Genomic DNA, 40953 nt, shown 5'->3' on the forward strand with positions numbered 1-40953 from the left:
AGGTCCCGAAAACCCTTTGATGCGAACTACCTCAAGGCAACCAGCCCTTGACGAGCACAACGGTGTCTTGATTTCGCTGCGGGAAGCACCCAGTGTCCTGCGCCCGCTGAGCGCTGTCGTTGTGCGGGTCGATCAACAGCCGCACTGCCCAACGCTCACGTCGATGGGGTGCCTTGCGCAGCGAAATCAAGGAGGAGCCCGAAGGGCGGGGGACATTCGCGGAGCAAGGTACCGCGTCGGCGGGAGCGTCGCCCTGAACTGCAGCAGCAGCAGCAGATCAGACCGTCGGCAACGTGGCCTGCATCGACGGCCGCTGGTTGAACGCCGCAAACCACTTCGCGCTGTTCGGTGCCTGGGCGCGCCAGTCCACCGAGGGAAAGCGGAAGTCCATGTAGCCCAGCGCACAGCCGAAGGCGATGGTGCCGATGTCGACGCGCTCGCCGAACGACGGCGCCGCCGCCTCGAGCCATTCGAGGCCGGTGCGCACCTTGTCGAGTTGGCCGTCGGTCCAGTCGGTCCAGCGCAGCGCCTCGGGGCGCAGCATGGTCTCGTAGCGCGCGAGCAGCGCGGCGCCGGTCATGCCGTCGGCCAGCGACAGCTCGGTCAGGCGCTCCCAGCGCGCAGGCCCGGTGGCCGGGAACAGGCCGCCGCCGTGTGTCGTGTCGAGGTACTCGCAGATCACGCGGCTGTCGAACAGCACCTGGCCGTCGTCGGTGAGGAAGGTCGGCACCTGGCCCAGCGGGTTGTTCGGGAGGATGCTGGCGTCGCGCTTCACCGGGCCGGCGGCGCTGGGCAGTTTTTCGATGCGATCGGCCACGCCGAGTTCGTGGGCCACGACCATGCACTTGCGCACGAAAGGAGAGGCGGGGGAGAAGAAGATCTTCATGGTCGGAGCGATCGAGCGAGTGAGTGAAGGAAAGCGGAGGACCGTTCAGCCCGTGATCGGCGTGCGCGGCGTGCCCGGCTTGCGGATGCGCAGCATGCCCTCCTGCGCCGCCGACGCCACAAGGCGCCCGTCGCGCGTGTAGATGCTGCCGCGGCACAGGCCGCGCGCGCCGCCGGCGCTGGGCGAGTCGACCACGTAGAGCAGCCAGTCGTCCAGGCGGAAATCGCGGTGGAACCACATCGCGTGGTCCAGGCTGGCGGGGCGCACCTGGCCGCTCATGAAGCTCAGGCCGTGCGGCAGCATCGCGGCGCGCAGCAGGCCGTGGTCGGAGGCGTAGGCCAGCAATGCGCGGTGCACGGTCAGGTCGTCGGGCAGCGGCGCGATGGCGCGCATCCAGATGGCGCTCTGGTTCTCCGTGGGGCGCACCTCGGGCCGCAGCAGGTCTTCGGGGTCGACGCGCCGGTACTCGATGCCGTGCGGCTGGATGGCCTTGGAGCGCCAGGGTTCGGGCAGGCGGTCGCCGAGCGCGATGCGCTGGTCGAGCTCGCTGGTCAGGCCGTCGGGGCCTTCGACCGCGGGCATGGGGAACTGGTGCTCGACGCCCTCGTCCACGGTCTGGAACGAGGCCGACATTTCAAAAATGATGCGCTCCTGCTGGCGCGCCACCACGTGGCGCGTGGTGAAGCTGCGGCCGTCGCGCACGCGGTCGACGCTGTACTCGATGGGCGCGTGCTCGCCGGGCAGCAGGAAGTAGGCGTGCATCGAATGCACCGGGCGCTCGGCGCCCACCGTGAGGCTGGCGGCCATGAGCGACTGGCCGAGCACTTGGCCGCCGAAGACGGCGGGCGTGCCGATGTCCTCGCTCTGGGCCAGGAAACGGTCGCCGCCCAGCGGTTCGAGCTGCATGAGGGCGACGAGGTCGGCAACGAGGCGGGCGGCAAGGACGGGTTCGGGGGTCATCGGAGGGAGATTTCTGGGCGAAAAAAGCAGCCCTCGACGATAGCAAAGGCCGGGCCCGCGCGCTGTCGCGGCCCGGTCAGCAGCGCCCGGCAGGCCTACTTGAAGAAGCAGATGTCCAGCATCAGGCGCAGGCTGCAGCCGTGGTCGGTGCCGCCATCGACCATGCGCACCGGCACGCCGCCCAGCAGCATCGTGCCGTCGGCGCCGTACACCAGCGGCGAGCGCTCGGCCTGGCTGAACGCGCCGCTGAGCGTTTCCTGCTCGACGTACTTCAGGTACTGGCGGCGCGAAAAATCGACCTCGTCGGCCGACTTCAACGCCACCGCCGTGTAGCGCTTGCCGTAGACGGTGCCGAAGTAACGCAGCACCGGGCCGGTGCGGTCGCCGTACTTCACCTCGGCCTTGGCGAAGCCGGTCTGCACGAGGAAGTTGCGGTCTTCGGGCGTCAGGTCGGCGTCGAAGGCCATCAGCACGTACTGGCCTTCGAAGCTCTGGTTGCGCGCCACCTTCAGTTCGCCGATGAGCGCGGGCGTGACCTTGGTGCGGCCGTCCCAGCGCAGGAGCGCGGCCACGGAGGGGTCGCCGTCGAACACGTAGTGGTACTTGTCGCCGGCAATGGCGACCTTGCGGCCGTCCTTGGCCGCGACGAAGCTCAGCACGCGGTCCTTGCCGTGGACGGGGTCGCCCTCGGGGGTGCTGGCGCAGCCCACCTGCAGCAGGCCGAAGGCGGCGCAGGCCAGCGCCAGGAAGAGCCGACGCGCGGGGGTCGACAGCGAAGAAGAAAGAGGCACGGTGTGTCCGGGGTTCGAGTTCATCCAGCCCCGGACTCTAGCGCCGCGCCGCCCTCAGAAGGTGTGAATGAATCCGGCGTGGCCGAGCAGCCTGCCCAGGCGCGCCCCCTCAAGGCGCAAAGCGCAGCCATAGCTCGGGCTATGGCGAGCATTTGCAACGCCGAGGGGGCGTGTCTGGGCGGGATGAGCGGGCATGGCGGATTCGTTCACACCTTCTCAAGGGTCGAGGTCGACGCCGTCGGCCGCCAGCTTTTTCTGCAGCGCCGCCACGTCGATCGCCGCAAAGCGCCCGCTGCCCAGCGATGCCGCCGCGGTGCCCGCCGCCTGTCCCATCACGAAGCAGCCGCCGCTGGCGCGCGCGGCCGACTGGCCCTCGTGCGTCATCGAGGCGCAGCGCCCGGCCACGAGCAGGTTGTCGACCGTCTGCGGCACCAGCATGCGCCACGGCAGGTGGTTGTAGGCGTTGGCTTCGTCGCGCGGGAAGGCCCACTCGATGCGGCCGTCGGCGTGCATTTCCATCGGCCAGGCGTTCAGGCCGCTGGTGTCGTCGAAGGTGGCCGAGCCGAGGATGTCTTCGCGGTCCAGCGCATACAGGCCCTGGATGCGCCGCGTCTCGCGGATGCCGACCTGCGGCGCGATCTCCACGATGGCCGACGGCGCAAAGCCCGGCACCTCGGCCTGCAGGAACTTGAAGTACGCGGCAATCTGGCGCCGGCCTTCGAGTTCGCCGTCGCTGAGCTCGCGCGCATCGACGCCGTTCATCGCGCCGCCGGCGGCGTTGCGGATCTGCGTGACGTTGGCGCGCCACTCGCGCGGGTCCTTGTTCGGCCGCAGGATCGCGCCTTCGCGCGGAAAGCTGTACTTGCCCGGATGCTGCTGCTCGGCGCGCGCCATGAAGTCGTTGATGGCCGAGAACTCGCCCACCGCGGCCAGCGCGGCCGGTGCATCGACCTGGCCGATGCGGAACATGGTGGTCGGGAACAGCCCGCTGCCGTGGCCGTCGCCCACTTCGAAAGGCACGCCCGCGAAGGCGGCCACGTCGGCGTCGCCGCTGGCGTCGATGAAGGCATTGGCGCGGATCGCCTGGCGGCCCGACTTGGTCTCGACCACCAGCGCGGCAATGCGCGCGCCGTCGTGCAGCACCGCCGCGGCGTACGCGTGGAACAGCATCTGCACGCCGGCCGCTTCGAGCAGCTGGTCGGCGGCCAGCTTGTAGGCCGAGGTGTCGTACGAGCGCACGCAGATGCGCCCGCCCATGCCGTTCTGCGGCGCGTTCATGCCGTTGAAGCCGGCGATACGGTCGATGAGCTGGTCGACCACGCCGCGCACCAGCTGCGTCATCTCGCCGCGGCGCTTGCCGTACAGGCCCGCGAAGTTGGTCACGCCGCCTGCGGTGCCCATGCCGCCGAGAAAGCCGTAGCGCTCCACCAGCAGCGTGCGCGCGCCGTGGCGCGCGGCGCTCACGGCGGCGGCAATGCCGGCGGGGCCGCCGCCGACCACGACCACGTCGAAGTCGCCGAACACCGGCAGCGCGCGCGCCGGTTCGTTCAGGGTGTGTGGTTGCTGCGTTGTCGTCGTCATCACTGAATCTTGATGCCGCGCGTGGCGATGATCTTGCTCATGATCGCCGCCTCTTCCTTCACGCGCGTGCGCATGCCGTCCGGCGAGGTGCCCACGGCTTGCCAGCCTTGCTCGAAGAGCTTGCGGCGCACGTCGGGGTCTTTCATGACGATCTCGATCTCGCGACTGATGCGTGCCTGCGCGGTCTTCGACAGGTTGGCCGGGCCGAGCAGCGCCACCCACACCTCGAGGCTGAAGTCTTTCACGCCGGCCTCGGCCAGCGGGGCGATCTCGGGCACCAGCGCGCTGCGGCCGCCCGTGAGGCCCACGGCCTTGAGCTTGCCGGCGCGGATCTGCGGCATGGCCACGCCCGGCGGGATCAGGCCCATCTGCACCTGGTCGCCCAGCATGCCGGTGACGACCTGCGGGTTGCCCTGGTAGGGCACGTGTTCGGGCTTGAAGCCGTTCACGCGGCTCTTGAGCAGTTCCATGCCCAGGTGGCCGACCGAGCCCACGCCCACCGAGCCGTAGTTCCACTTGTCGCCGGCCTGGCGCGCGGCGTCGAAGAAGGCCGTTCCCGAGGGCAAGCTGTTCTGCGCCACGAGCACCAGCGGCGCGGTGGCGATGAGCGACAGGTAGGTGAAGTCTTTCGCTGGGTCGTACGGCAGCTTGGGGTACAGCATCTTCGACGACGTGAGGTTGCCGTTGATGACGATGCCCAGCGTGTGGTCGTCGGTGGCCTTGGCCACCTGGTCGGCCGCGATGTTGCCCGAGGCGCCGGCCTTGTTGTCCACCACGACTGGCTGGCCCAGCGCGCGCGACAGCGGCTCGGCGATGGTGCGCGCCGCGATGTCGGGCGTCGATCCGCCTGGAAAACCCACCAGCAGGCGGATCGGCTTGGTCGGCCACGCGGGGGTGTCGGCGCTGGCGGACAGCGGCAACGCCGCGGTGGCGGCCAGGCCGCAGGCGATCAGGAGGGCTCTCTTGGTGGCGTGCATGGGAAAAAGACAGTCAAAAAGGTGAACAAGTATGCAAAGAGAGGCAGCTTAACTGGCGCGCCGAGCCCAGGGCAAGGCGCACTCTCGTCAGTCGAGGCTGATGTTGCCCCGGCGCACCAGCTCGCCGTACACCTTCGACTTCGCCTCGGCGTTGCGCTCGATTTCCTCGGGCGACCAGGCCAGCGGCTCGAAGGCGAAGGTGTCGAAGCGGGCGCGGATGTCGGGGTCGGCAATCACCTTGGCCACGTCGGCGTTGATCTTGGCCTTCACGGCCGCCGACACGCCCTTGGGCGCCAGGAGCGACACGAAGGAGTTGACCTCCAGCGAGGCCGGGCCGCCGGCCTCGGCCATGGTCGGCACGTCGGGCATCTGCGGGATGCGCTTGGGCGCGGCCACGGCGATGTAGCGCAGCTTGCCCGCCTTGTAGATGCCCTGGCTCGACGGAATGCTCGCGAAGGCCCACGGCACCTCGCCGGTGCCGACGTTGGAGTACAGCTGCGACACCTCGCGGTACGGCGCGTGCCGCATGCGGATGCCCGTGAGCGCCTCGAGCTGCTGCGCGCCCAGGTGGCCCGGGCTGCCGACGCCCCACGAGCCGTAGACGATGCCTTCGGGGTTGGCCTTGGCGGCGGCGATCAGGTCGCCCATGGTCTTCCACTTCGACTCGGTGCCCACGGCCACGAAGAAGGGCGTGCGGAACAGCGAGGCGACCGGGTCGAAGTGCTGCAAGGTCACGAAGTTGCGCGACTTGTACAGGTGCGGCAGCGCGGCGATGTGCTCGCTGTCCAGCTGCAGCAGCGTGTAGCCGTCGGGCGCGGCGCGGCGCGCCTGGTCGATGGCAATGAAGCCGCCGCCACCGGGCCGGTTGTCGACCACCACGCGCTGGTTCCACAGGCGCGAGAGCTTGTCGGACACCAGGCGCAGCACCGCGTCGGGGCCGCTGCCGGCCGCGAACGGGGTGATCAGCGTCACCGGCTTGCTCGGATAGTCGCTGCCCTGCGCCCATGCGCCGGAGGCGGCGGTCAGGGCCAGGACGGCGGTCGTCAGCAATGCGCGCGGAAAGTTCATGGGTTGTCTCCTGGGCCTTCGGCCTCGTGGGTGGGATATCGCAGAAAAACGCGTGTCAGCGCGGCATGGGCGCATCGCCCAGACAGTGCTCGGGTCGCCAGGCGTACAGCCATTCGACCGCATCGTAGAAACGTTCGGGCGTGCGCCCGGTCCACAGGCTGTTGCGCACCAGGCGCTCCACGCCCTGGGCGTGGTACAGGCGCCCCATCTCGCGCACCGACAGCACGACGCGCGCGCAGCGTGCGATGCGGGCCTGCTCGTAGCGCTGGAAGGCGGCGCTCATGTCGAAGTCGCAGGCCTTCACGGCCTCGCCGAGCGTCACGGCGTCTTCGAGCGCCATGCACGCGCCCTGCGCGAGGTACTGCATCATGGGATGCGCCGCGTCGCCGAGCAGCGTGGCCGGGCCGTCGCTCCAGCGCTCGACGGGGTCGCGGTCGGCGGTGCTCCAGCGGCGCCACGAGGTCGGGCGATCGAGCAGCTGGCGCGGGCGCGCATGCACGCCCTCGAAGTACGACAGCACCTCTTCTTTGCTGCCGTCGGTGACGCCCCACTCTTCTTCCTCACGGCTGTGAAAGGTGACGACCAGGTTGTACTGCTCGCCATGGCGCAGCGGGTAGTGCACGAGGTGGCAATTGGGGCCGGCCCAGACCACGGGCGCGTTCCATTGCAGGTCGACGGGCATGTCGGCCGCAGGCACCACGGCACGGTAGACCACGTGGCCCGACACGCGCGGCGCGTCGCCGATGAGCTTCGCGCGCACCACCGACTTCACGCCGTCGCAGCCGACGATGGCATCGGCCTGGAAGCGGCGGCCATCGCGCGTGACGGCCGTGACGCCGTGCGCGCCGGTGTCGATCGCCTCGACCTGCGCCGAGGTGTGGAAGCGGATCAGCGGATGCTGCTTCACGGCTTCGTGGATCGCGCCGTGCAGGTCGGCGCGGTGGCTCACGGCATAGGGGTTGCCGAAGCGCGCGCGGAAGGCCTCGCCGACGGGCACCGAGGCCACCTCGGTGCAATCGACGGCGTCCATCATCACGAGCCGGTCGGTGAACACCGAGCTGCGGCGCACAGCCTCGCCCACACCGAGCGCGTCGAGTGCCGCAAAGGCGTTGGGGCCGAGCTGCAGGCCGGCGCCGATCTCGCCGATGACGGCGCTCTGTTCGAGCAGGTCGATGGCCACGCCCAGGCGTGCGAGTGCGAGCGCGGCGGCCATGCCGCCGATGCCGCCGCCGACGAGCAGCACGGAGGGAGGTTGCTTCGAGGGAGTCATGCGCGGGCCAGGAAGCTCAGTCGATGCGAACGGTGAGCGACGGCAGGCGCTCGATGCTGACCTTGATCGTCTGGCCCGGCTTCACCGCGCCCACGCCTTCGGGCGTGCCCGTGAAAATCAGGTCGCCGGGCTGCAACGCGAACAGCGTCGACAGGTTGGCGATGACTTCGTTCACCGACCAGATCAGGTGCGCGATGTCGCTGTTCTGGCGCACCTGGCCGTCGACCTCGAGCGTGATGGCGCCGGCGTTGATCTCGCCCACGTCGGCCAGCGTGCGCAGCGGCGCGATGGGGGCCGAGAAGTCGAAGGCCTTGCCGATCTCCCACGGGCGGCCGGCTTCGCGCATCTTCATCTGCAGGTCGCGGCGCGTCATGTCCAGGCCCACGGCGTAGCTGTGGATGTGGCTGGCGGCCTGGTCGACCGGAATGTCCTTGCCGCCCTTGCCGATGGCGACCACCAGCTCGGCTTCGTAGTGGTAGTTGCTCGTGAGCGAGGGGTACGGCACGGTGCCGGTGGCGCCTTCGGCCACGGGCACGACCGAAGCGTCGTCGTTCGGCTTGCAGAAGAAGAACGGCGGTTCGCGGTCGGGGTCGAAGCCCATCTCGCGCGCATGGGCCGCGTAGTTACGGCCGACGCAGTAGACGCGGCGCACGGGGAACTGCTTGTCGGAGCCCACGATGGGCAGGCCGACGATGGAAGGGGGCGTGAAGACGAAGGACATGAAGGCTCCTGCCGCGTGGGACGGCACATCAGACAAACAAGAAAAAGAAGGAAGGAAAGAAGGTCGCCGCGCTTTCAAGCGTCTTCGAGGAAGGCTTCGCGCAGGATGCCCATGGCCTGCTGCACGGGGCGGTCGGAAAAGCTGAAGAGCACCGTGTCTTCGCTCGGCGACGACAGGCGCAGCGGCGCCCACGAGGGCACGACGAAGGTGTCGCGCGGGCCGAAGTCGAAACGCTGGCCGGCAATCTCGGCCGTGCCGTGGCCTTCGACCACGCTGTAGACGGTGCCGTCGGTGGCGCGATGCGCCTGGCCGGCGAAGCCCTTGGGAAGCAGCTGCAGCTGGGTCGAGATGGTCGGCATCGGCGAACCGCCCGTCAGCGGGTTGATGTAGCGCAGCTTGTGGCCGAGCCAGGCATCGGGCGCTTCCTGCTTCTGCAGTTGCGCCAGCGCCTCGCGGCTGCGCAGGTAGGGGTAGTTGAAGATCGGCGAGGTGGCCGAGGTGTGGTCGTGCCGCACCGGCACCATGTTGTGGCCGAAGCGCGCCAGGCTGTGGCCTTCGGGCCGCGCCACGTGCTGCACCTTGGCGTCGTCGTTCTCGGCAAAGCCGGCGTCGAAGAAGCGCAGCATCGGAATGTCGAGGCCGTCGAGCCACACCACCGGCTCGGTCACGCCTTCGATGCCTTCGTTGCCGTGGTCGTGCCAGGCCCACGAGGGCGTGATGATGAAGTCGCCGGGGTGCATGGTCGTGCGCTCGCCGCCCACCGTGGTGTAGGCGCCCTTGCCGTCCACGATGAAGCGCAGCGCCGACTGCACATGGCGGTGCGACGGTGCCACCTCGCCCGGCATGATGAGCTGCAGGCCGGCGTAGATCGACTGCGTGATCGACGCGTTGCCGGGCAGCGCCGGGTTCTCGAGCACGAGCACGCGGCGCACGGCCTCTTCGGCGGTGATGAGGTCGGCCGACTCCATGAGCAACGGGCGGATCTCGTCGTAGCGCCACAGCGCGGGCACGCACGGGCTCTTGGGCTCGCGCGGCACGAGCACGTGCAGCGACTCCCACAGCGGCGAGAGATTCAGCGGGCGGATGCGGGCGTAGTAGTCGCGGCGTTCGGCCAGGTTGGCCGGTGCACCGGCGGCGCTGGAAGGGGCACTGGAAGAAGCGGGGTTCATGGGGTCGGTGTCTCCGTTGGCGGCATTGTTGTCCCGCCCCACTATTTGCTCAAGACCGCGTGCCAATACACGGAATTCGAAATTTCGATAATGGTGTCTTTCGCCTTCACCACCCAGCCCCACTTCACCCCATGTCCAAGCTCGATCTCGAATGGCTCGCCGTGTTCGACGAGGTCTACAAGACCGGCAACGTCACCAAGGCCGCCGAGCGGCTGGGCATGGCGCAGGCGGCGGCCAGCACGGCGCTGAACAAGCTGCGCGCGCACTTCGACGACCGCCTGTTCACCCGCACCGCCCAAGGCATGCAGCCCACGCCGCACGCCGAGCGCATCTACCCGAACCTGCGCGAGGCGCTGGCGCAGCTGGCGCAGGCCCAGGGCAACCGCAGCAGCTTCGAGCCGGCGCATGCGCAGCGGCGCTTTCGCATCTGCATGACCGACATCAGCGAGGTGGTGCTCCTGCCCGGATTGCTCGACCACCTGCGGCACGCCGCACCGGGCGTGCACATCGAGACCGAGATCATCTCCACCCACAGCGGCCGCCGGCTGCAGGACGGCGACGTCGACCTGGCCGTGGGCTTCATGCCGCAGCTGGACGCGGGCTTCTACCAGCAGGTACTGTTCATGCAGAACTTCGTCTGCCTGGCGGCGCAGAACCATCCGCGCATCGGCGCCAAGCTCACGCGCAAGCGCTTCGAGGAAGAGGCGCACGCGGTGGTGTCGAGTTCGGGCACGGGGCACGCCATCGTCGACACGACCATCGCGCGCCTGGGCCTGAAGCGCAACGTGGTGGTGCGGCTGTCGAGCTTTCTGAGCGTGGCGCGCATCGTGGCCCACACCGAGCTGATCGTGGTGGTGCCGCGCATCCTGGGCAACGTGCTGGCCACGCAGGAGCCGGTGAAGGTGCTGGCGCCGCCCTTCACGCTGCCGGCTTACGCGGTCAAGCAGCACTGGCACGAGCGCTTTCATGCCGACCCGGGCAACGCCTGGCTGCGCCGCACGCTGGCGCAGCTGTTCAGCGGCAGCTGAGCGCCGGCCGCTACGCGACGGGCGGCCGCCAGGGGGCGCCCGGGCGCTCGCATAATCGCGGCTCCCCACCCACTGCCCACAGAGAAAAGGCGCCCCCCATGTCTTCCATCACCCTCCGGTTTCTGGCCGAACCCAGCACCGTCAACTTCGGCGGCAAGGTCCACGGCGGCACGGTCATGAAGTGGATCGACGAGGCCGGCTACGCCTGCGCCACCAGCTGGGCCAAACGCTACTGCGTCACCGCCTTCATCGGCAGCATCCGCTTTCACCGGCCGATCATGATCGGCGACCTGGTCGAGGTCGAGGCCCGCCTGGCCTACACGGGCACCACCAGCATGAACATCTCGGTCGAGGTGCGCAGCGGCGACATGAAGGGCGGCGTGATGGAAAAGACCACCGAATGCCTGATCGTTTTTGTCTCGGTCGATTCGCACGGCCGGCCGCTGCCGGTGCAGGCCTTCGTGCCCGGCACGCCCGGCGAGATGGCCCTGGCCGAGCGCGCCAAGTCGCACCTCGATGCCAGCCGCGCCGCCGGCGGCACGCCCTGATCCTGGGCGCGGGGATAGGCGGCGCGCCCTAACCACGGGGCGCGCGGGCGGCTAGAGTCATGCGATTGCATACCAAGGAACACATTGCATGGCCACCTCCAAAGACGATAGCAGCAGCAGCGACGACAAGACCGACCGCATCAAGGACTCGGCCCAGCAGATCTGGCTCGCCGGCCTCGGCGCCTTCGCCAAGATGCAGCAGGAAGGCAGCAAGGCCTTCGAGGCGCTGGTCAAGGACGGCGCCGGCATGCAGAAGAAGACCCAGCAGGCCGCCGAAGAAACCCTGGCCCAGGCCCAGCAGCGCATGGCCGGCTTCGCCAGCGAGTTCGGCACCAAGGCCGCCGGCCAGTGGGGCAAGCTCGAAAACATCTTCGAAGAACGCGTGGCGCGCGCGCTCGAAAAACTCGGCGTGCCCTCGGCCGCCGACGTGGCCGCGCTGCAGGCACGCATCGAGGCGCTCGAAGCCCAGCTCAAGCAGCGCGATGCCAAGGCCTCGCCCGTGCGCGCCTCGCGCAAGGCCGCGCCCGCCCCCGCCGCCAAGAAGACCCTGCGCCGCACCAAGGCCGGCTGACATCGTTCTGTAATTGCGGCACTGCACAAAAATTCAGCGCCGCAAAACATGTCCCGCACCGTTCATGGTGCAGCGCACATGCGCTAGAGTGCCCCCAAGACCAAGAGAAACCACGGGGGCACCGACATGGCAAAGAAGGCGCCACGCCGCACTGCGCAACGCATCCTCGAAGCTGCATTGGATTTGTTCAACCGCTTCGGGGAACCGAACGTGTCGACCACGCTGGTGGCCGGCGAGCTGAACATCAGCCCCGGCAATCTCTACTACCACTACCCCGCCAAGGAAGAGCTGATCAACAAGCTCTACGAAGGCTACGAAGCCGAGCTCAACGAGCTGCTGCACGCCAGCGAAGGCGTGCACGACGTGGAGGACGCCTGGTTCTTCATGCACAGCCTGTTCGAGCTGATCTGGCGCTACCGCTTTCTGTACCGCGACCTCAACGACCTGCTGAGCAAGAACCGGCACCTGGAAACCCAGTTCCAGCTCGTGCTCAAGAACAAGGCGCGCGCCATCCGCCAGCTGATCGCCGGCCTGAGCCGCGCCGGTCACCTGGACATCGACGCGCACGAGGTCGACACGCTCGCGCAGAGCATGGTCGTCGTGCTCACCTACTGGCTCAGCTACGAGTACGTGCGCAACCCGCGCCAGGCGCTCGAGCCCGCGCACGCGCAGGGCGCGCTGATGCGCGGCGGCCACCACACGCTGCACCTGCTCGCGCCTTACCTCGCACGCGACCAGCGCCGCCACCTGCTGGCGCTAAGCAATGCCTACAACGGCGAAAACGCCGCAGCAAGCAGCAACCCCAGCCCCGTGCCACCGACGGTCGATATGGCGGCCTAGAACATCCATGCCCCACTCCGATTTCAAACCGCTCTCGCTGCTGTCCGCCGGCCCTGCCGCGGCCACTGCCGCCGCCGGCACCGAACCCTGGACGCCCCTTCCCTCCCCCGATGTGCCCCGCTACGACGCGCGCAGCCTGCTCACGCACTGGCCACGCCTGCACGCGGGCCACGCGCTGCCGCCGCCCGCGGCCGACGCGCCGCTGGCCGAAGGCTGGGCGCTGTACCACAGCGGCGAGTTCGAACGCGCCGCCGCCCTCGGCCTGCGGCACGGCCCCGACGGCCTGGCGCTCGCCAACCAGGCGACCGCGATCTACGCCAACTACCTGGAGCCGCGCGAGGCCGTGCGGCTCGTGCTGTTCCGTCAGGTGATCGAACGCGCCGGCGCGCAGGTCGCCGCCGAGCCCGACAACTGCCAGGCGCTCTACTGGCAGGCCTACGCGCTGGGCCGCTACAGCCAGGGCATCAGCGTGGCACGCGCCTTGGCGCAGGGCCTGGGCACCAAGCTCAAGGGCGCGCTGGAGCACGTGATCGAACTGCAGCCCGAGCACGGCGACGCGCACCTCGCACTGGCCGCCTTCCACGCCGAGGTGATCGACAAGGTCGGCGCGCTGGTCGGGCGCATGACGTACGGCGTGCGCGCCGAGACCTCGATCGAGCTGTTCGAGCGCGGGCTGGCGCTGCACCCGCAGTCGGCGGCCGGGATGATGGAGTACGCGCGTGCGCTGCTGATGCTGCACGGCGAGTCGCGCACCGGCGAGGCGAACGGGCTGTATGAAAAGGCGGCGGCGCTGACGCCGGCGGATGCGCGGGAGCGGTTGGATGTGGAGCTGGCGCGGGCAGGCTTGACCGACTGAAAGGCCGGAACGCTTGCAATTGGTACCAGTTGGTACCAATCCATTTATGATGCGCGCTTTCTGACCTTCTTCCCGACTGCCATGTCCGACCTCAACGCCCTATTCGAAGCCGCCCAAGCCAACTCCAAGCTGCTGGCCGAGCGCCCCGACAACCCGACGCTGCTGAAGATCTACGGTCTGTTCAAGCAGGCGACCGAAGGCGACAACACCGCCAAGAAGCCCAGCTTCAGCGACATCGTCGCGCGCGCCAAGTGGGACGCGTGGACCGCCCAGAAGGGCGCCACCGCCGACGAAGCGAAGCAGAAGTACATCGACCTGATCGAATCCCTGCGCGCCTGACCGGCCGCGCCGGCTAGCCGACGATCCCGCGCTCCTGCAGCGCGGCGATCTGCTCGGCGCTCAGGCCGATCTCCTTCAACACCGCCTCCGTGTCCGCCCCCAGCGCCGGCGCGTTGCGGCGGTGGCCGGCCGGCGTGAGCGACAGCTTGGGCACGAAGCCCGGCACGGCGAGCGCGCTGCCGTCGGGCATCTTCACCTCCTGCAGCATGCCGCGCGCGGCGTAGTGCGGGTCGGCCGCGATGTCGGCGATGGTGTAGATGCGCCCGGCTGGCACGTGCGCCGCATCGAGCGCGGTCAGCACCTCGGCCACCGTGCGCTGCGCGGCCCAGTCGCCGATGGCGGCATCGAGCGTGTCGACCTGCGCCACGCGCCCCGTGTTGCCGGCCAGCGCCGGGTCGGCCGCGAGGTCGGGCCGGCCGATGCAGGCCATGAGCCGCTTGAAGATGCTGTCGCCGTTGCCCGCGACGATGGCGTAGCCGCCGTCCGCGCAACGGTAGGCATTGGTGGGCGCAATGCCCGGCAGCGCGCTGCCGGCCGCCTCGCGCACCGCGCCGAAGGCGCCGTACTCGGGCAGCAGGCTCTCCATGCAGTTGAAGACCGCCTCATACAACGCGACGTCGACCACCTGGCCGCGGCCCTTCGGGAATTCGGCGCTCACGGTGGCGTGGCGGTGCTGCATGGCCATCAGCACGCCGATCACGCCGTGCAATGACGCCAGCGTGTCGCCGATCGACACGCCCACGCGCACCGGCACGCGGCCCGGCTCGCCCGTGAGGTGGCGCAGCCCGCCCATGGCCTCGGCCACCACGCCGAAGCCGGGGCGGTCGCGGTAGGGGCCGGTCTGGCCGTAGCCGCTGATGCGCAGCATCACGAGCGCGGGGTTGGCGGCCAGCAGTTCGTCGGGCCCCAGGCCCCAGCCTTCCATCGCGCCGGGGCGGAAGTTCTCGACCAGCACGTCGGCCTCGGCCGCGAGCTGGCGCACGATGGCCTGCGCCTCGGGCTCGCGCAGGTCCAGCGCGAGCGAGCGCTTGTTGCGCGACTGCACCTGCCACCACACGGACGTGCCGTCCTTCAGCAGCCGCCAGGTGCGCAGCGGGTCGCCCGCGCCGGGCGGTTCGATCTTGACCACGTCGGCGCCGAAGTCGGCCAGCGTGCGCGCCGCGAACGGGCCGGCGATCAGTTGCCCGAGTTCGACGACCTTGAGGCCGGCCAGCGGACCCGCGGCCGGAGGGGAAAGAGAGCTTTGCGTCATGGCTTCCGAGTGTGCCGTGCCGCCCGGAAGAAGCGCCGTCTCAGGCGAAGCGGCTGCCGCCCTGCGGCGCTTCGAGCAGCGCGTCGAGATTGCGCGCGATCTTCTGCTCGATCTGGTCGCTGAAGCTGCTGAACAGGAAACCCAGCGTCGCCTCGAGCCGGAAGGTGTCGGCCGTGACCTCCACCGTGCCGTCGATGCCCGCGCGGCTGAACTGGGCCACGTCACAGTCGGTGCCTTCGGTGTAGGTGCATTCGAGGCCGTAGTCCTGCTCGACCTGATGCACCCATTGGCGCGCGACTTCGCGGGCGCCGGCAATGCCCAGCGTGTGGTTGCGTTCGATTTGGATGTCAGGCACCGTGGTCTCCGTTGTCGTCGTGTGTGCGGCCTTGGCGCGCGTGGGTGTGCAGGATACCCGTGGCGGCCTGCAGGGCGCTGCGCCGCTCTTCCGTGGTGGGCAGCGCGGCAATGCGCCGCACCGCAGTGTAAAAGCGCGGCCAGTCACGGCCCTCGCGTTCGAACAGGGCCTCGAAGCTCGGCACCAGATCGTCATACGCGCCCTGCGCACCGAAGGCCGCATTGTTGGCGCGCGCCACCCAACCGTCGTAGGCGTTCTGGCGCGGACCGGTCCAGCCCGTCTTCAGCGCGGCATAGCGCTCGCGGAAGTCCGCCATGGCGGCCTGCTTCTGCGCTTCGACCTTCGCCCAGTCTTTGGCCTTGGCTTCGGGCGATTCGTACACCTGCGTGAGCGCGCGGCGCGTGTTGAGCGCGAGCGCACGAAAGTCCTGCCGCTGCGCATTGAACTGCGCGTACTCGGCGCGCGCCGCCTCGCCGGCTTCGCGCTGCAGCCACATCGCGCCGCCGATGCGCTCGACGGCCGTGGCGTACGACTCGTTGAACACCGTGTCGCCCGACACATAGAGCACCTGGTGCGCCAGCTCGTGGAACACGAGGCGCGCCAGCTCGCCTTCGGGGTAGCCGATGAAGGTGGACAGCAGCGGATCGCCGCCGGCCCAGTTCATCCAGCCCAACGTGGAGTAGGCCGGCACGGGGTACACGGCCACTTCGAGGCCGTTGGTCTTCTGCGCCTCGGCCTCGGTCTTGGCGGCGGCCTCGTCGTAGTAGCCGCGGTAGCCCACGCAGCCCGCGACCGGGAAGCACCAGCTCTTCAACGTGAGCGAGTACGGCGGCGCGGCGACCACGTTCCACACGGCGGCGGGACGGTGCAGGTCGGCATACGAGGTGTAGCTGGCGTTGTCGGGCAGGCCGAGTTCGCTCGATGCAAAACGGCGGATGCGCTGCGCGAGTTCGAGCTTGGCCTTGAGCGGCGCCCCCACGGCCGGATCGGCCAGCCATTCGGGCACGGGCTTGGCGGCGCGCAGGATGTCGAGGTGGCCGTTGGCCGATTGCCAGTAGTAGCCGAGGTCGGCGCAGCCGGAGAGAAAGAACGCGCCAGCCAGTGCCAACGCAGGCGCACGCAACCGCAGCATCACGCCTTTTCGACCTGCACCAGGCAGTCGTAAAACGTCGGGCCGCGGCCGATGTCGGTCAGGCGCTGGCTGGTCAGCTCGTTGACGTTGGTGCCGTCCATGCCCAGCTTGCGCCACCAGATGCCCATGCCGTGCACCACGCCGCGGCGCGCGCGGCGCGACACCTCGGCGCGGCAGCGGTGCTCGCCGCGCTGGTTGAACACGCGCACCGTGGCGCCGTCCTCGATGCCGCGCGCGGCGGCGTCGTCGGCGTGGATTTCGAGCAGTGGCTCGACCTCGATGGCGCGCAGGCTCGTCACGTTGACGAAGGTCGAGTTGAGAAAATTGCGCGCCGGCGGCGAGATCATCGCCAGCGGGAATTCGGTCGAACTGCCGGCCGGCTCCCAGTTGGGCACGTGGTCGGGCAGGCCGTCGATGCCCATGGCCTGCAGGCGCTCACTGAAGAACTCGCAGCGGCCCGAAGGCGTGGGGAACTTGCCTTCGGCGAACGGCGCCTCGGCCAGCTTCAGGCTGGTGAAGCCCTGCGCGCGCAGCTGGTCGAAGTCGATCGCGTTCTCTGCGAAGGCGGTGCGGCACAGCGACTCGTCGCTCTCGGCGAAGCAGGACTCGTCGAAGCCCATGCGGCGCGCCAGTTCGCGAAACACCCAGGCGTTGCTGCGGGCCTCGCCGCGCGGCGCGACGGCCGGCTGGTTCAGCAGCACGTCGGTGTGGCCGTAGCTGCAGTGGATGTCCCAGTGCTCGAGCTGCGTGGTGGCGGGCAGCAGGTAGTCGGCGTAGTCGGCGGTGTCGGTGCGGAACTGCTCGAGCACCACGGTGAACAGGTCTTCGCGCGCAAAGCCCGCCACCACCTTGGCCGACTCGGGCGCCACCGCGACCGGGTTGCTGTTGTAGACCACAACGGCCTTCACGGGCTTCGCGGTGTCGAGCAGCGCATCGCCGATGGTGCTCATGTTGATGGTGCGCGGCTTGCGCCCCGCCAGCAGGTCGGGGCGCTGCAGCGCGGCGCGATCGACCGGGTAGTGGCCCGAGCTGCTGAGCAGCAGGCCGCCCGCGCGATCGCGCCAGGCGCCAACCAGCGACGGCAGGCAGGCGATGGCGCGTGCCGCGTTGCCGCCGCCGCGCACGCGCTGCATGCCGTAGTTCAAGCGGATCGCGGCCGGCTTCGTCGTGCCGTAGGCCTGGGCCAGCGCGACGATCTGTGCTTCGGGAATGCCGCAGACCTCGGCCGCACGCGACGGCGGCCACTGCAGCGCGCGCTCGCGCAGCTGCTCCCAGCCGAGCGTGTGGTTGGCGATGTAGTCGTGGTCGAGCCAGTCGTGCACGATGAGTTCGTGCATGAGCGCCAGTGCCAGCGCGGCGTCGGTGCCGGGCAGCAGCGCGATGTGCTCGTCGCACTTGTCGGCGGTTTCGGTCTTGCGCGGGTCGATGCACACCAGCCGCGCGCCGGCGCGCTTGGCGGCCTGGGCGTGGCGCCAGAAGTGCAGGTTGCTGGCGATGGAGTTGCTGCCCCAGATCAGGATGAGCTTGGCTTCGGCGAAGAACTCGATGCGCATGCCGACCTTGGCGCCCAGCGTGTAGACCATCGCTTCGCCGCCCGCCATCGAGCAGATGGTGCGGTCCAGCAGCGAGGCGCCGAGCTTGTGGAAGAAGCGCCGGTCCATCGACTCGCCCTGCACGAGGCCCATGGTGCCCGCATAGCTGTAGGGGAGAATTGCTTCCGGTTCGGCCTGCAAACCCCGAAGATGCGCGGCGATGTCGTCCAATGCGGCCTCCCACGAGACGGGCTCGAAGTGGCCGCTGCCCTTGGGGCCGACGCGTTTCAGGGGCTGCACCAGCCGCTCGGCATGGTCATTGCGTTCGATGTAGCGCGACACCTTGGTGCACAGCACGCCGCCGGTGTGCGAGTGGGCGGGGTTGCCCTGCAGCTTCACTGCCACGCCGTCCTTGACGGTGGTGACGAGCGCGCAGGTGTCAGGACAATCGTGCGGGCAGGCGCCGAGCACCGTGGAGGGCGCGGAGGTGTCGGGCGTGTCGAGGAGGGAATCCGTTGCGTGGGCCATCGAACAAGTCTAATTTGAGTATCAACACACAGGGCAGAGGGAAGATTTCACCATGACGATGCATCTGAATCGCAGGCATTTTTCGATCGCCACGGCGGCCGCCGCCACGCTGGGTGGCTTCGGCATCGCCCGGGCGCAGAGCGAAACGCCGCTGGTGCTGGGCCAGTCGGCGCCGTTCACCGGGCCGGCCGCGCAGCTGGGCATCCAGTTCCACCAGGGCGCCAAACTGTTCCTGGACCAATACAACGCGCAGCCGGGCCGCCGCAACGTGGTGATCAAGAACCTCGACGACGGCTATGAGCCCGATCGCTGCGCGGCCAACACACAGAAGCTGATCGAGGAAGACGTGTTCGCGCTGTTCGGCTACATCGGCACGCCGACCAGCCTGGCCGCGCTGCCGCTGGCGGTGAAGGACAAGGTGCCGTTCATTGCGCCGTTCACGGGCGCGATGTCGCTGCGCGAGCCGTTTCACCGCAACGTGTTCCATCTGCGCGCTTCGTACAACGACGAGACGGCATTGATGGTGAAACAGCTCACCCACCTGGGCATGAAGAAGATCGCGGTCTTCTATCAGAACGACGCCTACGGCAAGGCCGGGCTTGACGGCGTGACGCTGGCACTGGCCCAGCAGGAACTCAAGCCCGTAGCGCTGGCCACGGTGGAGCGCAACTCGGCCGACGTGGCCGCGGCCGTGAAGACGATCGTGGCGAGCCAGCCGGCCGCGGTGGTCCAGGTCGGTGCCTACAAGGCCTGCGCGGCGTTCATCCGCGAGGCGCGCAAGGCGGGCTACGGCGGTGTGTTCTTCAACCTCTCGTTCGTGGGCACGCAGGCGCTGGCGGACGAGCTGGGCAAGGAGGCCGCGGGCGTGATGGTCACGCAGGTGGTGCCCTCGCCCTACAACCAGGCGAATGCGCTGGCCCGCGAGTTCACCGAGGCGGTCCGCAAGGCGGGTGGCGGTGCGAGCGCCAATTTCTCGAGCATGGAAGGCTACCTGGCCGCCAAGGTGCTGACCGAAGGCCTGCGCCGCGCACCGGGCGGCAAGGGCACGCGCGACGGGCTGATCGCGGGGCTGGAAAGCATCGAGCGTCAGCAGTTCGGCGGCTTCGAGGTGTCGTTCTCTTCGAAGAGCCATGTGGCTTCGAAGTTTGTCGAGCTGTCGATGCTGACGGCTGACGGGCGGGTGCGGACCTAGTTTTTCAGGGTGCGGTCAGGCTGAAAGGCCGTCCACCGCCTGGAACATCGCCTGCCGCGCCTGGCTCACGATCTGGCCGCGCCAGGCGTCGCTGTCCGTATAGAACGCCTCCACCATGCGCGCGCGGATGCCGTCGGCCAGGTCGGCCGGCGCGTCCGGGTGCTTGTGCAGCCAGTGGTCGGCGCGCAGGGCGCCGGTCACTTCGAGCATCGGCAGCGTGCCGTATTCGAGCGCGATGCCGGTGTACTCGGCCTGCGGGCACTCTTCGTACACGGCGTCCCACATCAGGCCGCGCAGCAGCGCCGAAGTCGAGGAGCCGTCGTAGATCGAGGTGACGGGCGCCGCCGGCGTGCCCCACCAGGCGTTGGCGCGGGCGTAGGCGACCTTGTCGTCGCGACAGGCAAAGATGCGCTCGCCCAGGCCGTTGGGGCCGAGGCCCGTGTGCAGGTCGATCCATGCGAGGCGCTTGGCTTTTCCTGCATGGCGACGCAAGACGCTGCGGATGGTCTTGTTGCTCCACGTGGGCGCCTTGCCGCCGAAGAACAGGCCGTCGTCGAACTGGTACTGGCCGCTCGTCACCGCCGCCTGGTAGGCGGTGGCGCCGTGCTTCTCGATCCACTTGTCGATCGCGGCCTGGTTGTCCGGCGTCGGCGGCCAGGTGTCGGGCAGCAGCAGCGGATGCAGCTTGGCGTAGGGCTCGTTGACCGGCACGGGCTTCGAAAAGTCGAGGAAGTTGCGGTTCAGGTCGACGTTCTCGTGCGTCACGCGGCGGCCGTACGAAAAGCCGTGCGGGTTGAGCGCATGCACGTACAGCACGGCCACGCCCTGCGCCTTGGCCTTCTCGCGCCACTCGGCGTCGTGCAGCGCGAAGACCTGCACGCCGCTGCCGCAGTGGCCTTCGACGCCGTGGCAGGCGCTGGTGACGACGAGCAGCCGCTCGGCATTGGCATCGCCGTCGAGCGCCACGTCCATCGACAGCTCCTCGCCGTCGCGGCCCTTGAGCGGATGCGCATGCGGCTCGACCGTGAGGCCGGCGCTGACGCAGCCCTGCAGGAACTTCTGGCGCGCTTGGGCGTAGCGCGGCGAAAAGGCCTCGCCGATGCCGATCATGCCGCTGCGCCGCCGGGCTTGAGGAACTGCTCCGCGATCTGCACCCAGCAGGTGGCGCCCAGCGGAATGAGGTCGTCGTTGAAGTCGTAGCTGGCGTTGTGCAGCGTGCACGGGCCTTCGCCGTGGTGCACGTCGCGGTGCGCGCCGTCGCCGTTGCCGATGAAGGCATAGGCGCCGGGCTTGGCCTGCAGCATGAAGGCGAAGTCTTCCGAGGTCATGGCGGCCTCCTGCTTGAGCACGTTCTCGGGGCCGACGATCTCGCCCATGACGCGGCGCGCGAAGTTGGCTTCGGCCTCGGTGTTGATGGTCGGCGGGTAGTAGCGCTCGAAGCGGAACTCGCAGGTAGCGTCGTGCGCGGCGCAGATGTGCTCGCTGATCTGCTGCATCTTGGCCTCGATCATGTCGAGCACCTCGAGCGAGAAGGTGCGCACGGTGCCCGACAGCTCGCAGTTGTCGGGGATCACGTTGTTGGTTTCACCGGCGTGGATGGTGGTGACCGAGATCACCGCCGAATCGGTCGGCTTCATCTTGCGCGTGAGGATGGTCTGGAAGGCCTGCACGATCTCGCAGGCGATCGGCACCGGGTCGATGCCGGTCTGCGGCAGCGCGGCATGGCCGCCCTTGCCGACCACGTTGACGTGGAACTTGTTGCCCGACGCCATCACCGGGCCGGGGCTCACGGCGAACTGGCCGGCCTTCATGCCGGGCCAGTTGTGCATGCCGAACACGGCGTCCATGGGGAACTGCTCGAAGAGCCCTTCCTTGATCATCTCGCGCGCGCCGCCGCCGCCCTCTTCCGCCGGCTGGAAGATCAGGTAGACGGTGCCGTCGAAGTTGCGGTTCTTCGCGAGATGCTGCGCCGCCGCCAGCAGCATCGCCGTGTGGCCGTCGTGGCCGCAGGCGTGCATCTTGCCGTGGTGCTGGCTGGCGTGGGCGAAGGTGTTGAGCTCGGTGACGGGCAGCGCGTCCATGTCGGCGCGCAGGCCGACGGCGCGGGTGCTGGTGCCGTTCTTGACGATGCCCACCACGCCCGTGGTGCCCAGGCCGCGGTGGATGGGAATGCCCCATTCGGTGAGCTTGCCTGCCACCACGTCGGCGGTGCGGACTTCTTCGAAACAGAGTTCAGGGTGGGCATGAAGGTCACGCCGGACGGCTGCGATGCCGGCCGCCTGCGTGACAAGCGAGTCGATGAGTTTCATAGGACACAGTCTAGGCTTTGCGGAATGCGCCGCAAAGACCGTGCCGGGCAAACCCTCAGCGGCCGATGCTCTTCAGGTAGTCGGTGCGCGCAGCCCGCGCGGTGTCGGTGAAGTCGGTGAAAACGCCATCGACGCCGAGCTTGTAATAGACCGCGTATTCGTTCTTGCCGTCCTTGTTGTAGTCGGACGCCAGCCGGCGCGACTCGTTACGGAATGTGAAAGGGTGAACGAACAGGCCGGCCTTGTGGGCGTCGGCGATCAGCGTGGTGGGGGCCGTCGAGGTGGCGTCGGCATCGTTGATCTTGCCGTCCTTGTTGACGTCCACCACCTTGCCGTCGGCGCCGACGGTGCCCTTGACGCTCACGATGTAGCGCTTCCAGGGGCCGATGCCGTCGGCATAGGTCTTGATTTCGGCCAGCCCGGCGGGCGTGACCATGACGTCGAAGTTGCGCTTGTCGCCGGCCTTGGTCCACTCGTAGGGGCGGTCGACGGGCACGGCGTAGGTCATGGCGCCGGTCTTCATGTCGATGCCGTCGCCGTCGATCAGCTGGATGAGCTTGGTGTTCAGGCCCTTGCTCTTCATGTACTTGAGGCTGCCGGGCTCGAACGACTGCACGTAGATGGGCGCGGTCTTGCTGTTCCAGCCGGCGGCGTTGATGGCGGCAACGACCTTGTCTTCCATGGGCATGCCCAGGTCGCGGAAGTAGGTCGGGTTCTTGGTCTCGGGGTAGATCGCGATGGTGCGGCCGGATTCCTTCGACTTGGCCTTGGCGAAATCGATGATCTCCTGGAAGGTCGGGATCTTGAACTTGCCGTTGAATTCCTGCGGGCGCTCGGGGTCGGTCGAGATGCCGCCCAGGGTCTTGATCTCGGCCAGCGTGAAGTCGTTGCTGAACCAGCCGGTCTGGGTTTCGCCGTCGACCTGGATGGTCTTCTTGCGCGAGGCAAAGCGCGCGTGCTTGGCCACGTCGGTGCTGATCGCCAGGTTGGGGTCGTGGCGGGCGATGAGCACGCCGTCCTTGGTGGAGACCAGGTCCATCTCGATGACGTCGGCGCCCAGTTCGATGGCGCGCGCGTACGACTCCAGCGTCTGTTCCGGCAGGTAGCCCGAGGCGCCGCGGTGGGCAATGACCAGCGGCGGCTGGCCGTCCAGCGTGAGCAGCTGGTTGGCCGACGGGCCGGTGGTGCCGCAGGCGACGAGGCTCAGGACGGCCGCGGCGGTCAGGGTGATCTGCAGGGACATGCGCATGTTGTCTTCTCCATCCAAACAAAGAAAAAAGAAGAAGCAGGCTACCCGCTGCGCGTGACAACGCTGGTACCCGTCTGCGCGCGCGTTCAACTTCCCGGACAATCTGTTGCATGCAGCACACGCTTTCTCCCCAGAGCCTCTTGATGGCGCAAACCTTGGTTCGCATGAACACGGTGAGCGCAAACAGCAACCTCGAGCTGATCGACTTCGCCCAGGCCCACCTCGCCGCGCTCGGCGTGAAGAGCCGCATCACCTACAACGCCGAGCGCACCAAGGCGAACCTGTTCGCCACGCTGGGCGAGGGCAAGCCGGCCGGCGTGATCCTCTCGGGCCACACCGACACGGTGCCCTGGGACGGCCAGGCCTGGAGCGTCGACCCGCTGTCGGCCGTGGTGCAGAACGAGCGCCTGTACGGGCGCGGCTCGGCCGACATGAAGAGCTACATCGCGATCGCGCTGGCCAATGCCCAGCGCTTCCTCGAGGGCGACGCGCCCTTCGCGGTGCACTTCGCCTTCACCTACGAAGAAGAAATCGGCTGCTTCGGCGTGCGCGAACTCATTGCCGACATGCGCGACGCCGGCATCAAGCCGCTGGCCTGCATCGTGGGCGAGCCCACCAGCATGGTGCCGGCCATCGCGCACAAGGGCGTGTACCGCTACAAGTGCTGCGTGCGCGGCAAGGAGGCGCATTCGTCGCTCACGCCGAAATCGGTCAACGCCATCGAGATGGCCGCGCGCGTGATCGGCAAGGTGCGCGACATGGCCGAAGACTTCGAGCGCAGCGAGCCGCGCTACGACGGCTTCGACGTGCCCTTCAGCACCGCCAGCGTGGGCCAGTTCCACGGCGGCATTGCCGACAACGTGGTGCCGCGCGACGCCGAGTTCCGCTACGAATTCCGCGACCTGCCCACGGCCGACGCGAAGCGCATGCAGTCCGACGTGCTGGCCTACGCCGCGAGCATCGAGCCCGCCATGAAGAAGGTCGCGCCCGACGCCGGCTTCAAGTTCGAAACGATCTGCGAGATCCCGAGCTTCCTGGGCGCCGCCGGCGACCCGGTCACGCTGCTCGCGCAGCGCCTGGCCAGCGAAGACCGCACCACGCTGGTGGCCTTCGGCACCGAAGCGGGCCTGTTCAAGAACGCCGGCATCCCCACGGTGGTGTGCGGCCCCGGCAGCATCGAGCAGGCGCACCAGCCCGACGAGTTCGTGAGCCTGGAGCAGCTCGCGCGCTGCGAGCTGTTCATGGAGCGCCTCGCAACTTCGCACAGCATTGGCTGAAGACCCAAGCAGCGCCGCACTGCAGCGCATGAAGCGCATCGCGCTCGGCCTGCTGTGCGCGGCGGCGCTGCTCTATGCCGTGGCGAGCGCGCTGCATTCGCAGCATCCGGCCTGGGGTTACGTGGCGGCGTTTGCCGAGGCCGCGATGGTCGGCGCCATTGCCGACTGGTTCGCGGTGGTGGCGCTGTTTCGCCACCCGCTGGGCCTGCCGATTCCGCACACGGCGATCATCCCGAGCAACAAGGACCGCATCGGCGCCAAGCTCGCGGGCTTCATCTGCGACAACTTCCTGAGCACCGCGCAGGTGCTGGCCAAGCTGCGCCAGTTCGATGCGGCAGCCCGCATTGCCGAGTGGCTGGCCCGGCCCGCCAGCGGCGAGAGGCTCGGCGAATGGGGCGTGGCCGCCACGCGCTACGGCCTCACCGCCTTCGACGACGAGCGCGTGCGCGACTTCATGGGCCGCGCCGCCGCGGCCGGCCTGGCCAAGATCGACCTCTCGCGCCTCACCGGCCAGGCGCTCGACGCGCTCACGGCCGGCGGGCGCCACCAGGCGCTGCTCGATGACGTGCTGCAGCAGGTGGCCGAGCTGCTCGACGGCGAGGAGGTGCAGGCGCACATCACCGAGGGCATCGCGCGCGAGATCAAGACGCTGCGCTACGTCGGCCTGGACCAGGTAGCGGCCAAGCTCGCGACGCGCAAGATCGTGGCCGCCATCGCGCGCACGCTGGCCGAGCTGGCGGCCGAGCCCGACCACCCGATGCGCAAGCGCTTCGACCACTTCGTCGACGACTTCGTGGTGCGCCTGAAGCTGGACCCCGAGTTCCAGCAGCGCGGCGAGCAGATCCGCGCCGAGCTCATCGCGCACCCCGCGCTGGGCCACTACCTGCACGGCCTGTGGGGCGAGCTGCTGGGCTGGCTGCACGACGACCTCGGGCGGCCCGACTCGACCATCCGCCAGCGCATTGCCACCATGGCCGGCGCGCTGGGCCAGCGGTTGCAGAACGACGCGGCGATCCGCGCCTGGATCAACGAGCAACTCGAAGCCGCCGCGCCGGCGGCCATCGAGCGCTACCGCGAAGACATCCGCCGCTACATCGAGGAGCGCGTGGGCGAGTGGAACGCGCACGAGATGACCGACGAGCTCGAGCGCCACATCGGGCGCGACCTGCAGTTCATCCGCATCAACGGCACGCTGGTGGGCGGGCTCGTGGGGCTGCTGATCCACACGGCGACGCAGTTGCTGCGCAACTGAAGCTGCGGGTTATCCGCAGCGGACGAAAGTCCGCGTCTTGTCCCGCGAGCGACTGCGCGGCCTCGATCGACTCCTAGACTGCGGCCACAACGCAACCCAGAGGAGATCGCCATGCCCCGTCGCTCGATCCGCGCAGCCGCGCTGACCGCCGCCCTCGCCCTGCTCGCCGCCTGCAGCACGCTGTCGCCACCGCCGAAGCGCCCCGCTGCGTGGGCCGCGCCCGAGGTACTCGTGGCCCCGTCGGCCTTCGCGGGCGTGCACGGCCTGGCCATCGATGCCAAGGGCCGGCTGCTCGCGGGCTCCGTGCTCGGCAACACGCTGTGGGAGGTCGACCGCCAGACCGGCGCCGCCAAGGTGCTGATCGACGCGCCCGAAGGCCAGGCCGACGACATCGCGGTCGGACCGAAGGGCGAACTGGCCTGGACCAACTACCTCATGGGCATGCTGCGCTACCGCGAGAACGACGCCGCGCCGCTGCGCGTGCTCGCCAAGGACCTGCCCGGCCTGAACTCGCTGGCTTTCGACGGCAGGAGCGGCAAGCTCTACGCCTCGCAGGTGTTCCTGGGCGATGCGCTGTGGGAGATCGACCGCGAAGGCAAGCAGCCGCCCCGGCTCATCAAGAAGGACATGGGCGGCTTCAACGGCTTCGAGGTCGGGCCCGACGGCCTGCTCTACGGGCCGCTGTGGTTCAAGGGCCAGGTGGTGAAGATCAACCCCGCCGACGGCGCCCTGACCGTGATCGCCGACGGCTTCAAGATCCCGGCCGCCGCCAACCTCGACGGCAAGGGCAACCTCTGGGTGGTCGATGCGCGCAGCGGTGAATTGGTGAAGGTGGACCTCGCCACTGGCCGCAAGACCATGGCCAAGCAGCTGCGCCCGTCCCTCGACAACCTCGCCATCGCGCCCGACGGGACGATCTACATCTCGAACATGGCCAACAACGAGGTGCAGGCCTTCAACCCCGCCACCGGCGAACTGCGCACGCTCACCAGCGGCAAGGTGGCGGTGCCGGCCGGCCTCAAGATCGACGGCGACGACCTGTGGGTGGCCGATGTCTTCGGCTTCCGGCAGGTCGACGTGCGCTCCGGCGAGGTGCGCGACGTGTTCCGCATGCAGCGCGAGCCCGAGCTCGATTACCCGTTCGCGGTCGGCCTGTCGCCCAAGCTCTTCGCGCTGACCTCGTGGTTCACGGGCTCGGTGCAGCTGGTCGACCGAAAGACCCTGAAGACCGTCGAAACGATCCACGGCCTGAAGGCGCCGTTCGACGCGCTGCCCATGCCCGATGGCAGCGTGATCTACGCCGAAATCGCCACCGGCAGCATCACGCGCGCCAGCGGGCCGAAGTTTGCAGAGAAGTCAGTGCTGGCTAGCGGCTTGAACGGCCCGGTGCAATTGGTGGTCGGCCAGGACGGCGCGCTCTACGTGACCGAGGCGGCCGGCAAGCTGCTGCGCATTCCGCTGGACGCCAGCGCGCCGCTGCGCACCGTGGCCGAGGGGCTGGCGCTGCCCGAGGGCCTGGCCCAGACGCCGTGGGGCAGCTTCATCGTGGCCGAGAGCGCGGCGCGCCGGCTGGTCGAGATCGATCCGGCCACCGGCACCCGCCGCACCGTCGCCGAGAACCTGCCGATCGGCCTGGCCGCCGGGCCCGGCCTGCCGCCGCCGTACGTGGTGACAGGCGTGGCCGTGGGGCGCGACGGCACGGTCTACGTGTCGGCCGACAAGAACAATTCGATCTATCGAATTCGGCCCGTTATGCAGGGTAACAATTAGTACAAATCTTTGTTTACTTTTATAAACATATATTACAAACTGGCCGGGACGCCTCGCAGCGTTCCGATCGCATAGGGCAGTCGGGGGTCTGCGAAGCGCTCTTTCCGAAGGGACATCGCATGACTCCGCTCGTCGTAGGCCAGGTGCTATCGCCCGAATACTCCCTGGGGCTGGTTGCACTTTCGTTCGTCATTTCCTTCTTCGGCTCGCTGGTGGCCCTGATCTGCGCCGGGCGCATGGTCGGTGCCGACGGCAAACCCAACCTGGCCATCGTGGCCTGCGCCGCGGTGGCGCTCGGCGGCATCGGCATCTGGTCGATGCACTTCATCGGCATGCTGGCCTACCGGCTGCCTTTCGGCATCTCGTACAACATGCCGCTGACCATCGTCTCGCTGGTGGCGGCCATCCTGATCTCGGGCATTGCGCTGTACCTGGCGGGCGGGCGCGCCAAGTTCAGCCGCTCCGGCTGGCTGGCGGGCAGCCTGCTGGCCGGCCTGGGCGTGTGCGTGATGCACTACATGGGCATGTTCGCGATGAACATGCGGGCCACGATGAGCTTCGACTTCGGCATGGTCGCGCTGTCGGTGGTCATTGCCATCACGGCCGCCGCCGCGGCGCTGTGGCTGGCCTTCAACCTGCGCAAGCTGAGCCACCAGGTGGCGGCAGCCGCCGTGATGGGCGTGGCGGTCTGCACCATGCACTACGTGGGCATGAGCGCGGCCAGCATGATCTGCACGGCCGCCGCCCCGGTCGACGCGCTCACGCTCGGCGGCAGCTACATGGGCCTCACGGTGTTCGGCACGGCCGGCGCGGTGCTGATCTTCATCTACTGGGTGGTCACGGGCAGCAGCCTCGACGCCCCTGCCACCGCGGCGCGTCAGCGCGTGCGTCCCAGTTAAAAGCGGCGCGTACGCGCCCCAGCTAGTTGGCGCAAGCGGGCCGGGGGCCCGCCTCCTACAGTCTGTGCGAACGACACGTTGCGCTTCGCACAGACCCCCATGCCCTTTCTCGAATCCCGGCTGCAGACGGCCGCAGACACCTACCAGGCCAACCGCGCGAGCATGCTGTCGCTGCTGGAGCAGGTCCGGTCGCACGAAGCCCGCGCCGTGGCCGCCTCCAGCGCCTCGGCCGAGCGCTTCGCCAGGCGCGGCCAGCTGCTGCCGCGCGAACGCCTCGCCCTGCTGCTCGACACCGGCGCGCCCTTCCTGCCGCTGGCCACGCTCGCGGGCCTGGGCCAGGACAACCCCGATCTGTCGAAAAGCGTCCCCGGCGGCGGCCTGATCGCCGGCATCGGCCGCGTGGCGGGCGTGCGCTGCATGATCAGCGCCTCCGACTCCGGCATCGACGCCGGCGCGCTGCAGCCCATGGGGCTGGACAAGCAGCTGCGGCTGCACGAGATCGCGCTGGAGAACAAGCTGCCCTTCATCCAGCTGGTGGAAAGCGCGGGCGCCAACCTCATGCAGTACCGCGTGCAGGACTTCGTGCGCGGCGGCAACATCTTCCGCAACCTCGCGCGGCTCTCCGCCGCGGGCCTGCCGGTGGTGACCGTGACGCACGGCTCGTCGACCGCGGGCGGCGCCTACCAGACGGGCCTGTCGGACTACATCGTGATGGTGCGCGACCGCACGCGGGCCTTCCTGGCCGGGCCGCCGCTCCTGAAGGCCGCCACCGGCGAGATCGCCACCGAGGAAGAACTGGGCGGCGCCGTCATGCACACCCACATCTCGGGCCTGGGCGACTACCTGGCCGAAGACGACCGCGACGCGCTGCGCATCGCACGCGCCATCCTCGGCGGCATCGACTGGGCGCGCGACGAAACGCCGCGCACCTTCGCGCCGCCGCGCCACGACGCCGAGGAGCTGATGGGCCTCATGCCCGCCGACGGCCGACGCCCGGTGGACATGCGCGAAGTCATCGCGCGCATCGCCGACGGCTCTGAGTTCCTGGCCTTCAGCGAGCACTACGGCAGCGCCACCGTCTGCGGCCACATCCGCCTCGAAGGCCACGCGGTCGGCATCATCACCAACAACGGCCCCATTGATTCCGACGGCGCCACCAAGGCCACGCACTTCATCCAGGCCTGCTGCCAGTCGCGCACGCCCATCGTCTACCTGCAGAACATCACGGGCTACATGGTGGGCCGCGCGCACGAGGAGGCCGGCATCATCAAGCACGGCGCCAAGATGATCCAGGCCGTGACCAACGCCAACGTGCCGCAGATCACGCTGCACTGCGGCGCCTCGTACGGCGCGGGCAACTACGGCATGTGCGGTCGCGGTTTTGCACCGCGCTTCTGCTTCTCGTGGCCCAACGCGCGCACCGCGGTGATGGGCGGTGAGCAGGCGGCGCAGACCATGGCCATCGTGATGGAGGCCGGCATGGCGCGAAAGGGTGCCGTTGATCGCGACAAGATCGACGCGATGCAGCGCCAGATCGTCGAGCGCTTCGACCGCCAGATGAGCGTTTTCACCACCAGCGCGCTGCTGCTCGACGACGGCGTGATCGACCCGCGCGACACGCGCGCCGTGCTGGCCGAAGCGCTGTCGATCTGCCGCGACGCCGAGGCGCGTGCGCCGCAACCCATGCAGTTTTCGGTGGCACGGCCATGAGCATTTTTCACAAGATCCTGATCGCCAACCGCGGCGAAATTGCGGTGCGCGTGATGCGCACCGCGCGCGCCATGGGCTACCGCACGGTCGCCGTCTACTCCCGCGCCGATGCGAACGCCGAGCACGTGCGCCAGGCCGACGAATCCGTGTGCATCGGCCAGCCGCTGCCCGCACAGAGCTACCTGAACATTGAATCGATCATTGCCGCAGCCCGCGCCAGCGGCGCCGACGCGGTGCATCCGGGCTACGGCTTCCTCGCCGAGAACGCCGCGTTCGCGCAGGCCTGTCGCGACGCGGGACTGGTCTTCATCGGCCCGTCGCCCGAGGCCATCGTCGCGATGGGCGACAAGGCCGGCGCCAAGCGGCTGATGCAGGCGGCCGGCGTGCCGTGCATTCCCGGCTACCAGGGCGACGATCAACGCACCGCCACGCTGGCTGCCGAGGCCGAGCGCATCGGCTGGCCCGTGATGATCAAGGCCACGGCCGGCGGCGGCGGGCGCGGCATGCGGCTCGTGACGTCGGCCGGCGCCTTCGCCGAGCAGCTGCAGAGTGCGCAGTCCGAGGCGCTGCATGCCTTCGGCGACGCCACCGTGATCCTGGAGCGTGCCATCGTCGCGCCGCGCCACATCGAGATCCAGGTGTTTGCCGACCGGCACGGCCACGCGATCCACCTCGGCGAGCGCGACTGCTCGGTGCAGCGGCGCCACCAGAAGGTGATCGAGGAAGCGCCCTCGCCGGCCGTCGATGCCGCGCTGCGCGCGCGCATGGGCGCCACCGCCGTGGCCGCCGCGAAAGCCATCGCCTACGAAGGCGCGGGCACATTCGAGTTTCTGCTCGACGCGCAGGGCCAGTACTGGTTCATGGAAATGAACACGCGCCTGCAGGTGGAGCACCCCGTGACCGAAGCGGTGACGGGTCTCGACCTCGTCGAGCTGCAGCTGCGCGTGGCGGCCGGCGAGCCGCTGCCGCTCACGCAGGACGACGTGCGCATCACCGGCCACGCGATCGAGGTGCGGCTGTGCGCCGAAGATCCGCAGCAGGGCTTCCTGCCGCAAAGCGGCACGCTGAGCGCATGGCGCACGTCACCCGCGCTGCGCACCGAACATGCGCTGCGCGACGGCGCCGAAGTGCCGCCCTTCTACGACTCGATGGTCGCCAAGCTCATCGCTTCGGGCCGCACGCGCGATGAAGCACGGCAGCGGCTGCTGGCGGGCCTGCGCGACACGGTCGCACTCGGCCTGTCGACCAACCAGGCACTGCTGCAGCGCGCGCTCGCGCACCCGGTGTTCGCCGACGGCGAGGCGACCACCGCCTTCATCGGCGACCACCTCGACGCGCTGCTGGCCGCCGACGTTGCGGCCGACACGCGCGCCGCCCTGCTCGCCGCCTTGCTGCTGCAGACCGGCGCGCGCGGCTGGCCCTCGCCGCTGGCGCACACGCTGCCCAACGCCTTGCGCTTCGCACTCGATGGCGTCGTGCACACGGCGCGCGTGACACCGCGCGGCGCGGCACGCTTCGAGGTCGTGCTGGACGACGCCGCCCCCGTGTCGCTCGCCTTGCTGGCGCTGTCGGACGACGGCCTCCTGCGCTTCGCCAGCGACGGCGTGGCCGCGCAGGCGCGCGTCGTGCGGCGTGCCGAACGCGTCGACTTCCATTTCGACGGCCGCGCCTTCCAGCTCGACGACCTCACGCACGTGGCCGTGGCGCGCGCCGACGCGGGCGGCGGCGACGGCCTGCTGCGCGCCTCGATGAACGGCCGCGTGGTCGCACTGCTGGCCGCCGAGGGCGACACCGTCACTGCGGGCCAGCCGCTGGTCACGCTCGAAGCAATGAAGATGGAACACGTGCATTGCGCACCCCGCGCGGGCCGCGTCGCGGCGCTGCATGTGGCCGTGGGCGCGCAGGTCGCTGCGCGCCACATCGTGGCCGAGATCGCCGAGGCCTGATCGCCTTCTTCCCTTTGCCTGAGCACTTCCCCATGAACGCACCCCACTACCGCTCCGTCTTCGCGCCCGCCCTGTTCGGCGGCCAATGCATCGTCGTCACCGGCGGTGGCTCGGGCATCGGCCGTTGCACCGCGCACGAACTGGCCTCGCTCGGCGCCCACGTGGTGCTGGTCGGCCGCAAGCCCGAGAAGCTCGATGCGGTGCGCGCCGAGATCGAAGCGGCCGGCGGCCAGGCCAGCACGCAGGCCTTCGACATCCGCCAGGAAGACGCCGTGCGCGAAGCCGTGAAGGCCATCGTCGCGGCGCACGGCCGCATCGACGGGCTGGTCAACAACGCGGGCGGCCAGTACATCACGCCGCTGGCCGCCATCTCGGCCAAGGGCTGGGAGGCGGTGATCCACACCAACCTCACGGGCGGTTTCCTGGTGGCGCGCGAGTGCTACGTGCAGAGCATGCAGGCGAATGGCGGCGCCATCGTCAACATCGTGGCCGACATCTGGGGGTCGATGCCGAACATGGGCCACAGCGGCGCCGCGCGCGCCGGCATGGTGAGCTTCACCGAGACCGCCGCCGCCGAATGGGCCGTGAGCGGCGTGCGCGTGAACGCCGTGGCACCGGGCTACATCGCCTCCAGCGGCATGGACCACTACCCGCCCGAGGCCGGCGACATGCTGCGCGCCATGCGCAAGACCGTGCCTGCGGGCCGCTTCGGCAACGAGGCCGAGACCTCCGCCGCCATCGCCTTCCTGCTGAGCCCGGCCGCCGCCTTCATCAGCGGCTCCGTGCTGCGCGTGGACGGCGCGCGCCCGCAGGCGCGCATGGGCTGGCCGATGGAGCTGCCCGACGCGCAGGCGCAGCAGCGCCCCGCGGTGCGGCCCTACGACGGCTTTCACCTCGCGCAGACACCGCGCGTGTTCCAGGACAAGTAAAGAGCGATCGAACGAACGGACAACGGAGACCCCTGATGCAGTACACCCATGAACACCTCGAGATGCAGAACACCCTGCGCCGATTCATCGACGAGGAGATCAACCCCCATGTCGACGAATGGGAAGAGGCCGAGATCTTTCCCGCGCACGAGGTCTTCAAGAAGCTCGGCAATCTCGGCCTGCTGGGCCTGAACAAGCCCGAGGCCTTCGGCGGCGCCGGGCTCGACTATTCGTATGCCATGGCCTTCGCCGAGGGGCTGGGCCACATCAGCTGCGGCGGCGTGCCGATGGCCATCGGCGTGCAGACCGACATGTGCACGCCCGCGCTCGCGCGCTTCGGCAGCGACGCGCTGCGCCGCGAGTTCCTGGTGCCCGCCATCGCGGGCGACACGGTCGGCTGCATCGGCGTGAGCGAACCCGGCGCGGGCAGCGACGTGGCGGGCCTGAAGAGCCACGCGCGCAAGGACGGCGACGACTACCTCATCAGCGGCCAGAAGATGTGGATCACCAACAGCCTGCAGGCCGACTGGATGTGCATGCTGGTCAACACCAGCGACGGTCCCGTGCACCGCAACAAGTCGCTCGTGATGGTGCCGATGAACCTGCCCGGCATCGAGAAGGCCAAGAAGATCCGCAAGATCGGCATGGACTCGAGCGACACCGGCCTCATCTACTTCGACAACGTGCGCGTGCCGCAGCGCTACCGCATCGGCGAAGAAGGCCAGGGCTTCGTCTACCAGATGCAGCAGTTCCAGGAAGAGCGGCTGTGGGCCGCCGCCAGTTCGCTCGAACCGATGGAAGACTGCATCGCGCAGACCATCGAATGGGCGCAGCAGCGCCAGATGTTCGGCGCCACGCTGGCCGACCAGCAGTGGGTGCAGTTCAAGCTGGCCGAACTGAAGACCGAGGTGGAGGCGCTGCGCGCCCTCACCTACCGCGCCTGCGACCTGCATGTGCAGGGCGAAGACGTGCTCGAGCTCGCGTCGATGGCCAAGCTCAAGACCGGCCGCCTCACGCGCCAGGTGGCCGACACCTGCCTGCAGTTCTGGGGCGGCATGGGCTTCACGCTGGAGAACCGCGTGTCGCGCCTGTACCGCGACGGCCGCCTCGGCTCGATCGGCGGTGGTGCCGACGAAGTGATGCTCGGCATCCTCGCCAAGACCATGGGCATCGCCAAGCGCCCACCGCGCGGCTGACCGGCGCACCATGGACGCCGAACTGCAGGCCGACCGTGCGGCGCTCGCCGACACGGTGCGGCGCTTCGCCCAGACCGAGATCGCACCGAACGTGCAGGCCTGGGACGAGGCCGGCGAATTCCCGCGCGCGCTGTATGCCCGCGCGGCCGAACTGGGCCTGCTGGGCCTGGGCTACCCGGAAGCACTCGGCGGCACGCCCGCCTCCTATGCGCTGAAGCTCCCCGCATGGATCGCGCTCGCGCGCCACGGCCAGAGCGGCGGCGTGCTCGCGAGCCTGTTTTCGCACAACATCGGCCTGCCGCCCGTGGTGCTGCACGCAAGCGATGCCGTGCGCCGCGAGGTCGTGCCTGCGGTACTGCGCGGCGAAAAAATTGCCGCGCTCGCGATCACCGAACCCGGCGGCGGCTCCGACGTGGCCGCGGTGCGCACCACAGCGAAACGCGACGGCGATCACTACGTGCTCAACGGTGAAAAGACCTTCATCACCTCGGGCATGCGCGCCGACTGGATCACCGTGGCCGTGCGCACCGGCGAAGGCCGCGGCGCGGGTGGGCTCTCGATGCTGCTGGTGCCGGGCGACGCGCCCGGCCTTTCGCGCACGCGCCTCGCGAAGATGGGCTGGCTGTGCTCCGACACCGCCACGCTGCACTTCGACAACGTGCGCGTGCCCGCGCGCTACCTGCTCGGCGAAGAGGGCGCGGGTTTCCGCATGGTCATGGGCAACTTCAACGGCGAGCGCGTCGGGCTCGCCGCCGGTGCGCTGGGCTTCGCACAAGCATGTCTCGACGAGGCGCTGGCCTGGTCGCGCGAGCGCAAGACCTTCGGCGCCGCGCTCATCGAGCACCAGGCGGTGCGCCACAAGCTGGTCGACATGCAGATGCGCATCGCCTCGACCGAGGCCTGGCTCGAGGCCGTGTCCGCCGAGGGCGATGCGCACGAAGCAGCGGGCCGCATCAACGCACCCGAGTGGGTGGCGCAGGTCTGCCTGCTCAAGAACCACGCCACGCAGACCATGCAGTTCTGCGCCGACCAGGCCGTGCAGATCCTCGGCGGCATGGGCTTCATGCGCGGCACGGTGAGCGAGCGCGTCTACCGCGAGGTCAAGGTGATGATGATCGGCGGCGGCGCCGAAGAGATCATGAAAGAGCTGGCGGCGCGGCAGCTGGGGTGGGTGTAGCGGCGCGCCTGTTTACCATCGGCGGCCCCTTCACCCTCACCGACGCCACATGAACCTCCGACACGGCCTCGCGGCGCTGGCCGCCACCTTCTGCACCGTCGCCTTCGCACAAGACCAGCCCGCGCGCGAACCGATGCCGCGGGAAGACCTGCAGTCGCTGGCCGCCACCTACCAACTGCTGCGCGACGCGTATGTGAAGCCGCTCAGCGGCGAGGAGATTCTTCAGGCGGCCTTGCGCGGCATGGTCCGCGAGATCGACCCCGAAGGCGGGCAGTTCCTCATGAAGGAAGACCTGGCCGACCGGGCACCGCCGGCGAACTACACGGGCGGGGCCGTGGGGCTGGAGATGATCGCGCGCAACGGCGAAGTCGCCGTGATCTCGCCCATCGTGGACAGCCCAGCCGAGAAGGCCGGCATCCGCCCCAACGACGTGCTGCTCGCCATCGACGGCACGCCGATCAAGGGCAACCTCACCCTCGCGTTCAAGATGCTGCGCGGCCCGCTCGGCAGCAGCGTGGCGTTGACGATGCGGCGCCCGGGCGTCGAGGCGCCCCACGAATTCAAGGTGGAGCGGCAGAACGTGCAGGGCGCGATCGTGCGCGTGTCGACGGCGGCGCCGGGCATCGCTGTGCTGCGCATCACCGCCTTCAAGGACAACACGCTGGACCAGGTCGCCCGCGAACTCGAAACCCAATGGCGCCGGCAGCCGTTCAAGGGGGTCGTGCTCGATCTGCGGCGCAACCCGGGCGGGCGGCTCGATACCGCGGTCGGTGTCGCGGCGCTGTTCCTGCCGGCCCGCCGCACGGTGGTGGTGAAGACCCAGGGCCGCCGCCTCGAATCGAACTCCGTCTATCTGTCCGACCCGCCCTACTACGCGCGCAACGCGGACCCGTTCGCGGCGGTGCCGCCGGAGATCCGGACGCTTCCGCTGGTCGTGCTCGTCGACGAGGGCACGGCGTCCGGCGCGGAGATCGTGACGGCGGCCTTGCGCGACCACCGCCGCGCGCGCATCGTGGGCCGCAAGACCTTCGGCCGCACGAGCATCCAGACCGTCACGCCGCTGGGGCCCGAGCGCGCGGTGCGCTACACGTCTGCGTACTGGTTTCCGCCTTCGGGTGAAACGCTGGAAAAGATCGGCATTACGCCCCACCGGCTCGTGGAGGCCGTGGACTTTCAGCGCGAGCTCGACGAGGCCGTTGCCGAGCTGCGCACGAAGCTTCAGTGATCCGTCTTCGGCGGCGTTGAGGTTTCGGCGGCTTCCGCAGCTTTGGCCGCCGCTGCACGCAGCTTGTCCTTCTTGCTCGGCCGCGCGCCCTTGATGCCGCCGTTGCCCGAGGCATCGACCACCACCGGCGCCGTCTCGACCGGCTCGAAGCCCGCGATGCGTTCGCGCGGTACCTGCTGGCCCTGGCGCTTCTCGATCAGGCGGAAGTGCGCCTCGGTGGCCGCGCTCACGAAGCTGATCGCCAGCCCGCTCGCGCCCGCGCGGCCGGTGCGGCCGATGCGGTGGATGTAGTCGGTCGGCGAACGCGGCAGGTCGTAGTTGATGACCACGGGCAGCTGCGCGATGTCGAGGCCGCGCGCGGCGAGGTCGGTGGCGATCACCACGTCCCAGCGGCTCTGCTTGAACTGCGCGAGGATGTCGCTGCGCGTGCCCTGGGCGATGTCGCCGTGGAAGGGCACGGCGTAGATGCCGTTCTTGTAGAGCTTCTCGGCCACGGTCTGGGCGGCGTGCTGCGTGGCGACGAAGACCAGCACGCGGTCCCAGGCGCCTTCGTTCTCTTTCAGCAGTTGGCGCAGCAGCTGGGTGCGGCGGCTGGCGTCGACCTCGATGGCGCGCTGCACGATGTCGGGCGCCGTGCCGGGTTCGCCCTGCACATCGACCAGCACCGGGTCGCGCAGCATGTCGTCGGCCAGGGCCTGGATGGCCGTCGGGAAGGTGGCGGAAAACAGCAGGTTCTGGCGTTGCTTCGGCAGCAGCGCGAGGATGCGGCCCAGCTCCTCGGCAAAGCCCAGATCGAACAGGCGGTCGGCCTCGTCGAGCACGAGCATCGACACGGCGTCGAGCGCGAGCGCGTTGTGCTCGACCAGGTCGAGCAGCCGGCCGGGCGTGGCGATCACGATGTCGGCGCCGCCGCGCAGGCGCATCATTTGCGGGTTGATCGAGACGCCGCCGACCGCGACGACGATCTTCAGGCGCTCGGGCAGGTGGCGGGCGAAGTCTTCCAGCGTCTCGCCGACCTGGGCCGCGAGTTCGCGCGTGGGCACGAGCACCAGCGCGCGCAGGCGGCGCGAGGTGGACGACGCAGGCTCGGCGGCCAGGCGCTGCAGCAGCGGCAGGGAAAATGCGGCCGTCTTGCCGGAGCCGGTCTGCGCCGAGCCCCGCAGGTCGCGGCCCTGCAAAATTGCAGGGATGGCCGCCGCCTGGATGGCGGTCGGCGCGGCAAAGCCGCTCGCGGCGGCCGCTTGCGCGAGCGCGGGGGTCAGGCCCAGGGTATCGAATGGCATGGAACGGGCACCGGGAAAAAAGAGAGATCGAAAGAAAGACGAAAGACGGATCGCATGGGAACGATGAAGAACAACCGCACCGGCAGCACGCTGGTGTACTCCACCGAGGCGGGCGGGCGCATGTGCCCCGACTGCGGCGCCCCGGTGGCGCAATGCCGCTGCAAGGAACTCGCGAAGGCGCAAACGGCGGCCACGGACGGCATTGTCCGCGTATCGCACGAGACCAAGGGCCGAAAGGGCAAGGGCGTGACCGTGGTCAAGGGACTGCCGCTCGACGCGGCGGCGCTGGCGGCCGTGGGCAAGCAGCTCAAAGCGGCCTGCGGCACGGGCGGCACAGTGAAGGACGGCACCGTCGAGATCCAGGGCGATCACCGCGAGGTGGTGATCGCCGCCCTCGTGAAGCAGGGCCACACGGTCAAGCGCGCGGGAGGCTGAGCAGCACATGCACCCCGAAGACCTGCAGCGCCTGGTGACGCTCGAAATGCCTTTTGGCAAGCACAAGGGCACGCTGATCGCCGATTTGCCCGGAAATTACCTGACCTGGTTTGCGCGCGAGGGTTTTCCCTCGGGAGAAATTGGCCGACTGCTCGCTTTGATGCATGAAATAGACCACAACGGCCTGTCCGACCTCCTGAAACCGTTGCGAAACCGCCCGCCGGGCCGGAATGTTTCTCGATAACACAAAAATTCCTCCCTTTTTTTGGGAATCGGGCCGGATAATCCGGCTCACGTGTCTGCGAGCCTCGGCTCCCGTGCACGTAATTTGGTGATCGGTCAGTTTCGCGCCACAGCGCATTAGTTTGTTGTGATTCTGGGACTCCATCGCTTTGTGTTTTTTTGGTTTGAATTAGGAGTCCCTCCATGGGCAAGAAACTTTACGTGGGCAACCTCGCCTACTCCGTGCGTGACAACGACCTGGAACAGTCTTTCGGCGAGTTCGGCACGATCGTCAGCGCCAAGGTCATGATGGAACGTGACACCGGCCGTTCGAAGGGCTTCGGCTTTGTCGAAATGGGCACCGACGCTGAAGCACTCGCTGCAGTCGAAGGCATGAACGGCGCATCGCTGCAGGGCCGCGCCCTGACGGTGAACGAAGCCCGTCCGATGGAAGCACGTCCCCCCCGCACCGGCGGTGGTGGCGGCTACGGCGGTGGTGGCGGCGGCGGCTACGGTGGTGGCGGCGGCGGCGGTTACGGCGGCGGCGGCGGTGGTGGCCGCAGCGGTGGCGGCGGTGGTGGTTACGGCGGCGGCGGCGGTGGCCGCGGCGGCTACTAAGCCCCCCCCCACACACTCATGAGCGCCTCGGCGCTCTGAATGAATGAAAAAGCTCCTTCGGGAGCTTTTTTCGTTTCTGACGTCCATCGCCCCATTCCCACGAATCCCTTCGTGGAACGCCACGGAACCGGCTTTGCCGGGCCGTTGGCGTTGCCCCCGGAAGGGGGTTGGCGCAGCGACACGAAGTGCGCGAAGCCTGGGGGAGAACCAAGTCCATCGACACGCAGTGCGCGAAGCCTGGGGGAGAGCCAGTACTTACCCTTGTACGCATTTGTCCTTACCAAAGCGGTCAGCCGACGGTCAGCCGCTGGCGACGACCCTCGTCCCCTTCGAAACAGAGGGTCGAGACAATGAAGATCAAGAGACAGGCGGACTTCTTCTCAGGAGTCATGTTCGCCACCGTCGGTGGCGCGTTCGCCATCGGCGCCACCACCTACACCATCGGCGACGGCGCCCGCATGGGGCCGGGGTACTTCCCGCTGATGCTGGGCATCCTGCTGGCGCTGCTGGGCGCGCTGATCATGTTCCAGGCCATGGTGGTCGAGAGCGCAGACGGCGACAAGATCGGCAAATGGGCCTGGAAGCCGCTGGCCTTCGTGCTGGGCGCCAACCTGGCCTTCGGCGTGCTGCTGGGCGGCCTGCCGAGCGTCGGGCTGCCGGCGATGGGCATGATCATCGCGATCTACGCGCTGACGATCATCTCGAGCATGGCCGGCCAGCACTTCAAGCTGCGCGACGTGCTCGTGCTCTCCACCATCCTGGCGGCCGGCAGCTATGTGGCCTTCATCTGGGCGCTCAAGCTCCAGATCCAGGTCTGGCCCACCTTCATCTCGGGCTGAGGAGCACGCACCATGGACCTGATCCACAACCTTTCCATCGGTTTCGGCGTTGCCTTCACCTTCACCAACCTGCTGTATTGCCTGCTGGGCTGCATCCTGGGCACGCTGATCGGCGTGCTGCCGGGCATCGGCCCCGTCGCGACGATCGCGATGCTGCTGCCCGCCACGTACGCGCTGCCGCCCGTGTCGGCGCTGATCATGCTGGCCGGCATCTACTACGGCGCCCAGTACGGCGGCTCGACCACGGCCATCCTGGTGAATCTGCCCGGGGAGTCGTCCTCGGTGGTCACCTGCATCGACGGCTACCAGATGGCAAGGCAGGGCCGCGCAGGCCCTGCGCTCGCTGCGGCGGGCCTGGGCTCGTTCTTCGCGGGCTGCGTGGGCACGCTGATCCTGGCCGCCTTCGCGCCCCCGCTGACCGAGCTGGCCTTCAAGTTCGGCCCGGCCGAGTATTTCTCGCTGATGGTGCTGGGCCTGATCGGTGCCGTGGTGCTGGCCTCGGGCTCGCTGCTCAAGGCGGTGGCGATGATCGTGCTGGGCCTGCTGCTGGGCATCGTCGGCACCGACGTGAATTCGGGTGTCGCGCGCTTCAGCTTCGACATTCCCGAGCTCACCGACGGCATCGGCTTCGTGGTGATCGCCATGGGCGTGTTCGGCTACGGCGAAATCATCGGCAACCTCTCGCAGCCCGATGACGAGCGCGAGGTGTTCACGCACAAGGTGAAGGGCCTGTGGCCCACCAAGGACGACTTCAGGCGCATGACGCCCGCCGTGCTGCGCGGCACGGCGCTGGGTTCGGCCCTGGGCATCCTGCCGGGCGGCGGCGCGCTGCTGGCGGCTTTTGCGGCCTATGCGCTGGAGAAGAAGATCAAGATGCGTCCGGGCGAAGTGCCCTTCGGCAAGGGCAACATCCGCGGCGTGGCCTCGCCCGAGTCGGCCAACAACGCCGGCGCGCAGACCTCCTTCATTCCGCTCTTGACGCTGGGCATTCCGCCTAATGCCGTGATGGCGCTGATGGTCG

General features: G+C 68.9%; 39 protein-coding genes. 22 read left to right on the forward strand and 17 right to left on the reverse strand.

Annotated features, from left to right (window positions below):
• Positions 1 to 277 precede the first annotated feature (277 nt).
• From AAG801_RS14310 to gtdA, 9 genes are all read right to left on the reverse strand, one after another.
• Positions 278 to 886 carry a glutathione S-transferase gene (locus AAG801_RS14310; protein WP_341888973.1) on the reverse strand — a complete coding sequence of 203 codons (609 nt, stop codon included), beginning with the start codon at positions 884 to 886 and terminating at the stop codon, positions 278 to 280.
• Positions 887 to 931: 45 nt separating this feature from the next.
• A complete protein-coding gene (locus tag AAG801_RS14315; protein WP_341888974.1) occupies positions 932 to 1846 on the reverse strand; it encodes an acyl-CoA thioesterase II in 915 nt (304 codons plus the stop codon).
• A gap of 95 nt (positions 1847 to 1941) precedes the next feature.
• Positions 1942 to 2637, reverse strand: a complete 696-nt coding sequence (locus tag AAG801_RS14320) for a hypothetical protein (RefSeq protein WP_341888975.1) — start codon at positions 2635 to 2637, stop codon at positions 1942 to 1944.
• A gap of 216 nt (positions 2638 to 2853) precedes the next feature.
• Positions 2854 to 4218, reverse strand: coding sequence for an FAD-dependent oxidoreductase (locus AAG801_RS14325; protein WP_341888976.1), 1365 nt, complete (start codon positions 4216 to 4218; stop codon positions 2854 to 2856).
• Positions 4218 to 5195 carry a tripartite tricarboxylate transporter substrate-binding protein gene (locus AAG801_RS14330; protein WP_101493394.1) on the reverse strand — a complete coding sequence of 326 codons (978 nt, stop codon included), beginning with the start codon at positions 5193 to 5195 and terminating at the stop codon, positions 4218 to 4220. Before AAG801_RS14330 ends, AAG801_RS14325 begins: the two co-directional genes overlap by 1 nt.
• Positions 5196 to 5282: 87 nt before the next feature.
• Complete coding sequence (locus tag AAG801_RS14335) at positions 5283 to 6263, reverse strand: tripartite tricarboxylate transporter substrate binding protein (protein ID WP_095743264.1); 981 nt, start codon at positions 6261 to 6263, stop codon at positions 5283 to 5285.
• A gap of 55 nt (positions 6264 to 6318) precedes the next feature.
• On the reverse strand, positions 6319 to 7533 hold the full coding sequence (locus AAG801_RS14340) for a 3-hydroxybenzoate 6-monooxygenase (RefSeq protein WP_341888977.1): 1215 nt from the start codon (positions 7531 to 7533) through the stop codon (positions 6319 to 6321).
• Between the two features lie 16 nt (positions 7534 to 7549).
• On the reverse strand, positions 7550 to 8254 hold the full coding sequence (locus tag AAG801_RS14345) for a fumarylacetoacetate hydrolase family protein (protein WP_341888978.1): 705 nt from the start codon (positions 8252 to 8254) through the stop codon (positions 7550 to 7552).
• A gap of 74 nt (positions 8255 to 8328) precedes the next feature.
• The gene (gene gtdA / locus AAG801_RS14350) at positions 8329 to 9423 is read right to left on the reverse strand and encodes a gentisate 1,2-dioxygenase (RefSeq protein ID WP_341888979.1); all 1095 of its coding nucleotides are present in this window, start codon (positions 9421 to 9423) and stop codon (positions 8329 to 8331) included.
• Between the two features lie 131 nt (positions 9424 to 9554).
• Here gtdA and AAG801_RS14355 point away from each other — a divergent pair, with 131 nt between their 5' ends.
• The 6 genes from AAG801_RS14355 (at position 9555) to AAG801_RS14380 (ending at position 13605) form a co-directional block, all read left to right on the forward strand.
• A complete protein-coding gene (locus AAG801_RS14355; RefSeq protein ID WP_099794666.1) occupies positions 9555 to 10451 on the forward strand; it encodes a LysR family transcriptional regulator in 897 nt (298 codons plus the stop codon).
• Positions 10452 to 10549: 98 nt separating this feature from the next.
• Positions 10550 to 10999 carry an acyl-CoA thioesterase gene (locus AAG801_RS14360; RefSeq protein WP_341888980.1) on the forward strand — a complete coding sequence of 150 codons (450 nt, stop codon included), beginning with the start codon at positions 10550 to 10552 and terminating at the stop codon, positions 10997 to 10999.
• A gap of 88 nt (positions 11000 to 11087) precedes the next feature.
• On the forward strand, positions 11088 to 11570 hold the full coding sequence (locus AAG801_RS14365) for a phasin family protein (protein ID WP_341888981.1): 483 nt from the start codon (positions 11088 to 11090) through the stop codon (positions 11568 to 11570).
• A 126-nt stretch (positions 11571 to 11696) separates the two neighbouring features.
• Complete coding sequence (locus AAG801_RS14370; protein ID WP_341888982.1) at positions 11697 to 12410, forward strand: TetR/AcrR family transcriptional regulator; 714 nt, start codon at positions 11697 to 11699, stop codon at positions 12408 to 12410.
• Positions 12411 to 12417: 7 nt separating this feature from the next.
• Complete coding sequence (locus AAG801_RS14375; RefSeq protein ID WP_341888983.1) at positions 12418 to 13266, forward strand: hypothetical protein; 849 nt, start codon at positions 12418 to 12420, stop codon at positions 13264 to 13266.
• An 81-nt stretch (positions 13267 to 13347) separates the two neighbouring features.
• Positions 13348 to 13605: an acyl-CoA-binding protein gene (locus tag AAG801_RS14380; RefSeq protein WP_101493403.1), complete on the forward strand. Its 258-nt coding sequence runs from the start codon at positions 13348 to 13350 to the stop codon at positions 13603 to 13605.
• Between the two features lie 13 nt (positions 13606 to 13618).
• Here AAG801_RS14380 and AAG801_RS14385 read toward each other — a convergent pair whose 3' ends face one another.
• From AAG801_RS14385 to AAG801_RS14400, 4 genes are read right to left on the reverse strand one after another with little or no spacing between them, the layout of a single operon-like run.
• The gene (locus tag AAG801_RS14385; RefSeq protein ID WP_341888984.1) at positions 13619 to 14857 is read right to left on the reverse strand and encodes a CaiB/BaiF CoA-transferase family protein; all 1239 of its coding nucleotides are present in this window, start codon (positions 14855 to 14857) and stop codon (positions 13619 to 13621) included.
• Positions 14858 to 14897: 40 nt separating this feature from the next.
• On the reverse strand, positions 14898 to 15212 hold the full coding sequence (locus tag AAG801_RS14390) for a polyhydroxyalkanoic acid system family protein (RefSeq protein WP_101493405.1): 315 nt from the start codon (positions 15210 to 15212) through the stop codon (positions 14898 to 14900).
• Positions 15205 to 16344 (reverse strand): aminopeptidase, encoded by a 1140-nt coding sequence (locus tag AAG801_RS14395; protein WP_341888985.1) that lies wholly within the window; start codon positions 16342 to 16344, stop codon positions 15205 to 15207. Before AAG801_RS14395 ends, AAG801_RS14390 begins: the two co-directional genes overlap by 8 nt.
• A complete protein-coding gene (locus AAG801_RS14400) occupies positions 16344 to 18404 on the reverse strand; it encodes a molybdopterin oxidoreductase family protein (protein WP_341888986.1) in 2061 nt (686 codons plus the stop codon). Before AAG801_RS14400 ends, AAG801_RS14395 begins: the two co-directional genes overlap by 1 nt.
• A 58-nt stretch (positions 18405 to 18462) precedes the next feature.
• On the opposite strand from AAG801_RS14400, the gene AAG801_RS14405 reads away from it, so the two are divergent.
• Complete coding sequence (locus AAG801_RS14405; RefSeq protein ID WP_341889004.1) at positions 18463 to 19596, forward strand: ABC transporter substrate-binding protein; 1134 nt, start codon at positions 18463 to 18465, stop codon at positions 19594 to 19596.
• 15 nt (positions 19597 to 19611) lie between these two features.
• Here AAG801_RS14405 and AAG801_RS14410 read toward each other — a convergent pair whose 3' ends face one another.
• From AAG801_RS14410 to AAG801_RS14420, 3 genes are read right to left on the reverse strand one after another with little or no spacing between them, the layout of a single operon-like run.
• On the reverse strand, positions 19612 to 20706 hold the full coding sequence (locus tag AAG801_RS14410) for a M14 family metallopeptidase (protein ID WP_341888987.1): 1095 nt from the start codon (positions 20704 to 20706) through the stop codon (positions 19612 to 19614).
• Positions 20703 to 21905: a M20 aminoacylase family protein gene (locus AAG801_RS14415; protein ID WP_341888988.1), complete on the reverse strand. Its 1203-nt coding sequence runs from the start codon at positions 21903 to 21905 to the stop codon at positions 20703 to 20705. The genes AAG801_RS14410 and AAG801_RS14415 overlap by 4 nt, the downstream gene beginning before the upstream one ends.
• 55 nt (positions 21906 to 21960) lie before the next feature.
• Positions 21961 to 23154, reverse strand: coding sequence for a glycerophosphodiester phosphodiesterase (locus tag AAG801_RS14420; RefSeq protein WP_341888989.1), 1194 nt, complete (start codon positions 23152 to 23154; stop codon positions 21961 to 21963).
• 110 nt (positions 23155 to 23264) lie between these two features.
• On the opposite strand from AAG801_RS14420, the gene argE reads away from it, so the two are divergent.
• The 10 genes from argE (at position 23265) to AAG801_RS14470 (ending at position 36535) form a co-directional block, all read left to right on the forward strand.
• Entirely contained in the window at positions 23265 to 24431 is a 1167-nt protein-coding gene (gene argE, locus AAG801_RS14425) for an acetylornithine deacetylase (RefSeq protein WP_095743248.1), read from the forward strand.
• On the forward strand, positions 24424 to 25683 hold the full coding sequence (locus AAG801_RS14430) for a DUF445 domain-containing protein (RefSeq protein ID WP_341888990.1): 1260 nt from the start codon (positions 24424 to 24426) through the stop codon (positions 25681 to 25683). The genes argE and AAG801_RS14430 overlap by 8 nt, the downstream gene beginning before the upstream one ends.
• A 111-nt stretch (positions 25684 to 25794) precedes the next feature.
• Positions 25795 to 27453 (forward strand): hypothetical protein, encoded by a 1659-nt coding sequence (locus AAG801_RS14435; protein WP_341888991.1) that lies wholly within the window; start codon positions 25795 to 25797, stop codon positions 27451 to 27453.
• A 119-nt stretch (positions 27454 to 27572) separates the two neighbouring features.
• Positions 27573 to 28352, forward strand: coding sequence for an MHYT domain-containing protein (locus AAG801_RS14440; RefSeq protein ID WP_341888992.1), 780 nt, complete (start codon positions 27573 to 27575; stop codon positions 28350 to 28352).
• A 99-nt stretch (positions 28353 to 28451) separates the two neighbouring features.
• A complete protein-coding gene (locus tag AAG801_RS14445; protein ID WP_341888993.1) occupies positions 28452 to 30062 on the forward strand; it encodes a carboxyl transferase domain-containing protein in 1611 nt (536 codons plus the stop codon).
• Positions 30059 to 32008: an acetyl-CoA carboxylase biotin carboxylase subunit gene (locus AAG801_RS14450; protein ID WP_341888994.1), complete on the forward strand. Its 1950-nt coding sequence runs from the start codon at positions 30059 to 30061 to the stop codon at positions 32006 to 32008. The genes AAG801_RS14445 and AAG801_RS14450 overlap by 4 nt, the downstream gene beginning before the upstream one ends.
• A 32-nt stretch (positions 32009 to 32040) precedes the next feature.
• Positions 32041 to 32937, forward strand: coding sequence for an SDR family oxidoreductase (locus AAG801_RS14455; protein ID WP_341888995.1), 897 nt, complete (start codon positions 32041 to 32043; stop codon positions 32935 to 32937).
• A 35-nt stretch (positions 32938 to 32972) separates the two neighbouring features.
• Positions 32973 to 34133 (forward strand): acyl-CoA dehydrogenase family protein, encoded by a 1161-nt coding sequence (locus tag AAG801_RS14460; protein WP_341888996.1) that lies wholly within the window; start codon positions 32973 to 32975, stop codon positions 34131 to 34133.
• 10 nt (positions 34134 to 34143) lie between these two features.
• Positions 34144 to 35310 (forward strand): acyl-CoA dehydrogenase family protein, encoded by a 1167-nt coding sequence (locus tag AAG801_RS14465; protein WP_341888997.1) that lies wholly within the window; start codon positions 34144 to 34146, stop codon positions 35308 to 35310.
• Between the two features lie 49 nt (positions 35311 to 35359).
• Positions 35360 to 36535 (forward strand): S41 family peptidase, encoded by a 1176-nt coding sequence (locus tag AAG801_RS14470; RefSeq protein WP_341888998.1) that lies wholly within the window; start codon positions 35360 to 35362, stop codon positions 36533 to 36535.
• Here the strand turns inward: AAG801_RS14470 and AAG801_RS14475 are convergent.
• Positions 36529 to 37818, reverse strand: coding sequence for a DEAD/DEAH box helicase (locus AAG801_RS14475; protein ID WP_341888999.1), 1290 nt, complete (start codon positions 37816 to 37818; stop codon positions 36529 to 36531). The genes AAG801_RS14470 and AAG801_RS14475 overlap by 7 nt on opposite strands.
• A 54-nt stretch (positions 37819 to 37872) precedes the next feature.
• Here AAG801_RS14475 and AAG801_RS14480 point away from each other — a divergent pair, with 54 nt between their 5' ends.
• From AAG801_RS14480 to AAG801_RS14500, 5 genes are all read left to right on the forward strand, one after another.
• Positions 37873 to 38253 (forward strand): translation initiation factor Sui1, encoded by a 381-nt coding sequence (locus AAG801_RS14480; RefSeq protein WP_341889000.1) that lies wholly within the window; start codon positions 37873 to 37875, stop codon positions 38251 to 38253.
• Positions 38254 to 38260: 7 nt separating this feature from the next.
• The gene (locus AAG801_RS14485; RefSeq protein ID WP_341889001.1) at positions 38261 to 38497 is read left to right on the forward strand and encodes a DUF3820 family protein; all 237 of its coding nucleotides are present in this window, start codon (positions 38261 to 38263) and stop codon (positions 38495 to 38497) included.
• A gap of 182 nt (positions 38498 to 38679) precedes the next feature.
• Positions 38680 to 39093: an RNA-binding protein gene (locus AAG801_RS14490; RefSeq protein WP_099794641.1), complete on the forward strand. Its 414-nt coding sequence runs from the start codon at positions 38680 to 38682 to the stop codon at positions 39091 to 39093.
• A gap of 350 nt (positions 39094 to 39443) precedes the next feature.
• The gene (locus AAG801_RS14495) at positions 39444 to 39932 is read left to right on the forward strand and encodes a tripartite tricarboxylate transporter TctB family protein (RefSeq protein ID WP_341889002.1); all 489 of its coding nucleotides are present in this window, start codon (positions 39444 to 39446) and stop codon (positions 39930 to 39932) included.
• Between the two features lie 12 nt (positions 39933 to 39944).
• Positions 39945 to 40953: tripartite tricarboxylate transporter permease (locus AAG801_RS14500; RefSeq protein ID WP_341889003.1), on the forward strand; the 1009-nt coding region annotated here is incomplete at its 3' end.

It is taken from the genome of Variovorax sp. YR752 (assembly GCF_943372545.1).

Bases quoted from the DNA above. Each gene is read 5' to 3' on its own strand.
- AAG801_RS14475 (WP_341888999.1), bottom strand. From the start codon at position 37,818: ATGCCATTCGATACCCTGGGCCTGACCCCCGCGCTCGCGCAAGCGGCC.
- AAG801_RS14495 (WP_341889002.1), top strand. From the start codon at position 39,444: ATGAAGATCAAGAGACAGGCGGACTTCTTCTCAGGAGTCATGTTCGCC.
- AAG801_RS14385 (WP_341888984.1), bottom strand. From the start codon at position 14,857: ATGACGCAAAGCTCTCTTTCCCCTCCGGCCGCGGGTCCGCTGGCCGGC.
- gtdA (WP_341888979.1), bottom strand. From the start codon at position 9,423: ATGAACCCCGCTTCTTCCAGTGCCCCTTCCAGCGCCGCCGGTGCACCG.
- AAG801_RS14410 (WP_341888987.1), bottom strand. From the start codon at position 20,706: ATGATCGGCATCGGCGAGGCCTTTTCGCCGCGCTACGCCCAAGCGCGC.
- AAG801_RS14335 (WP_095743264.1), bottom strand. From the start codon at position 6,263: ATGAACTTTCCGCGCGCATTGCTGACGACCGCCGTCCTGGCCCTGACC.
- AAG801_RS14440 (WP_341888992.1), top strand. From the start codon at position 27,573: ATGACTCCGCTCGTCGTAGGCCAGGTGCTATCGCCCGAATACTCCCTG.
- AAG801_RS14455 (WP_341888995.1), top strand. From the start codon at position 32,041: ATGAACGCACCCCACTACCGCTCCGTCTTCGCGCCCGCCCTGTTCGGC.
- AAG801_RS14325 (WP_341888976.1), bottom strand. From the start codon at position 4,218: ATGACGACGACAACGCAGCAACCACACACCCTGAACGAACCGGCGCGC.
- AAG801_RS14435 (WP_341888991.1), top strand. From the start codon at position 25,795: ATGCCCCGTCGCTCGATCCGCGCAGCCGCGCTGACCGCCGCCCTCGCC.
- AAG801_RS14415 (WP_341888988.1), bottom strand. From the start codon at position 21,905: ATGAAACTCATCGACTCGCTTGTCACGCAGGCGGCCGGCATCGCAGCC.
- argE (WP_095743248.1), top strand. From the start codon at position 23,265: ATGCAGCACACGCTTTCTCCCCAGAGCCTCTTGATGGCGCAAACCTTG.
- AAG801_RS14465 (WP_341888997.1), top strand. From the start codon at position 34,144: ATGGACGCCGAACTGCAGGCCGACCGTGCGGCGCTCGCCGACACGGTG.
- AAG801_RS14365 (WP_341888981.1), top strand. From the start codon at position 11,088: ATGGCCACCTCCAAAGACGATAGCAGCAGCAGCGACGACAAGACCGAC.
- AAG801_RS14375 (WP_341888983.1), top strand. From the start codon at position 12,418: ATGCCCCACTCCGATTTCAAACCGCTCTCGCTGCTGTCCGCCGGCCCT.
- AAG801_RS14370 (WP_341888982.1), top strand. From the start codon at position 11,697: ATGGCAAAGAAGGCGCCACGCCGCACTGCGCAACGCATCCTCGAAGCT.
- AAG801_RS14480 (WP_341889000.1), top strand. From the start codon at position 37,873: ATGGGAACGATGAAGAACAACCGCACCGGCAGCACGCTGGTGTACTCC.
- AAG801_RS14400 (WP_341888986.1), bottom strand. From the start codon at position 18,404: ATGGCCCACGCAACGGATTCCCTCCTCGACACGCCCGACACCTCCGCG.
- AAG801_RS14380 (WP_101493403.1), top strand. From the start codon at position 13,348: ATGTCCGACCTCAACGCCCTATTCGAAGCCGCCCAAGCCAACTCCAAG.
- AAG801_RS14345 (WP_341888978.1), bottom strand. From the start codon at position 8,254: ATGTCCTTCGTCTTCACGCCCCCTTCCATCGTCGGCCTGCCCATCGTG.
- AAG801_RS14360 (WP_341888980.1), top strand. From the start codon at position 10,550: ATGTCTTCCATCACCCTCCGGTTTCTGGCCGAACCCAGCACCGTCAAC.
- AAG801_RS14315 (WP_341888974.1), bottom strand. From the start codon at position 1,846: ATGACCCCCGAACCCGTCCTTGCCGCCCGCCTCGTTGCCGACCTCGTC.
- AAG801_RS14485 (WP_341889001.1), top strand. From the start codon at position 38,261: ATGCACCCCGAAGACCTGCAGCGCCTGGTGACGCTCGAAATGCCTTTT.
- AAG801_RS14330 (WP_101493394.1), bottom strand. From the start codon at position 5,195: ATGCACGCCACCAAGAGAGCCCTCCTGATCGCCTGCGGCCTGGCCGCC.
- AAG801_RS14340 (WP_341888977.1), bottom strand. From the start codon at position 7,533: ATGACTCCCTCGAAGCAACCTCCCTCCGTGCTGCTCGTCGGCGGCGGC.
- AAG801_RS14460 (WP_341888996.1), top strand. From the start codon at position 32,973: ATGCAGTACACCCATGAACACCTCGAGATGCAGAACACCCTGCGCCGA.
- AAG801_RS14310 (WP_341888973.1), bottom strand. From the start codon at position 886: ATGAAGATCTTCTTCTCCCCCGCCTCTCCTTTCGTGCGCAAGTGCATG.
- AAG801_RS14420 (WP_341888989.1), bottom strand. From the start codon at position 23,154: ATGCGCATGTCCCTGCAGATCACCCTGACCGCCGCGGCCGTCCTGAGC.
- AAG801_RS14445 (WP_341888993.1), top strand. From the start codon at position 28,452: ATGCCCTTTCTCGAATCCCGGCTGCAGACGGCCGCAGACACCTACCAG.
- AAG801_RS14470 (WP_341888998.1), top strand. From the start codon at position 35,360: ATGAACCTCCGACACGGCCTCGCGGCGCTGGCCGCCACCTTCTGCACC.
- AAG801_RS14355 (WP_099794666.1), top strand. From the start codon at position 9,555: ATGTCCAAGCTCGATCTCGAATGGCTCGCCGTGTTCGACGAGGTCTAC.
- AAG801_RS14450 (WP_341888994.1), top strand. From the start codon at position 30,059: ATGAGCATTTTTCACAAGATCCTGATCGCCAACCGCGGCGAAATTGCG.
- AAG801_RS14395 (WP_341888985.1), bottom strand. From the start codon at position 16,344: ATGCTGCGGTTGCGTGCGCCTGCGTTGGCACTGGCTGGCGCGTTCTTT.
- AAG801_RS14490 (WP_099794641.1), top strand. From the start codon at position 38,680: ATGGGCAAGAAACTTTACGTGGGCAACCTCGCCTACTCCGTGCGTGAC.
- AAG801_RS14405 (WP_341889004.1), top strand. From the start codon at position 18,463: ATGCATCTGAATCGCAGGCATTTTTCGATCGCCACGGCGGCCGCCGCC.